49 protein-coding genes, 3 tRNA genes and 1 pseudogene (2 of these 53 cut by a window edge) are annotated in these 56,915 nt (G+C 65.5%); 24 read left to right on the top strand and 29 right to left on the bottom strand.

Features of this window, described 5'->3' with window-relative positions; genetic code table 11:
* Positions 1-505, top strand: the final stretch of a protein-coding gene (gene glp / locus QPK27_RS16385; RefSeq protein ID WP_290419317.1) for a gephyrin-like molybdotransferase Glp. The gene continues 743 nt to the left of window position 1, outside the view; 505 of the gene's 1,248 nt are visible here — the last part of the coding sequence; its start codon lies off the left edge, out of view; it ends in the stop codon at positions 503-505.
* A 7-nt stretch (positions 506-512) separates the two neighbouring features.
* Complete coding sequence (gene moaD, locus QPK27_RS16380; protein WP_290419316.1) at positions 513-770, top strand: molybdopterin converting factor subunit 1; 258 nt, start codon at positions 513-515, stop codon at positions 768-770.
* Positions 771-919: 149 nt separating this feature from the next.
* Here moaD and dctP read toward each other — a convergent pair whose 3' ends face one another.
* From dctP to QPK27_RS16355, 5 genes are all read right to left on the bottom strand, one after another.
* Positions 920-1,936, bottom strand: coding sequence for a TRAP transporter substrate-binding protein DctP (gene dctP / locus QPK27_RS16375; RefSeq protein WP_290419315.1), 1,017 nt, complete (start codon positions 1,934-1,936; stop codon positions 920-922).
* A gap of 244 nt (positions 1,937-2,180) precedes the next feature.
* Positions 2,181-2,402: a hypothetical protein gene (locus QPK27_RS16370; protein WP_290419314.1), complete on the bottom strand. Its 222-nt coding sequence runs from the start codon at positions 2,400-2,402 to the stop codon at positions 2,181-2,183.
* Positions 2,403-2,428: 26 nt separating this feature from the next.
* A complete protein-coding gene (locus QPK27_RS16365) occupies positions 2,429-3,382 on the bottom strand; it encodes an alpha/beta fold hydrolase (RefSeq protein WP_290419313.1) in 954 nt (317 codons plus the stop codon).
* Positions 3,379-3,582 (bottom strand): helix-turn-helix transcriptional regulator, encoded by a 204-nt coding sequence (locus tag QPK27_RS16360; protein WP_290419312.1) that lies wholly within the window; start codon positions 3,580-3,582, stop codon positions 3,379-3,381. Before QPK27_RS16360 ends, QPK27_RS16365 begins: the two co-directional genes overlap by 4 nt.
* A gap of 21 nt (positions 3,583-3,603) precedes the next feature.
* Complete coding sequence (locus tag QPK27_RS16355) at positions 3,604-4,002, bottom strand: hypothetical protein (protein WP_290419311.1); 399 nt, start codon at positions 4,000-4,002, stop codon at positions 3,604-3,606.
* 140 nt (positions 4,003-4,142) lie between these two features.
* Between QPK27_RS16355 and QPK27_RS16350 the strand changes: the two genes are divergently transcribed.
* Together QPK27_RS16350 and QPK27_RS16345 are read left to right on the top strand one after the other, a co-directional pair.
* Positions 4,143-5,399 (top strand): TIGR03862 family flavoprotein, encoded by a 1,257-nt coding sequence (locus QPK27_RS16350; protein ID WP_290419310.1) that lies wholly within the window; start codon positions 4,143-4,145, stop codon positions 5,397-5,399.
* A 174-nt stretch (positions 5,400-5,573) separates the two neighbouring features.
* The gene (locus QPK27_RS16345) at positions 5,574-6,731 is read left to right on the top strand and encodes a diguanylate cyclase (protein ID WP_290419309.1); all 1,158 of its coding nucleotides are present in this window, start codon (positions 5,574-5,576) and stop codon (positions 6,729-6,731) included.
* Positions 6,732-6,832: 101 nt separating this feature from the next.
* Here QPK27_RS16345 and QPK27_RS16340 read toward each other — a convergent pair whose 3' ends face one another.
* From QPK27_RS16340 to hpnC, 8 genes are all read right to left on the bottom strand, one after another.
* Positions 6,833-7,993 carry a serine hydrolase gene (locus QPK27_RS16340; protein WP_290419308.1) on the bottom strand — a complete coding sequence of 387 codons (1,161 nt, stop codon included), beginning with the start codon at positions 7,991-7,993 and terminating at the stop codon, positions 6,833-6,835.
* Between the two features lie 120 nt (positions 7,994-8,113).
* Positions 8,114-8,302 carry a hypothetical protein gene (locus QPK27_RS16335; protein WP_290419307.1) on the bottom strand — a complete coding sequence of 63 codons (189 nt, stop codon included), beginning with the start codon at positions 8,300-8,302 and terminating at the stop codon, positions 8,114-8,116.
* A 143-nt stretch (positions 8,303-8,445) separates the two neighbouring features.
* Positions 8,446-9,240 (bottom strand): GIN domain-containing protein, encoded by a 795-nt coding sequence (locus tag QPK27_RS16330; protein WP_290419306.1) that lies wholly within the window; start codon positions 9,238-9,240, stop codon positions 8,446-8,448.
* A gap of 15 nt (positions 9,241-9,255) precedes the next feature.
* Entirely contained in the window at positions 9,256-10,053 is a 798-nt protein-coding gene (locus tag QPK27_RS16325; protein WP_290419305.1) for a DUF1700 domain-containing protein, read from the bottom strand.
* A 16-nt stretch (positions 10,054-10,069) separates the two neighbouring features.
* On the bottom strand, positions 10,070-10,240 hold the full coding sequence (locus QPK27_RS16320) for a hypothetical protein (protein ID WP_290419304.1): 171 nt from the start codon (positions 10,238-10,240) through the stop codon (positions 10,070-10,072).
* Between the two features lie 30 nt (positions 10,241-10,270).
* A complete protein-coding gene (gene hpnE, locus QPK27_RS16315; RefSeq protein WP_290419303.1) occupies positions 10,271-11,713 on the bottom strand; it encodes a hydroxysqualene dehydroxylase HpnE in 1,443 nt (480 codons plus the stop codon).
* On the bottom strand, positions 11,700-12,533 hold the full coding sequence (gene hpnD, locus QPK27_RS16310; RefSeq protein ID WP_290419302.1) for a presqualene diphosphate synthase HpnD: 834 nt from the start codon (positions 12,531-12,533) through the stop codon (positions 11,700-11,702). The genes hpnE and hpnD overlap by 14 nt, the downstream gene beginning before the upstream one ends.
* Positions 12,534-12,642: 109 nt before the next feature.
* A complete protein-coding gene (gene hpnC, locus QPK27_RS16305) occupies positions 12,643-13,452 on the bottom strand; it encodes a squalene synthase HpnC (protein ID WP_290419301.1) in 810 nt (269 codons plus the stop codon).
* 132 nt (positions 13,453-13,584) lie between these two features.
* Here hpnC and QPK27_RS16300 point away from each other — a divergent pair, with 132 nt between their 5' ends.
* The 11 genes and pseudogenes from QPK27_RS16300 (at position 13,585) to QPK27_RS16250 (ending at position 27,374) form a co-directional block, all read left to right on the top strand.
* Entirely contained in the window at positions 13,585-14,781 is a 1,197-nt protein-coding gene (locus QPK27_RS16300) for an efflux RND transporter periplasmic adaptor subunit (protein ID WP_290419300.1), read from the top strand.
* On the top strand, positions 14,778-17,882 hold the full coding sequence (locus tag QPK27_RS16295) for an efflux RND transporter permease subunit (RefSeq protein WP_290419299.1): 3,105 nt from the start codon (positions 14,778-14,780) through the stop codon (positions 17,880-17,882). Before QPK27_RS16300 ends, QPK27_RS16295 begins: the two co-directional genes overlap by 4 nt.
* Before the next feature lie 283 nt (positions 17,883-18,165).
* Positions 18,166-18,252 (top strand) — tRNA-Leu (locus QPK27_RS16290).
* A gap of 31 nt (positions 18,253-18,283) precedes the next feature.
* Entirely contained in the window at positions 18,284-19,624 is a 1,341-nt protein-coding gene (tig, locus tag QPK27_RS16285) for a trigger factor (protein ID WP_290419298.1), read from the top strand.
* 83 nt (positions 19,625-19,707) lie between these two features.
* Positions 19,708-20,325, top strand: a complete 618-nt coding sequence (clpP, locus tag QPK27_RS16280; RefSeq protein ID WP_290419297.1) for an ATP-dependent Clp endopeptidase proteolytic subunit ClpP — start codon at positions 19,708-19,710, stop codon at positions 20,323-20,325.
* A 243-nt stretch (positions 20,326-20,568) separates the two neighbouring features.
* Positions 20,569-21,837, top strand: coding sequence for an ATP-dependent Clp protease ATP-binding subunit ClpX (gene clpX / locus QPK27_RS16275; protein ID WP_290419296.1), 1,269 nt, complete (start codon positions 20,569-20,571; stop codon positions 21,835-21,837).
* 285 nt (positions 21,838-22,122) lie between these two features.
* The gene (gene lon, locus QPK27_RS16270) at positions 22,123-24,549 is read left to right on the top strand and encodes an endopeptidase La (RefSeq protein WP_290419295.1); all 2,427 of its coding nucleotides are present in this window, start codon (positions 22,123-22,125) and stop codon (positions 24,547-24,549) included.
* 246 nt (positions 24,550-24,795) lie between these two features.
* Positions 24,796-25,077: pseudogene (locus QPK27_RS16265) on the top strand (HU family DNA-binding protein); the annotation flags it as partial.
* Between the two features lie 83 nt (positions 25,078-25,160).
* Positions 25,161-25,237, top strand: a tRNA-Asp gene (locus QPK27_RS16260).
* Positions 25,238-25,261: 24 nt separating this feature from the next.
* Positions 25,262-25,338: transfer RNA gene (locus QPK27_RS16255), tRNA-Asp, on the top strand.
* 116 nt (positions 25,339-25,454) lie between these two features.
* A complete protein-coding gene (locus QPK27_RS16250) occupies positions 25,455-27,374 on the top strand; it encodes a SurA N-terminal domain-containing protein (RefSeq protein ID WP_290419294.1) in 1,920 nt (639 codons plus the stop codon).
* A gap of 110 nt (positions 27,375-27,484) precedes the next feature.
* Here QPK27_RS16250 and mnmH read toward each other — a convergent pair whose 3' ends face one another.
* Both mnmH and QPK27_RS16240 read right to left on the bottom strand, forming a co-directional pair.
* On the bottom strand, positions 27,485-28,540 hold the full coding sequence (mnmH, locus tag QPK27_RS16245) for a tRNA 2-selenouridine(34) synthase MnmH (protein WP_290419293.1): 1,056 nt from the start codon (positions 28,538-28,540) through the stop codon (positions 27,485-27,487).
* On the bottom strand, positions 28,537-29,121 hold the full coding sequence (locus tag QPK27_RS16240; protein ID WP_374047078.1) for an arylesterase: 585 nt from the start codon (positions 29,119-29,121) through the stop codon (positions 28,537-28,539). Before QPK27_RS16240 ends, mnmH begins: the two co-directional genes overlap by 4 nt.
* A 40-nt stretch (positions 29,122-29,161) precedes the next feature.
* Between QPK27_RS16240 and QPK27_RS16235 the strand changes: the two genes are divergently transcribed.
* Positions 29,162-29,881 (top strand): ABC transporter ATP-binding protein, encoded by a 720-nt coding sequence (locus QPK27_RS16235; protein WP_290419291.1) that lies wholly within the window; start codon positions 29,162-29,164, stop codon positions 29,879-29,881.
* Between the two features lie 12 nt (positions 29,882-29,893).
* On the opposite strand, the gene QPK27_RS16230 is transcribed toward QPK27_RS16235, so the two are convergent.
* A complete protein-coding gene (locus tag QPK27_RS16230; protein ID WP_290419290.1) occupies positions 29,894-31,393 on the bottom strand; it encodes an NAD(P)H-hydrate dehydratase in 1,500 nt (499 codons plus the stop codon).
* A 114-nt stretch (positions 31,394-31,507) separates the two neighbouring features.
* Here QPK27_RS16230 and QPK27_RS16225 point away from each other — a divergent pair, with 114 nt between their 5' ends.
* Positions 31,508-35,110, top strand: a complete 3,603-nt coding sequence (locus QPK27_RS16225) for a hydantoinase B/oxoprolinase family protein (protein ID WP_290419289.1) — start codon at positions 31,508-31,510, stop codon at positions 35,108-35,110.
* Positions 35,111-35,335: 225 nt separating this feature from the next.
* On the opposite strand, the gene QPK27_RS16220 is transcribed toward QPK27_RS16225, so the two are convergent.
* The gene (locus QPK27_RS16220) at positions 35,336-36,970 is read right to left on the bottom strand and encodes a response regulator (protein WP_308633520.1); all 1,635 of its coding nucleotides are present in this window, start codon (positions 36,968-36,970) and stop codon (positions 35,336-35,338) included.
* A 247-nt stretch (positions 36,971-37,217) separates the two neighbouring features.
* Here QPK27_RS16220 and purL point away from each other — a divergent pair, with 247 nt between their 5' ends.
* Complete coding sequence (gene purL / locus QPK27_RS16215) at positions 37,218-41,249, top strand: phosphoribosylformylglycinamidine synthase (protein ID WP_290419288.1); 4,032 nt, start codon at positions 37,218-37,220, stop codon at positions 41,247-41,249.
* 139 nt (positions 41,250-41,388) lie between these two features.
* Positions 41,389-42,447 (top strand): S41 family peptidase, encoded by a 1,059-nt coding sequence (locus tag QPK27_RS16210; protein ID WP_290419287.1) that lies wholly within the window; start codon positions 41,389-41,391, stop codon positions 42,445-42,447.
* Here QPK27_RS16210 and QPK27_RS16205 read toward each other — a convergent pair.
* The gene (locus tag QPK27_RS16205) at positions 42,444-43,844 is read right to left on the bottom strand and encodes a PLP-dependent aminotransferase family protein (protein WP_290419286.1); all 1,401 of its coding nucleotides are present in this window, start codon (positions 43,842-43,844) and stop codon (positions 42,444-42,446) included. The two genes, QPK27_RS16210 and QPK27_RS16205, sit on opposite strands and share 4 nt — an antisense overlap.
* A gap of 170 nt (positions 43,845-44,014) precedes the next feature.
* Between QPK27_RS16205 and QPK27_RS16200 the strand changes: the two genes are divergently transcribed.
* The gene (locus QPK27_RS16200; protein ID WP_290419285.1) at positions 44,015-44,257 is read left to right on the top strand and encodes a hypothetical protein; all 243 of its coding nucleotides are present in this window, start codon (positions 44,015-44,017) and stop codon (positions 44,255-44,257) included.
* A gap of 28 nt (positions 44,258-44,285) precedes the next feature.
* Here the strand turns inward: QPK27_RS16200 and QPK27_RS16195 are convergent, their stop codons facing one another.
* The 9 genes from QPK27_RS16195 to QPK27_RS16155 form a co-directional block, all read right to left on the bottom strand.
* Entirely contained in the window at positions 44,286-44,726 is a 441-nt protein-coding gene (locus QPK27_RS16195; protein WP_290419284.1) for a GNAT family N-acetyltransferase, read from the bottom strand.
* A gap of 8 nt (positions 44,727-44,734) precedes the next feature.
* The gene (locus tag QPK27_RS16190) at positions 44,735-45,319 is read right to left on the bottom strand and encodes a hypothetical protein (RefSeq protein WP_290419283.1); all 585 of its coding nucleotides are present in this window, start codon (positions 45,317-45,319) and stop codon (positions 44,735-44,737) included.
* A 160-nt stretch (positions 45,320-45,479) separates the two neighbouring features.
* The gene (locus QPK27_RS16185) at positions 45,480-46,256 is read right to left on the bottom strand and encodes a peptidyl-prolyl cis-trans isomerase (protein WP_290419282.1); all 777 of its coding nucleotides are present in this window, start codon (positions 46,254-46,256) and stop codon (positions 45,480-45,482) included.
* An 81-nt stretch (positions 46,257-46,337) separates the two neighbouring features.
* Complete coding sequence (locus QPK27_RS16180; protein ID WP_290419281.1) at positions 46,338-47,117, bottom strand: peptidyl-prolyl cis-trans isomerase; 780 nt, start codon at positions 47,115-47,117, stop codon at positions 46,338-46,340.
* A 129-nt stretch (positions 47,118-47,246) separates the two neighbouring features.
* On the bottom strand, positions 47,247-47,528 hold the full coding sequence (locus QPK27_RS16175) for a BolA family transcriptional regulator (protein ID WP_290419280.1): 282 nt from the start codon (positions 47,526-47,528) through the stop codon (positions 47,247-47,249).
* Entirely contained in the window at positions 47,525-48,157 is a 633-nt protein-coding gene (locus tag QPK27_RS16170; protein ID WP_290419279.1) for a septation protein A, read from the bottom strand. The genes QPK27_RS16175 and QPK27_RS16170 overlap by 4 nt, the downstream gene beginning before the upstream one ends.
* A 13-nt stretch (positions 48,158-48,170) precedes the next feature.
* Complete coding sequence (msrB, locus tag QPK27_RS16165; protein ID WP_290419278.1) at positions 48,171-48,566, bottom strand: peptide-methionine (R)-S-oxide reductase MsrB; 396 nt, start codon at positions 48,564-48,566, stop codon at positions 48,171-48,173.
* A gap of 41 nt (positions 48,567-48,607) precedes the next feature.
* Positions 48,608-50,056 carry a YdiU family protein gene (locus tag QPK27_RS16160; RefSeq protein ID WP_290419352.1) on the bottom strand — a complete coding sequence of 483 codons (1,449 nt, stop codon included), beginning with the start codon at positions 50,054-50,056 and terminating at the stop codon, positions 48,608-48,610.
* Entirely contained in the window at positions 50,047-50,280 is a 234-nt protein-coding gene (locus tag QPK27_RS16155) for a hypothetical protein (protein ID WP_290419277.1), read from the bottom strand. Before QPK27_RS16155 ends, QPK27_RS16160 begins: the two co-directional genes overlap by 10 nt.
* A gap of 27 nt (positions 50,281-50,307) precedes the next feature.
* Between QPK27_RS16155 and QPK27_RS16150 the strand changes: the two genes are divergently transcribed.
* Positions 50,308-51,960: a 3-(methylthio)propionyl-CoA ligase gene (locus QPK27_RS16150; RefSeq protein WP_290419276.1), complete on the top strand. Its 1,653-nt coding sequence runs from the start codon at positions 50,308-50,310 to the stop codon at positions 51,958-51,960.
* Positions 51,961-51,991: 31 nt separating this feature from the next.
* On the opposite strand, the gene QPK27_RS16145 is transcribed toward QPK27_RS16150, so the two are convergent.
* Positions 51,992-52,630, bottom strand: a complete 639-nt coding sequence (locus QPK27_RS16145; protein WP_290419275.1) for a PEP-CTERM sorting domain-containing protein — start codon at positions 52,628-52,630, stop codon at positions 51,992-51,994.
* Between the two features lie 263 nt (positions 52,631-52,893).
* Positions 52,894-54,594: an MFS transporter gene (locus QPK27_RS16140; RefSeq protein WP_290419274.1), complete on the bottom strand. Its 1,701-nt coding sequence runs from the start codon at positions 54,592-54,594 to the stop codon at positions 52,894-52,896.
* A 302-nt stretch (positions 54,595-54,896) separates the two neighbouring features.
* On the opposite strand from QPK27_RS16140, the gene QPK27_RS16135 reads away from it, so the two are divergent.
* From QPK27_RS16135 to QPK27_RS16125, 3 genes are all read left to right on the top strand, one after another.
* Positions 54,897-55,199 (top strand): Dabb family protein, encoded by a 303-nt coding sequence (locus tag QPK27_RS16135; RefSeq protein ID WP_290419273.1) that lies wholly within the window; start codon positions 54,897-54,899, stop codon positions 55,197-55,199.
* Positions 55,200-55,245: 46 nt separating this feature from the next.
* On the top strand, positions 55,246-56,028 hold the full coding sequence (locus QPK27_RS16130) for an SDR family oxidoreductase (RefSeq protein WP_290419272.1): 783 nt from the start codon (positions 55,246-55,248) through the stop codon (positions 56,026-56,028).
* 66 nt (positions 56,029-56,094) lie between these two features.
* Positions 56,095-56,915: the 5' portion of an SDR family oxidoreductase gene (locus tag QPK27_RS16125; RefSeq protein WP_290419271.1), read on the top strand. It continues 88 nt past the right edge of the window; the window shows 821 of its 909 coding nt (coding positions 1-821); its start codon is at positions 56,095-56,097; the stop codon falls past the right edge of the window.

Raw genomic sequence — 56,915 nt, 5'->3', positions numbered from 1 at the left:
GCGCGCGCATGACCTGATCATCACCTCGGGCGGCGTGTCGGTGGGCGAGGAAGACCACATCAAGCCGGCGGTGGAAGCCGAAGGGCGGCTGAACATGTGGCAGATCGCGGTCAAGCCGGGCAAGCCGCTGGCGTTCGGTCAGGTCGATCGCCCGGAGGGCCATGCGTTCTTCCTCGGCTTGCCGGGCAATCCGGTGTCGAGCTTCGTCACCTTCCTGCTGTTCGTCCGGCCGTTCCTGCTGCGCCTGCAGGGCGTGAGCGGCCCAGTCGAGCCGCGCGGCTATCTGCTGCGCGCCGATTTCGACCAGGCCAAGGCCGATCGCCGCAACGAGTTCCTGCGCGTGCGGGTCAACGCGGCGGGCGGGCTGGACCTGTTCCCGAACCAGAGCTCGGGCGTGCTGACCTCGACCGTGTGGGGCGACGGGCTGGTCGACAACCCGGCCGGCAACCGCATCGCATCGGGCGACCTGGTGCGCTTCATCCCGTTCGCGGAACTACAGAATTAGGAGAACCATGAAAGTCACGCTGCGATATTTTGCCGCGCTGCGCGAAGCAGTCGGGGTTGGCCAGGAAACGCTGGAATTGCCGGCCGACGTAGGGACCGTGGGCGCAGTGCGCGAACTGCTGCGCGCGCGCGGCGGTGTCTGGGCCGAGGCGCTGGCGCCGGAGAAGGCGGTGCGCATGGCCTGCAATCAGGTGATGTGCTCTCCTGAGACCGCCGTCGTCGACGGCGGGGAAGTGGCGTTTTTTCCGCCGGTGACGGGTGGGTGAGGTGGGTTGAACGCGTCGGCGGCGAAGCCGCCAACCCTACGCGTCCATGGATATATAGGGGTAGCGTCCCCAATCCGAAATCCAACGTAGGGTTGGCGGCTTCGCCGCCGACGCGTTCAACCTGCGCCAAGCAACCCGCGCATCCGCGATCACAACTTCGCGATCGACTGCTCCGCCAGCGACAGCAGCTTGGCGCAATTCCCGTTGCGCTCCCCGAACTCCTTCCACGCCGTATTGCGCGCCACTTCCTGCCAGCGGCGCAATGCCTGCGCGTCCAGGTCGACCACCTTGGCGCCGACGCCGCGATACACCGAGGCCACCGCCGCGTCGTCCATGCGCGCCGCTTCCATCGCGAATTGTTCCAGCTCGCCGCCGACCGCCAGCACCGCCTCGCGCTGCGACTTCGGCAGCCGCTCGAACACGGTGCGCGACATCAGGAGCGGCTCGAACATGAACCAGTACGAGCCGCCGCGCGCCGTCGTCAGGGAGCGCGCCGTTTCTTGCAGGCGGAACGAGATCAGCGAGGTCGATGAGGTCAAGGCTGCATCCAGCGCGCCGCTGCGCATGGCGGCGTGGATTTCGTTGGACGGCATGCTGACCACGGTGGCGCCGGCGTCGCGCAGCAGCAGGTCCATCTCGTGCGAGCCGCCGCGCACCTTCAGGCCGCGCGCATCTTCCGGATTGACGATCGGCGCGCCGCGCGAAGCGACGCCGCCGGCCTGCCAGATCCAGCTGACGATGACCATGCCTTGCTCGGCCAGGATGCGCGACAGCTCGCGCCCGACCGGCGCGTTCTTCCAGCCGTGGCCCTGCTGGTAGGACGTCACCAGCGCCGGCATCAGGCCGATGTTGGCTTCCGGCGCCTGGGCGCCGGCGTACGAGAGCGGCACCAGCGCCATGTCGAGCGAGCCGTTGCGCAGCGCCGTGAACTGGGCGTTGGGTTGCATCAGGCTCGACCCGGCATAGATCGAGAACTTCAGTCCGCCGCGCGTGCGCTTCTCGACTTCGGCCGCGAACTTGCGGCTCAGGCGGTCGCGGAAATCGCCGAGGTTGATGCTGCCTGCGGGAAACTGGTGCGAGATCTTGAGATTATTGGGTTGGGCCTGGGCCTGCTGCAGCCAGAGCGGACTGGTCGCGATTGCGCCCAGCAATGTCCTGCGGGTCATCGCTGATTTATTATGTACCGACATACACATCCTCCAAGATGTTTAACGGACTGCCTGTGAATCGTGGCTTCCTCGTCATGCGGGCGGCCATCGTTCGTGGCCCGTACAAGAATATGCCTGTCACATCCGAAGTCAAGCGGAATATTGCAGGTATGACAAAGGCATGAACATGCCAGCGCGGCGCAGGCCGGCAGTCTGCCGAAATGCGCCGCGCGCGATCCTGGAGGATGGATGGGGTGGAGACTTACGCCTGTTCGTCCTTGCACAGGGCGCAGGCGGCGCCGCGGCTGGCCTGGCGCCAGCGCGCGCCGATGAAGAAGGCGGCGGCCAGCGCCGACCAGGCCAGTGTCGGCAGCCAGGTGGCGGCCAGGCTGTCGCCGCGCATCAGGTCGATCGCGGCGAGCAGGCCGAACATGGTCAGCGCGGCCAGCAGGTACTGGCCGATCCAGTGCGAGAGCGAAGGCATGGCGTCTCCTTGTCGGTGTTACTTTCTTATTTGCGGTCGAGGAAGCGTTTCAGCTGCCCGGCCAGCGCCAGCGGCTGGTCGATCATGACGAAGTGGCGCGCCGGCGAGATCGGCGCCACCTCGACCGAGGGCGCGCCCTCCAGCAGGCTGCGGTAGTGTTCGACCTTGGCCGCCATGTTCAGCCCATCCTGCATCGCATCGTACTCGTAATACGGCGCGATCACCAGCACCGGCGCGCTGATCTTGCCCAGTTCCGGCCGCAGGTCGAGCGCCAGCAAATCCGCCACGTAGGCGCCGACCGCCTCGCGGTCGCTGCGCAGCAGCAGCGGGGTGATGGCGTCGGCCTTGCCGATGTCGAGCACGCCCTGGCCGCGCATGTACTGGCGCTGTTCGTCGGCGTAGGCGTCCGGCCGGCCTTGCGCCATGCGGGTGCGCACGTTGACCGCCGCCTGCGGGCGCTGCTCGGGCGGCATGTTCTCGGTGCCGGGGAACACCGGCAGGCCGTCGATGGCGACCACCCCGCCGACGCGCGCGCCCAGGTCGGCAGCCACGGCCAGCGCCAGCGTGCCGCCCAGGCTGTGGCCGACCAGCACCGGCTTGTTCAGCTTGCGCTGTGCGATCAGGTCACGCAACGCGGCGCGGGCGCCCTCGATCGGCGCGCCGGTCGGGGCCGGGCGGCCGTCGAAGCCGGGCAGGGTGACGACATAGATCGTATACTCGTCCTTGAACTGCTGGATGGTCTGCTGCCATACCCACGGGCCGCTGGCCAGGCCTGGGATCAGCACCAGCGGACGGCCGCGCGAGCCGTGACGCTCGACCAGCAGCGTGCCGGATTCGAAGCGCTCGGCCGGCGCGATGTAGGCGGCGTAGCGGCTGCTGGCGGCCGTGGTTGGGGCCGGGGCTGAGTTAGCTGGCGTCTGGGCCAGGACGGGCGCGGTGGCGGCGCCGAGCGCCAGGGCAAGCAACAGGGAAGTTCTCATGCGGACTCCTGATCAGGTGAAAAGATGGCTTCGACCGGCAGGCCGAACAGCCGGGATATCGTAAAAGCGAGCGGCAGGCTGGGATCATAGCGCCCGGTCTCGATCGCGTTGACGCTCTGGCGCGACACGTCGAGGCGCTCGGCCAGGTCGGCCTGGCTCCAGCCCTGCTCGGCGCGCAGTTCGCGGATGCGGTTCTTCATGGTGCGGTGGCGATCAATGCGTCAGCGGTTGCGCAGTGAACGTACCAGACACACCAGCATTGTGGCGCTGCACAGGACCATCCATACCGAGAACATCGACAACTTCGGGTAGCCCGCGGTCTCGAGGAAGCCATAGGTGAAAGTCAGGCCAGCGGTGATGCCGGCCGCCAGCGCGAACGACTCGAGCAGGAACATGCGCAGGTATTCGTCGACCCGGTTCAGGTGGCGCGCGATCGCCCACAGCATCAGGCCGAAGCCGATCATCGGCGAGAGCAGGAAGGCGGTGCGCAGCAGGCCTTCTTCCATTGGCCGGCCGAGGCGGATCGCCGCTACCAGCAAGACCGTGTAGGTCAGCAGCGCAATGCCCAGCTCGCGAAGGTAAAGGTTGCCGACCCGTTTTTCGTGCGCGTTCCTGGTCATGGTGTGCTCTCTCTGCAAGTAAAGGATGCTTTACATCGTAGGCGCGCTGTCGGCCGATGTCAAGCATCCTTTACATGGCATCCTGGCTCCGATCTCGACTACAATGCGGACCCTGTTCGATCAACCTGTCCGAGTCCGCCATGAACCAGCCCCATCCACCTGCATTTCGCGTCGCCGTCATCGGCGGCGGTCCCGCCGGGCTGATGGCGGCCGAGGTGCTGGCGGCAGCCGGCGTGCAGGTCGACGTCTACGACGCCATGGCCAGCGTCGGCCGCAAATTCCTGCTGGCCGGGAAGGGCGGCATGAACATCACGCACTCGGAACCGTATCCCGACTTCGTCGCCCGCTACGGCCCGCGCCGCGAACAGGTGGCGCGCTGGCTCGAAGACTTCGACGCCGATGCGGTGCGCGCCTGGATCCACGAGCTCGGGATCGACACCTTTGTCGGCAGCTCGGGCCGCGTGTTCCCGCTCGAGATGAAGGCGGCGCCGCTGCTGCGCGCCTGGCTGCACCGGCTGCGCGAAGGCGGCGTGCGCTTTCACATGCGGCATCGCTGGCTGGGCTGGCGCGACGGTCGTCTGCTGCTGTCGTCGCCGGACGGTGATGTGCAGGTGGACGCCGACGCCACCATCCTCGCTCTGGGCGGCGCCAGCTGGGCGCGGCTCGGCTCGGACGGGGCATGGGCGCCGCTGTTGCGGGAGCACGGCGTCGACGTGGCGCCGCTGGTTCCCGCCAATTGCGGCTTCGATGCCGACTGGAGCGAGCATTTCAGCAGCCGTTATGCGGGCGAGCCGTTGATCACGGTGGCGCTGGGCTGGCGCGCGCAGGATGGGCAGCTGGCGTGGCGCAAGGGGCAGTTCGTGGTCACGCAGAGCGGCATCGAGGGCAGCCTGGTGTACGCGCTGTCGGCGCCGCTGCGCGACGCGATCGCTCGCGACGGCAACGCCACCGTCTGGCTCGACCTGGCGCCGGACCTGAGCGCGGAGCGGGTCGAGGCCGAAGTGACCCGGCCGCGCGGCTCGCGCTCGATATCGAGCCACCTGCAAAGCCGGCTCGGGATCAAGGGCGTCAAGGCGGGGCTGCTGCATGAATGCCTGAGCCGCGACGATTATGCCGACCCGGCGCGCCTGGCTGCTGCGATCAAACGGCTGCCGGTGAAACTACTGCGCACGCGCCCGATCGACGAAGCGATCAGCAGCGCCGGCGGGGTGCGGTTCGAAGCGCTGGCCGATGATGGGGCCATGCTGCGCGCGCTGCCCGGTACTTTCGTGGCGGGCGAGATGGTCGATTGGGAGGCGCCGACCGGCGGCTATCTGCTGACGGCGTGCTTCGCCAGCGGGCGCGCCAGCGGAGCCGCGGCGCTCGACTGGCTGCGCGCTTGCGCGCCAGATCATTGACAGCCTGGTCGTGGAGAAGGTTCGGTATCCAGCGCCGGGCAGCCCACTATCGAGCGCGGTGCGCATTTCCACCCTCCCGCATCGGCGATGAATACGACCATTTTTGCATGAATTCTTTACATCAATGCAATAAGTCGCTACAGTCTGGCTCGTTTTCGTCCGACGAACCCTTCCATGTCCAAGCTGCAGTCTCCCGGTGCTGTCACGCGCTGGAACGGTGAATTTGCATCGGCCACCATCGAATCTGCCTTCCTGCGCGAGCAGGGCAGCGCGATCCAGCACGAGTCGGCCCGGTCGCTCGCATTCTGCGCCCTGTTTTTTCTGGCGTTCGCGCTGGCCGATGCGGCCCATCTCGGTTATGGCAGCGCGACACTGACACTGTTCGCAGCGCGCCTGGCCATCGCAGTCGTGGCGTTGACGGGCATCGTGCTCACGCGCCGGAGCACCAATCCAGCCCATACCGCCTACCGCGCCGCGACCGCATTCACCAGCCTCACGATGTTGACGTTTTTGCTGATCGCGTATTTCCGGGGCGATCTGCTACTGCACGGCATGTCGATGGCCATCATGCTCATCATCGTGTACCTGTTCATTCCGAACCGGCTGGTGACCGCGACGACGATTGCCCTCAGCGCCAGCGCTGCCTTCCTGGCGCTGGTGCACGTCTTCGACATGGCCAGCCCGCGCCAGCTGTCGACCATGACCATGCTCCTGATGCTCGCGAACCTGTTCGGCGCCATTGCCGCACGCCGCGACGCCTGTTTGTCGCGCCGGCATTACTGGACCCAGCAAATCCTGATCGACCACTCGGTACGCGATCCCCTCACCGGCGCCTTCAACCGGCGTCACCTGAACGCGGGCCTGCTCGAGCAGGAGATCGATCGCGCCCGGCGACAGCGCTCGGCGCTGACCATCGTCGTCTGCGACCTGGACGGTTTCAAGGCGATCAACGACACCCACGGCCACCAGGCCGGCGACAAACTGCTGCAGGACTTTGCCCATCTGCTGCTGTCGATGACCCGTGACGGCATCGACACCGTGGTGCGCTATGGCGGCGAGGAATTCCTGTTGATCCTGCGTGATACCGACCTGGCCGAGGGGCAAGCGCTGGCGGAGCGCATCCGTGCGCACCAGGCCGCGGCGAGCAGCCTGCACGGCGAGGTTCGCATCCAGGCCACGGCAAGCTTCGGCGTGGTCGGCGCGCGCTTGTCGACCAGCCTGCCAGGCATTGCCGGCCACGCCCTGATCGCGCACGCCGATGAGCTGATGTACGTCGCTAAGCGTAGCGGTCGCAACCGTGTCCATGCAGCGGAGTGGACGCCGCCGGCGTGACCCGGGTCGACGTCGAAAAAGAGCGTGCATGGTGTCAGTGCCGACAAGTGGACACGCACTGAACAATAGTTAGCGTTCAGCTCGGGTTGCCTCATCACTGACTAACGTTTCGAGCTACGCTCAAGCGGCGCCAGGCCACATTGTTCGGCTGGCGCCGTCTTGCCGCAGTGCTTGAAGAACAGCCTGGCGAGATCGAACGCCATCTTGTCGACATCGGTCGGCGACACGTTGGTCAGCACCATCACCGTCAGCGGCAGTCGCATGAAACGGATGTAGCCAAGCTGGTAGCCCGGCAGGGTGCCGCCGTGACCTGCGGCGGGCTCGCCATCGATGACGTCAACGAAGGCGCCGAAGCCGTAGCCGAAGCCCTGGTTGCGGAACATCTCCTTCCTGAGCGCCGGGTCGAGGCCCAGCGCATCGGTGTCGTGCAATGCCCGATCCCAGGTCAAGAGGTCGTCGATCGACGAATACAGGTTACCGGCGGCGTACACCATGCTGGGCGCGATATGGAACATGTTCTGCAACCTGCCGTCGTCGTCGCGCAGATAGCCGGGAACGAGCGACGGCACGATCCGGGTGTAGTCGAAGTAGCCGGAATGCCGCATGCCGAGCGGTTGCAGGAAGCGTGCCTCGACGTCTTGCGCGTATGGTTTGCCGGTTAGCTTTTCGATGACCAGGCCAAGCGCCACGTAATTCGTGTTCGAATAATCGTATTTGGTTCCCGGGACGAAGCGCAGGGGCTGGTCCTGCACCAGCGCCAGCACGGCGCCGGGCTCACGATCGACGCGCACCAGCTTGCGGAACGAATTGGTGCTGGCCATGTATTCGGGGATGCCGCTGGTGTGGTTCAACAGCTGTCGGATCGTGACCGGCTGCAACTCTGCCGGCAGATCGGGCAGCGTCGCGCGCACCGATGCATCCAGCGACAACCGGCCTGACTGGACCAGCTGCAGCACCGCCACCGCAGTAAACATCTTGGTGACCGAGCCGACGCGGTACACGGCGTCGCGCCGGGTCGGGATCTGCCACGTACGCTCGCCTGTGCCGTACGCGCCGCGCACGATCTGTTTGCCGGCATAGACGATGGCGACGTTGCCAGCCCAATCCTGTTGCGAGACCAGGCCTTGCAGCATCGCTTCCACATCGCGCTCGAGCGCGTGGCGCCGTTCGTGCGGGGCCGGCGACGGCGCGGCACTTGCGGAAGGTAGCGCCAGGCACAGGGCAACAAGGCTGGCGGCGAGTGGGTGGCGAAGTCGGGGCATGGATAGGACTTGTAGCGCTGCGAACGGGCAAGCCGTCGAGTATACGCATGGGAGCACACGCGAATGTACGCGCTTTTTCACGCTAGCTCTGTTCTGGCCCTGGGATGTGGTTCGACGTGTTCAATCGCGCGCCGTGCGCCACTCCTGCGGCCTGGCCGGCGTCTCATGCTGCGGGCAATTCGTGAAGCGCTGCTTGCCGTGCTTTTCGATCATGTCGATGCTGGTGACGGGCGAGCGTTCGGTGATGCAGTAGGTGCCGCGGCCGGTGATGACGCGCGTGCGGCGCGCGCCGTCGCCGGTCTGGTTCACCAGCTCCTCGATTTTGGGCGCTTCCCATGTGCGCCGGCGGCGCCTGGCGCGCCATCTGCCATCCGGCGATCAATGCCAGGTGCACCAGCAAGGTCGCCCCGATGCCGGCAAGCGCCGGTCGCTGCCGAAGCCTGGATGGATCGTCATTCGACGTAGCTGACGCTGCCGGTACCGGTGCGGCTCGTGCCGCGCTCGCCCGGGTTGCCATGCACTTCCACATCGCCGCTGCCGCTGAGCGAAATGCTGGTCTTGCTGCGCGCCTGCACGATGCTGTCGCCGGACCCGGTCTGGCTCAGCATCACGGTGTCGGCGCGCAGGTGTTCGGCATCGAGCCGCCCGGAGCCGGACGATTCGGCTTCGAGCTCGCGCGCGTTGCCGACCACGGTCAGGCTGCCGGACCCCATCAGGCGCGCTTCGAAGCGATCCACCGCGGCGCCCGCGTTCACGTCCAGGTCGCCGCTGCCGCTGACGCCCGCCTCGACCCGCCGGAAACGGCCATTGAAGCGCGCCGAACCGGAGCCGTTCAGCTGCACCACGATGCGCTCGCCCGAAAAGCCGTTGACCGTGCTGTCGCCGTTGCCGGTCAGCGTCACGGCGCTCAAGGCCGGCAGCGTCAGCTCGACTTCGAGCGGCTGGCGGTGGCGCAGCACCATGCCGCGGATGCCGATGTGCAGCACCGGGCCTTCCTGCGTCACCTCGACATTGCCGAGCAGGCGCTGTTCGCCGCTGACCTGCAGCGCCGGCGTGGGGCCGTAGCGCAGGGTCAGGTCGATCGGCCCTTCGAGAGCGACCGCGTCGACGCCGTCCGGCACCGTGCGCACTTCGCGCGCCACCTGGCGTCCCTGGCTGGCCGAGGTGGTGCCGCTGGCGCGCAGCATGCTGTAGCTGAGCGCGACCAGCACGCAGGCCAGCACCAGCAGGCTGAAACCGACTTTCATCAAGGCGCGCACCGTTCAGGTCCCTCTCAACAGCGACATGTTCATGCGGGCATAGCGGCGCAGGCCGATCAGGGTGTACTTGCTGATCACCAGCGCCAGCAGGAACAGGGCGATGCCGCCCAGGATCAGGCCGCAGCCGAACAGGGTTTGCGTGGTGCGCGAATCGGGATCGAGGTCGGTCGTGATCTGGATCTTGCGTTCGGCCACCGCCTCGGCGCCGCGGATCACGCGCATGGTCGAGCGGTCCTTGTCGCCGGTGGCGTCCGGCTCCGGTGGCGGCGCGGCGTCCTCGGCCTCTTCTTCGAATACGTGGATGCCGTTCTCGCTGATCGAGATGCGGGTCTGCGCCGGGCGCCGCCGGGGCTCGCCGTCGTCTACCACCACCACATGGTCGAGCGGGGCGCTCAGCACCAGTTCGTTGGCGCCGGCCAGGCCGCTGGCGGTGATCGCGATGCCGGACACATAAAAGCCGAACGCGCTCGCGTACAGCGCCACCAGCAGGCTGGCGTACACCGCGGCCGGAATCGCCATGAACAGGTTGAACACCAGCAGCCCCAGGCTTGAGAGCAGCGTGCGCAGCGGCGCGCCGGCCGGCTTCTTGTCCTTCAGCGCCTCCAGGTGGGCGCTGGTGCGCAGCGTCACCGCCACCTGGCGCGGGTCGCCCAGCTCCTGTGCCACGTCCTCTTCGCGCCGGCCGGCGGCGACGCCGTCGACGAAACGCTGCTCGTACCAGGCCAGGGTCCTGGCCTGGAGCTCGGGCGGCAGGCCGGCCAGGGCCCGCTTGAGCGCGTCGAGGTATTCGAGCTTACCCATGGTGCTTACTCATGACTCACGGATGGCCGATGACCGGAATCGAGCCGATCGCGGCCGAGGTGGCGTGGGCCGAGCCGCCGATCAGCTCCGGATGGACCAGCACCGCGGTGCTGGCGATGGCCAGGGCCACCAGCGCCAGCAGGACGATCGGGAAGCGTACGGCGCGCAGGCCGGGTGGGGGTGTCATGACGGATTCCATGCATGTGTGTCGATGCTGCTACTGTATGGAATCGCCGGCGGCTGCACCACGGCTGTGCGACAGGCTGCGCTTTTCGCGGGGCAGGGCGCCATAGGCGCGGATGGCCGTCGCCGCCGCCAGGCCGCTGCGCACCGCCGTTTCCAGGGTCGCCGGGTAGTCGCTGGCCGTGTAGTCGCCGGCCAGCACCAGGCCCGGCAGGCCGGTGGCCTTGTCCGGACGCTTCAAGGCCGGGGTGCACGAGAAGGTGGCGCGCTTTTCGGTGATCACCCGGGTCCAGCCTGGGCTGGCGAGCTCCGGGCGCCCGAAGTCCTGCGCCAGCTGGGCCGTGATGGCCGTCGCCAGCGCCTCGCGCGACAGCTCACCGGCCTCGCCGGCGGCGCTGACCACCACGGCCAGCAGACCGTCCTGGCCGGCGTCGAGCCGGGCGCGGTCGAACACGAACTGGCCCCAGCGGCGGTTTGCCGGATCGTCTTCCAGCGCATAGAACGGCAGATCGAGCCGGGTGCCGGGCGGGTATTGCAGGTAGCAGGTGGCGATCGGCTCGTAGTCGAAGCCGGCCAGCTGGGACGCCAGCGTCTCCATGCCGGGCAAGGACGCCAGCAGGGTTGCGCTTTGCGCGGCCGGGGTGGCCAGCACCACGGCGTCGAAGCGTTCGCTGGCGGCGCCGCCGGCGGCCTGGCCGGTGAGGTCGAGGCGCCAGCCCTCATTTTCCCCGTTGACGGCGGCCACCTTCACGCCCAGGCGCAGCGCGCCGCCTTGCCGTTCGAGCCAGGCCCCGGCAGGTTCCGGGAACAGGGCGCCCATCGGCAGGCGCGGCAGCAGCATGTCGGAAGCGGCGCGAGTGCGCGCACCGAGGCTGTCGCGCAGCACCGCCAGGAATACGTTGGCGGACGCGCGCTCGGGCGGCGTGTTCAGGGCCGCGATGCACAGCGGGCGCCACATCAGGCGGATCAATCTCGGAGTCTGGTCGAAGCGCTCCAGCAGTTCGGCCACGGTGCAGTCGTCGTTCAGTTGCCAGCCCATCCACTTGGCCGCGCTGTTCAGGCGCGCCAGGGCCAGCTTGTCCTTGCGCCCCAATCCTTTCGCGCGCAGCAGGGCCACGGCCAGGTGCAGCGGCGCCGGCAAGCGCGGCGCGGCGAAGTCCATGCCGTCGCCGCCACTCGGATAGCGCATCTGCACCGGCAGGCGCAGCAGGGCAGCATCGAGGTCGACGCCGACCTGGCGCATCAGGCGCAGGCAGTCGCGGTAAGCGCCGAGCAGGATGTGCTGGCCGTTGTCGAGCGCCATCCCGCGCACTTCGACCCCGCGGGCGCGTCCGCCCAGGCTGCGCGCCGCTTCGAACAGCGTCACGTGGTGGCCCCGGCGCGTCAGTTCCACTGCCGCCGCGCAGCCGGCCCAGCCGCCGCCGGCGACCGCGACCCGCAATGCATTGGCAGGACCGGCCTTCTCAGGTCCGAACATAGGTCTTCCACGCCAGCCAGAGCTTGCGCAGCGGCGTGAGCGAGATGCGCTGGTTCAGGACATGGAAGCCGTCGCGCTGGATTTCATCCAGCAGGGTGCGGTAGATCGCCGCCATCATCAGGCCGGGGCGCTGGGCGCGCCGGTCTTCCTTCGGCAGCAGGGCCAGCGCTTCGTCGTAGATGGCCTGGGCGCGCTCGGCCTGGAATCGCATCAACGCCTCGAACTTGTCGCTGTGCTGGAGTTTCAGCAGGTCGTTGGCGGTGACGCCGAACTTCTGCAGGTCGTTCACCGGCAGGTAGATGCGGCCCTTGCGCGCGTCGTCGCCGACGTCGCGGATGATGTTGGTCAGCTGGAAGGCAAGGCCCAGCTTCTCGGCGTATTGCAGGGTCTGCGGATTGGTGTAGCCGAAGATGCTGGCCGACAGGATGCCGACCACGCCGGCCACGTGCCAGCAGTAGCGCTGCAGGCCGGCGTAATCGAGGTAGCGGCTCTGGTCGAGGTCCATCTCCATGCCGTCGACGATCGCCAGCAGGTGCTGCTCCTGCAGGTCATAGGTGGCGACGTGCGGCTGCAGCGCCAGCATTACCGGGTGGGTCGGGGTGCCGCCGTACATCTTCGAGACCTCGGTGCGCCACCAGGCCAGCTTGATGCGCGCCACCGAGCCGTCGGTGGCATCGTCGACGGTGTCGTCGACCTCGCGGCAGAACGCGTACAGCGCGGTGATCGCACGCCGGCGCTCGGGCGGAAGGAACAGGAAGCTGTAGTAGAAACTGGAGCCGCTCTGGACGGTCTTTTGCTGGCAGTATTCGTCAGGAGACATGAATTCTAACTGGTGATGCTGGTTGGACGGCGCGCTGCGCCGCGGGTTGGACCACAATAGGGCGCTATCTTATACGATGCATGGGCGCCGGTTGAAGAAAGCCGGGCGCCTACATGCGCAGTGCGCGCCAGCCGACCACCAGCCAGTCGTGCCAGGCCAGCACCGGACGCCGGCGGAACACGTCGTAACCGGCGCCATCGAGCTTTTCCAGGATGCGCAGGCCGCCCTGCACGATCATGCGCAGCTCCATGCCGATGCGGCCCGGCAGGCGCTTGACCAGCGGCGCACCCGAGAGCATCAGGGCGCGCGCGCGTTCGACCTCGAAGCGCATCAGCGCCTGGAAAGGCGCGTCGACGGTGCCGGCGCGCAGCGCGGATTCGCTGACGTTGAAGCGCGCCAGGTCTTCCTGCGGAATGTAGACGCGGCCCTTCGTAAAATCGATCGCCACGTCCTGCCAGAAGTTGGTCAGTTGCAGGGCGCTGCAGATGGCGTCGGATTCGCGCAGGTTGTGGGCGTCGTCGGCCCCGTACAGCGCCAGCATCAGGCGCCCGACCGGGTCGGCCGAGCGGCGGCAGTAGTCGAGCAGGCCGGCGTAGTCGGCGTAGCGGTGGGTGGCCACGTCCTGCTTGAAGGCCGACAGCAGGTCGCGCATCGGCTGCAGCGACAGCCGGTATTGCGCGACCACGGCGGCCAGGCGCGCGAACATCGGGTCGGCCGGCTGCTGGCCGGCGGCGATCAGGTCGAGCTGGCGTTCGTAGGCTTGCAGCGCATCGAGGCGCTGCTGCGGCGTGGCGTCGCCCTCGTCGGCCAGGTCGTCGGCGCTGCGCGCGAAGGCGTAGATCGCTTCCACCGCCGGCACCAGGCGGCGCGGCAGCAGGATCGAGGCTACCGGGAAGTTTTCGTAATGATCTATTGCCATATCCCTGCCATTTTAGATTGATGACTCTATCGTCATCAAATTGTCTGTTTGCATGATTATAATTGCTGGATTACAAACTGGCGGCATCGTAGCGCCGGTTTCACGATCAGAACAATCATAAGGACCGCCACCGTGTCTGCCCGACCTGTTTCCACCTTCACCGGTGGCGCACGCGCCATCGTGCTCGCCTCCCTGACCGCGGCCGTGCTGGCTGCCTGCTCCAAGTCGGCGCCACCCGCCGCACACCTGCGCCCGGTGCGCGCCATGACCCTGGTCGCAGGCAGCAACGGCGAGCGCCTCGAATTCTCGGGCGACGTGCGGCCGCGCTACGAATCGGCGCTGGGCTTTCGCATCGGCGGCAAGATCGTCGAGCGCAAGGTCGACGTCGGCGCGCTGGTCAAGAAAGGCGACGTGCTGATGCGGCTCGACCCGCAAGACATGAAGCTGGCCGAAACCCAGGCCCGCGCCACGCTGCGCGCCGCCGAGACCGAGCGCGACCTGGCGAATGCCGACTACAAGCGCCACGTGAACCTGCGCAGCCAGAACTTCGTCAGCCAGGCCGTGCTCGACGCCAAGCAGAGCGCCCTGAAGGCGGCCCAGGCCAACGTCGAGGCGGCGCGCGCCGGCCTGCGCGGCCAATCGAACCAGGCCAACTACACCAGCCTGAGTGCCGACGTCGACGGCGTGGTGACCGCGATCGAAGCCGAAGTCGGCCAGGTGGTGCAAGCCGGCAGCCCGGTGGCGCGCGTGGCCCGCGCCGACGAGAAAGAGGTGGTGATCGGCATCCCCGAAGACAAGGTCGAACTGCTGCGCAAGGCCGGCACCGTCACCGTGCGCCTGTGGGCGAACGCGGACCAGACCATTCCGGGCAAGATCCGCGAAGTGTCGCCGGTGGCCGATCCGGCCAGCCGTACCTATACCGTGAAGGTCTCCGTCCCGGCGCGCCAGGACGTGCGCCTGGGGATGACGGCGACCGTGGAGCTGGTGGCGGGCGCGAATGGCGCCAAGGGCGGCGCCACGCTGCGCGTGCCCCTCACTGCGCTGGTGCAGAACAAGGGCGCCACCAGCGTCTGGGTAGTGGAGGGGGGCGCGGTGAAACTGGTGAACGTCCAGGTGGCGGGACAGGTCGACAACGACGTGCTGCTGGCCGGCGGCGTCACTGCAGGCCAGCAGATCGTCACTGCCGGCGTCAACCAGCTCAAGCCGGGCCAGAAGGTGCGCATCCTGACCGCCGACGTGGCGCGCCGCGCCGATACCGAGGCTGCCGTCTCGGGCAGCGCCGGCAACAATGCCGCTTCTCCCAACGCAGGCAGCGGGGCAGCACGATGAAGGGTTTCAACCTGTCGCGCTGGGCGCTGGAACACATCCCGCTCACGCGCTTCCTGATCGCGGCCTGCCTGCTGTTCGGCATCCTGAGCTACTTCGAACTGGGCCAGGACGAGGACCCGCCGTTCACCTTCCGCGCGATGGTGGTGCGCGCCGTGTGGCCGGGCGCCACCGCGCTGCAGATGGCCGAGCAGGTCACCGATCCGCTCGAACGCAAGCTGCAGGAGACGCCGTACATCGACCGCATCCGCAGTTTTTCCAAGCCGGGCGAGACCACCATCATCCTCGAGCTGCGTGAATCGACGCCGCCGAAAGAGACCGGGCCGGCCTGGTACCAGGTGAGGAAGAAGATCGGCGACATCGCCGCCACACTGCCGCAGGGCGTGATCGGCCCCTTCTTCAACGACGAATTCGGCGACACCTACGGTTCCATCTTCGCGCTCTCGGGCGATGGCTTTACCTATGCCGAGATGCGCGACTACGCCGACTTCGTGCGCCAGCAATTGCTGCGCGTGCCGCTGGTGGCCAAGGTCGAGCAGTTCGGGGTGCAGAACGAGAAGGTGTACATCGAGTTCTCGAGCAAGAAGTTCGCCCAGCTGGGCGTGCCATTCGAGCAGATCGTCAACCAGATCGCGACCCAGAACGAGGTCGAGGCCAGCGGCATGCTGGTCACGCCATCGGACAACCTGCAGGTGCGGGTCACCGGCGCCTTGCGCAGTTTGCAGCAGATCGAAGACCTGCAGCTGCGCGCCGGCGGCACCACCTTCCGCCTGGGCGACTTCGCGGTCGTCAAGCGCGGCTACCAGGACCCGCCGGGCGAGAAGATGCGCTTCAACGGCAAGGAAGTGATCGGCCTGGGCGTGTCGATGGAAAAGGGCGGCAACATCATCACCATGGGCGAGGGGCTGGAGGAAACCGTGACGCGTATCCGCGCCCAGCTCCCGGTCGGCATCGAACTGGAACGCGTGGCCAACCAGCCGCAGGCCGTCACTGAATCGGTGGGCGAGTTCGTGAAGGTACTGATCGAGGCGATCGTGATCGTGCTGGCGGTGTCGTTCCTGGCGCTGGGCCTGCACAGCAAGCCGAAGTGGCGGGTGGACGTGTACCCGGGCCTGGTGGTGGCGCTGTCGATCCCGCTGGTGCTGGCGATCACCTTCCTGTTCATGCGCATGCTCGATATCTCGCTGCACAAGATCTCGCTGGGCGCCCTGATCATCGCGCTCGGCCTGCTGGTGGACGATGCCATCATCGCGGTCGAGATGATGGTGCGGAAGATGGAAGAGGGCCTCTCGCGCTTCGAGGCGGCCACCTTTGCCTACACCTCGACCGCGATGCCGATGCTGACCGGTACCCTGATCACGGCGGCCGGCTTCCTGCCGATCGGCCTGGCCGAATCGGCGGCCGGCGAATACACCTTCACCATGTTCTCGGTGAACGGCCTGGCCCTGCTCATCTCGTGGGTGGTGGCGGTGATGTTCACGCCGTACATCGGCTTCATGCTGCTGAAGGTGAAGCCGCACGGCCAGGGCGAGAGCAGCCACGACGTGTTCGACACGCCCGGCTACCAGCGCTTCCGCCGCCTGGTCAACTGGTGCGTCGAGTGGAGAAAGACCACCATCGCGCTGAGCCTGGGCGTGTTCGCGCTGGGCGTATTCGGCTTCAACTTCATCGAGAAGCAGTTCTTCCCCGATTCCAGCCGTCCCGAACTGATGGTGGAGTTGTGGTCGCCCGAAGGCACCAGCTTCGCCGCCAACGAAGCGACGGTGAAGCGTTTCGAAGCCTTCCTGGGCAAGCAAGAAGGCGTGCAGAGCGTGACCAGCTACGTCGGCACCGGCAGCCCGCGTTTTTACCTGCCGCTGGACCAGATCTTCCCGCAGTCGAACGTGTCGCAGGTGGTGGTGCTGCCCGTCGATACCGCGGCGCGCGAGGCGCTGCGGCTGAAGATCATCGACGCCTTCCGCACCGACTTCCCCGAAGTGCGCGGGCGGGTAAAACTGCTGCCGAACGGGCCGCCGGTGCCGTATCCGGTGCAGTTCCAGGTACTGGGGCCGGACGTCCAGGTAGTGCGTGGCGTGGCCGACCAGGTCAAGGACGTCATGCGCGCCAACCCGAATACGCTGGGCGTGAACGACAACTGGAACGAAGCGGTCAAGGTGCTGCGCCTCGACCTGGACCAGGACAAGCTGCGCGCGCTGGGCGTGACCTCGCAGGCGGTGCGCCGCACGGTCAATACCACGCTGACCGGCACCCCGATCGGCCAGTTCCGCGAATCGAACCGCCTGATCGACATCGTGGTGCGCCAGCCGGTGGAGGAGCGCGCCACCATCACCAAGCTGTCCGAGGCGCTGGTGCCCACCAGCGGCGGCCGCGCCGTGACCATCGGCCAGGTGGCGCGGGTGCAGTTCGTGTGGGAGCCGGGCGTGGTCTGGCGCGAAGGGCGCGAGTGGGCGGTGATGGTGCAGTCCGACGTGGTCGAAGGCATCCAGGGCCCGACCGTGACCGCGCAGATCGACGCCAGGCTGGGCGAGATCCGCAGCAAGCTGCCGGCCGGCTACCGCCTGACGGTGGAGGGCGCCGCCGCCGACAGTTCGGAAGCGGAAGCCTCGATCATGGCCAACGTGCCCCTGGTGCTGTTCATCACGTTCACGCTGCTGATGCTGCAGCTGCACAGCTTCTCGCGCTCGCTGCTGGTGTTCCTCACCGGGCCGCTGGGCGTGGCCGGGGCGGCGATGGCGCTGCTGATCCTGGATCGTCCGTTCGGCTTCGTGGCGAATCTCGGCGTGATCGCGCTGTTCGGCATGATCATCCGGAATTCGGTGATCCTGGTCGACCAGATCGAGCAGGACATCGCGGGCGGGGCGCATCCGTGGGACGCGATCGTGGAATCGGCGGTGCGCCGTTGCCGCCCGATCCTGTTGACGGCGGCGGCTGCGGCGCTGGCCATGATCCCGCTGTCGCGCTCGACGTTCTGGGGGCCGATGGCGGTGGCGATCATGGGTGGTCTGCTGGTGGCCACCGCCTTGACGCTGCTGTTCTTGCCGGCGCTGTATGCGGCCTGGTTCCGCGTCAAGAAACCCGAGCCGACCACCTCATCTGTTCCTTGAGTTAGTCCTGAAACCGTCATTCCCGCGCAGGCGGGAATCCAAGTCTGCTAGCAATGTGGCGGCTCATGGAAACTTGGATTCCCGCCTCCGCGGGAATGACGTTTGGAGGCCAACAATCGAACTCATGCATATCCGGACCGCACGCATATAAAAATGCTCCCCAATAGTGACAGAAAATCCAGTAAAATAATCGTTTGAAGTTGTAGCCCCTAAACAATGGAGTGCAGGGCGACCGGTTCTACTGACGGGCGCCCTTTGTTTTTGTGGCAATATGCAATCCTGCGCGAGGATGGCGAAATTGGTAGACGCACCAGGTTTAGGTCCTGACGCCAGCAATGGTGTGGGGGTTCGAGTCCCCCTCCTCGCACCACGAATAATTATTTTTTTGGACGATTTTTACAATGGCAACTGCAGTCGAAACCCTGGGTAAACTCGAGCGTCGCTTGACGATCTCTTTTCCGGTAGCTGACGTTCGTACCGAAGTCGAAAAGCGCCTGAAACAGCAGGCCAAGACCGCACGTGCGCCGGGCTTCCGTCCGGGCAAGGTGCCTCTGAAGATGGTCGCCGCCCAATACGGCTACCAGATCGAGACCGACGTCCTGAACGACAAGGTCGGCCGCGCGTTCAACGACGCCGCTGTCGCCAACGAACTGCGCGTTGCCGGTTTCCCGAAAATCGAACCGAAGCAAGATGCTGAAGAAGGCACCCTGGCTTTCGACGCCACCTTCGAAATCTACCCGGACGTCACCATCGGCGACCTGGCCGCTGTCGAAGTCGAAACCGTCGCCACCGAAGTGACCGACGCCGAAATCGACAAGACCATCGACATCCTGCGCAAGCAGCGCGTGCACTACCACACCAAGGGTGAGGCAGGCGAGCACGGCACCGGCGGCGACGCCGTGGCTGCCAATGGCGACCGCGTGACCGTCGACTTCGTCGGCACCCTGGACGGCGTCGAGTTCGAAGGCGGCAAGGCCGAGAACTACCCGTTCGTGCTGGGCGAAGGCCGCATGCTGCCGGAATTCGAAGCCGCCACGGTCGGCTTGAAAGTCGGCGAGAGCAAGACCTTCCCGCTGGCCTTCCCGGAGGACTATCACGGTAAGGACGTGGCCGGCAAGACCGCCGAGTTCACCATCACCCTGAAGAACCTGGAATGGGCGCACATGCCTGAAGTCGACGCCGAGTTCGCCAAGTCGCTGGGCATCGAAGACGGCTCGATCGAGAAAATGCGCGAAGATATCAAGGTCAACCTGGAACGCGAAGTGACCGCCCGTGTCAAAGCGCGCAACAAGGAAGCCGTGATGGACGCGCTGGTCAAGTCGACCGAACTGGACGTGCCGAACGTGATGATCGAGCAGGATTCGGAGCGCCTGGCCGAGATGACCCGCCAGGACATGGCGCAGCGCGGCATGGACGTGTCGAAGCTGCCGTTCCCGACCGAAATGTTCAAGGACAAGGCAGAGCGCCGCGTGCGCCTGGGCCTGATCCTGTCGCAACTGGTCGCTGACAACAACCTGCAAGCTACCCAAGAGCAGGTGAAGGCACAGATCGAAGACTTCTCGCAAAGCTACGAAGATCCGAAGGAAGTCCTGAAGTACTACTTCAGCGATCGCCGTCGCCTGGGCGAAGTCGAAGCTCTTGTATTGGAAGAAAACGTCGTCAACTATGTACTCGGCAAGGCGAAGGTCAGCACCAAGACCATCGCTTTCGATGAACTGATGGGCAGCATGCCTCAGGCCTGAGAATGAAACTTGCCGGCCTGCGTGGCCGGCATTTTTTTCTCAGCGTTTTCAGCATTGCCCTACTAACAAGGAACGAGACAGGTATGATTCACAATCCGGCATTGGATACGCAAGCCCTCGGCATGGTCCCGATGGTGATCGAACAGAGCGGTCGTGGCGAGCGCGCCTACGACATCTACTCGCGCCTCCTCAAGGAGCGCGTCATCTTCCTGGTCGGCCCTGTCAACGACCAGATGGCCAACCTGATCGTGGCCCAGATGCTGTTCCTGGAGAGCGAGAATCCGGACAAGGATATTTCGCTGTACATCAACTCCCCGGGCGGTTCGGTCTCGGCAGGTCTCGCGATCTTCGACACCATGAACTTCATCAAGCCGGACGTGTCGACGCTGTGCACCGGTCTGGCTGCCTCGATGGGCGCCTTCCTGCTGGCCGCCGGCGCCAAGGGCAAGCGCTTCTCGCTGCCGAACTCGCGCGTCATGATTCACCAGCCGTCGGGCGGTTCGCAGGGCATGGCGTCGGACATCGAAATCCAGGCCAAGGAAATCCTGTACCTGCGCGAGCGCCTGGCGCGCATCATGGCCGACAACACCGGCCAGAGCATCGAGCAGATCCACAAGGACACCGACCGCGACCGCTTCATGTCGGCCGAGGAATCGGTGGAATATGGCATGATCGACAAGGTCCTGACCAGCCGCGGCTAAGTCATCCACCGGGCAGCCGGCGAGGTGTTGCCAAAAAACGCCCGGACGCGCAACCGTTCGGGCGTTTGTTTTTTATTTCAGGTAGCATGTTTGTGCACGTATCGCTTGCGGGCGGCCTACCCGCGCCGGATTAACTCCACCGCGGGACTGACCCTGGATTGACTCGCTCCACTGTTGGCCGTCATACTTGTGACGCACTGCATCCGCCTTATATTGATAGCAATTAAATAGATTCCTGCCCCCATGTCAGACAAAAAATCCTCCAGCGGCGAAAAACTTCTGTACTGCTCGTTCTGCGGAAAGAGCCAGCACGAAGTCAAAAAGCTGATCGCGGGACCGTCGGTGTTCATCTGCGATGAATGCATCGACCTGTGCAACGACATCATCCGCGATGAAACGTCGAACGTCGAAACGGTGGCGGGCGCCAAGTCCGACCTGCCGACGCCGCTCGAAATCACCGAACTGCTCGACCAGTACGTGATCGGCCAGCAAACGGCCAAGCGCATCCTGTCGGTGGCGGTGTACAACCATTACAAGCGCCTCAAGCACCTGGGCAAGAAAGACGACGTCGAACTGGCCAAGAGCAATATCTTGCTGGTCGGTCCGACCGGCTCGGGCAAGACCCTGCTGGCCCAGACCCTGGCGCGCATGCTCAACGTGCCGTTCGTGATCGCCGACGCGACCACCCTGACCGAAGCCGGCTACGTCGGCGAAGACGTCGAGAACATCATCCAGAAGCTGCTGCAAAGCTGCAACTACGAAGTCGAAAAGGCGCAGCGCGGCATCGTCTACATCGACGAGATCGACAAGATTTCCCGCAAGTCCGACAATCCATCGATCACGCGCGACGTGTCGGGCGAAGGCGTGCAGCAGGCGCTGCTGAAACTGATCGAGGGCACCATGGCCTCGGTGCCGCCGCAAGGCGGGCGCAAGCACCCGAACCAGGACTTCGTGCAGATCGACACGACCAACATCATGTTCATCTGCGGCGGCGCCTTCGACGGCCTGGCCAAGGTGATCCAGAACCGTTCGGTCAAGAGCGGCATCGGCTTCGGCGCCACGGTCAAGAGCCAGAACGACGACTACAACGCCGAGATCCTGCTCGAAGCGGAACCGGAAGACCTGATCAAGTTCGGCCTGATCCCGGAATTGGTCGGCCGTCTGCCGGTGGTCGCCGCGCTGAGCGAATTGACCGAGGAAGCGCTGATCCAGATCCTGGTCGAGCCAAAGAATGCGCTGATCAAGCAGTATTCGAAACTGCTTGAAATGGAAGGCGCCGAACTGGAAATCCGTCCGGCCGCCTTGCACGCGATTGCCAAGAAAGCATTGGCGCGCAAGACCGGCGCGCGCGGCCTGCGTTCGATTCTCGAACATGCGCTGCTCGACGTAATGTATGAATTGCCAAGCCAGCAGAACGTGGTGAAAGTAGTGATTGATGAAAATACGATCACGAACGGCGCCAAGCCTTTGCTGATTTACAGCGAAACCGCAAAAGCGTCCGGAGAAAACTGAAAAAATCCAACGCGCACGCCTTAAAAAGGCTTGCCGTACGGACTTAACTCGGTACAATCAATCTCAATAAAAGACGCAGGCTTCAATCGAAAAGCCACTCGCGGTGCGCCGCGCGGTGGCTTTTTTATTGACGATGCAATCGACGCCGGCAGTCTTTTATTGGAACGGCAAATGATGATTCGACAAGTTGATTCTTTTTACTTGTAGAAAATAATTTCGCAGCCCGGACTTGAGATTTCGCTGCGAGCGCCCAGATTCAGCAACACGCTTTCTATAAGGTATGCCATGACAACTTCGAAATTAACCGAGCAAACGACGCTGCCACTTCTGCCGTTGCGCGATGTGGTTGTGTTCCCGCATATGGTGATACCTCTGTTCGTCGGCCGTCCTAAATCCATCAAGGCGCTCGAAGCCGCCATGGAGCAGGGCAAGAGCATCATGCTGGCCGCCCAAAAGGCCGCCGCCAAGGACGAACCTTCTGCCGCCGACATTTACGAGATCGGCTGCGTGGCCAATATCCTGCAAATGCTGAAGCTGCCCGACGGCACCGTGAAGGTGCTGGTCGAAGGCGCCCAGCGCGCGCGCATCGATAACATTACCGATGGCGCCACCCATTTCACCGCCGAGCTGACCCCGCTGAACTCGGAGATCGGCGACGATTCCGAAGTCGAAGCGATGCGCCGCGCGATCGTGCAGCAGTTCGACCAGTACGTCAAACTCAACAAGAAAATCCCGCCCGAGATCCTGGCCTCGCTGGCCGGCATCGACGACGCCGGCCGCCTGGCCGACACCGTCGCCGCCCACCTGCCGCTGAAACTCGAGCAGAAGCAGGTGATCCTGGAGATCTTCAACGTCGCCAAGCGCCTCGAGCACCTGCTCGGCCAGCTGGAAGGCGAACTGGACATCCTGCAGGTCGAGAAACGCATCCGCGGCCGCGTCAAGCGCCAGATGGAAAAGTCGCAGCGCGAGTACTACCTGAACGAACAGGTCAAGGCGATCCAGAAGGAACTGGGCGAAGGCGAAGAGGGCGCCGACATCGAGGAGCTCGAGAAGAAAGTCATCGCCGCCAAGATGCCGAAGGAAGCCCAGGAAAAAGCCCAGGCCGAGATCCGCAAGCTCAAGCTCATGTCGCCGATGTCGGCCGAAGCGACCGTGGTGCGCAACTACATCGACACCCTGGTCTCGCTGCCATGGAAGAAAAAGTCGAAGGTCACCGCCGACCTCGAGAACGCCCAGAACGTGCTCGAGCAGGATCACTACGGCCTCGACAAGATCAAGGAACGTATCCTGGAATACCTCGCGGTGCAGCAGCGCGTCGACAAGCTGAAAGCGCCGATCCTGTGCTTCGTCGGTCCTCCGGGCGTGGGTAAAACCTCGCTGGGCCAGTCGATCGCCCGCGCCACGAATCGCAAGTTCGTGCGCATGGCGCTCGGCGGCGTGCGCGACGAGGCCGAGATCCGCGGCCACCGCCGTACCTATATCGGCTCGATGCCGGGCAAGGTGCTGCAGTCGCTGGCCAAGGTCGGTGTGCGCAACCCGCTGTTCCTGCTCGACGAGATCGACAAGATGGGTGCGGACTTCCGCGGCGACCCGTCGTCGGCATTGCTGGAGGTGCTGGATCCGGAACAGAACCACACCTTCTCGGACCACTACCTGGAAGTCGACTTCGACCTGTCGGACGTGATGTTCGTGGCCACCTCGAACTCGTTCAACATCCCGCCGGCGCTGCTGGACCGGATGGAAGTCATTCGCCTGTCGGGTTACACCGAAGACGAAAAGACCAGCATCGCGCAGCGCTACCTGCTGCCGAAGCAGCTCAAGAACAACGGCTTGAAGCAGGACGAGATCGCGGTCGAGGAAGAAGCGATCCGCGACATCATCCGCTACTACACCCGTGAAGCGGGCGTGCGTTCGCTCGAGCGCGAAGTGTCGAAGATCTGCCGCAAGGTGGTCAAGATGCTGCTGCTCAAGCGCGACGAGAAGGGCGAGAAGGCAAGCGCCAAGCGCGTGGTCGTGAACAGCGAGAACCTGGACAAATTCCTGGGCGTGCGCCGTTACGACTTCGGCGTGGCCGAGAAGGAAAACCAGATCGGCCAGGTGGTCGGCCTGGCCTGGACCGAAGTCGGCGGCGACCTGCTCACCATCGAAGCCGTCAACGTGCCGGGCAAGGGCGCCATCATCCGCACCGGTACCCTGGGCGACGTGATGAAGGAGTCGATCGAGGCCGCCCGCACCGTGGTGCGCAGCCGCGCCCAGCGTTTCGGCATCAAGAACGAAGTGTTCGAGAAGACCGACATCCACATCCACGTGCCGGAAGGCGCGACGCCGAAGGATGGTCCGTCGGCCGGTATCGGCATGACGACGGCGCTGGTGTCGGCCTTCACCGGCATCCCGGTGCGCGCCGACGTGGCGATGACGGGCGAGATCACGCTGCGCGGCGAAGTGCTGCCGATCGGCGGCCTGAAGGAGAAGCTGCTGGCGGCGCATCGCGGCGGCATCAAGACGGTGCTGATCCCCGAGCAGAACGTGAAGGACCTGGCCGAGATCCCGGACAACGTCAAGAACCAGCTCGAGATCGTGCCGGTGCGCTGGATCGAGAAGGTGCTGGAAGTGGCGCTGGAGCGTCAGCCGGAAGCGCTGGCCGACGCGCCTGCCGTTGCCGCGGTGACGGCGACGCCGGCCGAAGGGCAGGGCGAGGTGGTCAAGCACTGAATGTTCAGGCGTCGGCTTGAATGATGAAACAGGCGCCGCGAGGCGCCTGTTTTTTCATGTCGATACGTTGCGAAGATACTGACGTTCGCGACGTCTATAGCGCATCCGACCGGCTTCTGACGCGCCAACCGGCGCTAAACAACGCCCCCTTCGAGCCCCTCCACCTTGACAGCGCCATGTTGCCCTTGTTTAATACGCCCTGCACTTTTGCAGTAAAGGCGCCCCACAGCGTCACGAACGAAAACGAGGGAACGAGTGAACAAGACAGAACTGATCGAAGAAATCGCGAAGTCCGCGGACATTACGAAGGCCTCGGCGACGCGTGCACTCGACGCCATGATCGACGCCGTCACCGAAAGCCTGAAGAAGAACGACAGCGTCACGCTGGTCGGCTTCGGCACTTTCACGGTTGGCGAGCGCGCAGCACGCACCGGTACCGATCCGCGTACCAAGGAACCCATCAAGATCAAGGCCGCCAAGGTTCCGAAATTTAAGGCTGGTAAAGCTCTGAAAGATGCTGTAAACTAATGCCTTCTTCGCGGTGACACGCGAAGGAAAGCAGCAGGAATACGATGTCGGTATCCTGACGCTTTGTTGAAGCATGTTTTGCTGGAGCGGTAGTTCAGTTGGTTAGAATACCGGCCTGTCACGCCGGGGGTCGCGGGTTCGAGCCCCGTCCGCTCCGCCAACAAAACATGCGAGACGCAAGTCTGGAGCGGTAGTTCAGTTGGTTAGAATACCGGCCTGTCACGCCGGGGGTCGCGGGTTCGAGCCCCGTCCGCTCCGCCAGAATTCGAGTAGTATGGAGTCGCCCAAAAGGGCCGCTCCGCAAGAAGGGGCGAACGCGAGTTCGCCTTTTTTTTTAACTGTGCTGTTAAAGCATTCTCAACCTAGAATGGCTGACCATGTTTGATTTTGTTCGGAATAACAAGCGCGTGATGCAGGGCCTGCTCCTGGTCATCATCGTGCCGTCGTTCGTGTTCGTGGGACTCGAGAGCTATCAGAGCGGCGACGCCGGCGCCGGTGTCGCCACCGTCGACGGCAAGAAGATCACCCAGCAGGAGTGGGAAGAAGCGCAGCGCCGCCAGATCGACCAGGCGCGCCAGATGATGGGCCCGCAGTTCGACCAGAAGATGTTCGAAACCGCGGAAGCCAAGCAGACCATCCTGAACAACCTGGTGGGCGAACGCGCCATCGACGCCGAGCTCAATCGCGCGCAGCTGACCGTGGGCGACCAGGCGCTGGCCAAGTACATCTCGAACATCCAGATCTTCCGTAAACCCGACGGCAGTTTCGACAAGGAAGCCTATCAGGCCTGGCTGGCCTCGCAAGGCATGACCGGTCCGATGTTCGACCAGCGCCTGCGCCGCGACATGGCCGTGCAGCACCTGGCCGGCTCGATCCAGGCCACCGCCTTTGCGCCGCGCACCGTCACCACCCGCCTGTCGAACATCAACGACCAGCAGCGCGAAGTGCAGGAACTGCAGTTCCCGATCGCGACCTACCTGCCGCAGGTAAAGGTCACCGACGAGATGGTCAAGGCCTACTACGACAAGAACGCGCAAATGTTCCAGATTCCGGAACAGGTCAAGGCCGAATACGTCGTGTTCGATTCCTCGACTGTCGAAGGCCAGGTGCAGGTCAGCGACGCCGAAGTGCTTGATTACTACAACAAGAACCTGAAGGCGTACACCACGCCCGAGCAGCGTACCGCCAGCCACATCCTGATCAACCTGGCGCGCGACGCCAAGCCGACCGACCAGGCCGCCGCCAAGGCCAAGGCCGAAGCGGTGCTGGCCCAGGTGCGCGCCAATCCGGCCAACTTCGCCGAGATCGCCAAAAGGGAATCGCAGGATCCGGGTTCGGCCCAGGCCGGCGGTGACCTGGGCGTGGTCGAGAAGGGCCTGTTCGTCAAGCCGGTCGAAGACGCGATCTATGGCCTGAAAGAAGGCGAGACCAGCGGCCTGGTGCAGTCTGAGTTCGGCTACCACGTGATCAAGGTCACCAAGATCGTGCCATCGACGCAGAAGTCGCTGGACGCGGCCAAGGAACAGATCGCGGCCGACCTCAAGAAGCAGAAGATGTCGGCCAAGTATTCGGAACTGGCCAACGTGTTCGGCGAGACCGTGTATGACCAGTCGGACAGCCTGAAGCCGGTGGCCGACAAGCTCAAGCTGCAGATCCAGACCGCCGACAACCTGACCCGTACGCCGAATCCGGCGCTGGGCGAGGCGCCGTTCAACAACGCCAAGTTCCTGGCCGCGCTGTTCTCCAACGACGCGATCAAGAACAAGCGCAACACCGAGGCGGTGGAAGTCGCGCCGACCGTGCTGGTGGCCGGCCGCGTGGTCGAGTTCCGGCCGGCGAGCAAGCGCGCCCTGGCCGACGTCGAAGCGGCGATCCGCCAGCGCGTGACGCTGGAAGAAGCGGCGCGCCTGGCACGCCAGGCCGGCGAAGCCAAGCTCAATGCCGTCAAGGCCTCGGGCGACGCCACCGGCTTCGGCGACACCAAGGTGCTGTCGCGTACCACGCCGCCGACCATCAACCAGGTCGCCGCGATCGCCGCGCTGAAAGCCGACGTGAGCAAGCTGCCGGCCTACGTCGGCGTGGAAGTGCCGGGCCAGGGTTACAGCGTGGTCCGCATCGGCAAGGTGTCGCAGCCGGCGCAGCTCGATGAAGCGCGCCGCAAGCAGGAGGCGACCCAGATTTCCGAACTGGCCGGCCAGCAGGCGATGGTCGACTATGTCGAAGCGCTGAAGGTCAAGGCGAAAGCCAAGGTCTCGGTCAAGGGTTCGGAACTCGGCAACAGCGACAACGGCCAGTAAGATCCTGCGCTGGACGTGAAAAAGCCCGGCTGCGCGAGCAGCCGGGCTTTTTGTTTTTGGTGGTGCGAAGTTCGTAGGGTCGGCGGCGGAGCCGCCAACCCTACGGTATCTCAGCCCGCATGTAACGTGCGCGCGGCGCGCAGGAAGTCTTGCGGCGCGATGTCGTCCAGCGCCAGAGCCTCGGCCTGCGGATACTGCACGAAGTTGCGGTCGATCGAGCGCAGGTAGGCCGGGTCGTAGTGCTCCACCAGCAGCTGGTCCACCACCTCGGCCATCTGGCCGCTGTTGGCCAGCGCATGCCAGGCGTCGATCTTGGCGCGGCCATGCAGCTGCACCAGATGCTCCAGCTGGCCGTTCAGGGCCGATGGATCGGCGCAGAAGTGCTCGTAGTCTTCCATGAGCAGGCGCACCCGGTTCGGGCGCGACAGGTTCACGGCGATGCACGGCGCGGCGCGCATGTGCTCCATCACCAGGCCCGGCACGCGCAGGTTGCCGACCTTCTTGCTTTCGGATTCGACGAACACCGGCTTCGACGGATCGAAGCGGCGCAGCTTGTCCCATACCTGGCTCTCGAACCATTTCTGGGTCGGCTGCGGCTCGTGCGGCAGGTGGCCCAGCACCGAGCCGCGGTGCGCGGCCAGCTTTTCCAGGTCCAGCACCTGGGCGCCAATGCCGTCCAGCGTTTCGAGCAGCCGGCTCTTGCCGCTGCCGGTGGTGCCGCAGATGACGCGCCAGTCGAGCGCCGGCGGGTCTTCCAGCGCACCGCTGACGTAGGCGCGGTAGTTCTTGTAGCCGCCTTCGAGCTGCACCACCGGCCAGCCGATGCGCGCCAGGACGTGCGCCATCGAGCCGCTGCGGTTGCCGCCGCGCCAGCAGTACACCAGCGGGCGCCATTCGCGCGGCTTGTCGGCAAAATGGGTCTCGATGTGGCGCGCAATATTCGCCGCCACGATCGGCGCGCCTACCTTCTTCGCCTCGAACGCGCCGGTCTGCTTGTACAGGGTGCCGACGCGGATCCGTTCTTCGTCGTTCAGGACCGGGCAGTTGATGGCGCCGGGGATATGGTCGTGCGCGTACTCCGACTCGCTGCGCACGTCGATGATGGTGTCAAAACTGTCGAGCTGCGCCACCAGGGCGTCGAAGCCCAGGACTTCTGGATATTTCATTGTTTCTTGATGAGACTGGAGAATTGCGGCCAGATGTTATTCAGGATGATCGGGTGCGCCTGCGCGGTCGGATGCAGGCGGTCTTGCTGGAACAGGGCCGGCTTGTCGGCCACGCCCTCGAGCATGAAGGGCACCAGCGGAGCATTGGTCTCCTGCGACAGCGCCTTGAACATATTGAAGAAGCGCTCGGTGTAGGCGCGCCCGTAGTTCGGCGGCATGCGCATGCCGACCAGCAGCACGCGCGCCTTTTGGTCTTGCGACTGCTTGATCATGGCGCGCAGGTTCGCTTCGGCCGACGGTACCGGCAGCCCACGCAGGCCGTCGTTGGCGCCCAGCTCGATGACCACGATGTCGGGCCGGTGCTGTCCGAGCAGGGCCGGCAGGCGCGCGCGCCCGCCGCTGGTGGTCTCGCCGCTGATGCTGGCGTTGACGATTCGGGCGTCGATTTTCTCCGCCTTGAGCTTCTGTTCGAGCAGCGCCACCCAGCCCGCGCCGCGCGCGATGCCGTATTCGGCCGACAGGCTGTCGCCCACCACGAGCACGGTTTTTGGTGCAGAATAGGCGCTCGCCGTCGCAACCATGAGTACTGCGCCGACAGTCAATTTTTTAAGAAAAGCTAGCATGCGTGATCATCCCGAGGCATTCAAACAAAACGCTGACCTTGACACCGGCCGCACGCCGGCGATCCAGGTAAGCGCTCTAGCGAAGAAGGTTGCGGACGCCAGCGGCGAACTCACCATCCTGCAAGATATCGATTTTACCGTGCAACCAGCCGAGACGCTCGCGCTCGTCGGCGCCTCCGGCTCGGGCAAGTCCACGCTCCTGGGCCTGCTGGCCGGCCTCGACACCCCGACCTCGGGCACAGTGCTGCTCGATGGCACCGACATCTTCGCCCTCGACGAAGACGGCCGCGCCGCTTTTCGCAAGGCCAAGCTGGGCTTCGTGTTCCAGTCGTTCCAGCTGCTGGGTCACCTGACGGCGCTGGAAAACGTGATGTTGCCGCTCGAACTGCGCGGCGACGCCGATGCGCGCGCCAAGGCCAGCGAGATGCTGGGCCGCGTCGGCCTGGGCAGCCGCCTGAAACACTATCCCAAGTTCCTGTCCGGCGGCGAGCAGCAGCGCGTCGCGCTGGCGCGCGCTTTCGTCACCGAGCCGCCGCTGCTGTTCGCCGACGAGCCGACCGGCAGCCTGGACGCCGCCACTGGCGAAGCGGTCATCCAACTGATGTTCGAACTCAATCGCGAACGCGGCTCGACCCTGGTGCTGGTCACCCACGACAACGCGATGGCGGCGCGCTGCGGCCGCACGCTCACCATCGCGGCCGGCCGCCTCGCCGCTTAAGCACCTAAGCACTCAATGCGCGGCGTGCTCGCGCACCAGGCGATTGAGCACCTTGCGCACCGCCGCCGGCAGCTCGCCGGCGGTCAATCCGATCGGGCCGACGCCGTCCTGCACCAGTTCGTCGGCCGCCGCCCCGTGCATCCAGGCGCCGCCGATCGCCGCTTCCCACGCCGGCCAGCCCTGCGCCAGCAGTGCGCCGCAGATCCCCGCCAGCACGTCGCCGCTGCCGGCCGTGGCCAGGGCGGCGTTGCCGGTCGGGTTGATCACCACCTCGCCATCGGGGCGCGCGACCACGCTGCCCGAACCCTTCAGGATCACTGTCGCATTGCTACGTAGCGCCATCTCGCGCGCCGCTTCCAGGCGGTCGGCCTGCACCACGGCGGCGGTCATGCCGAGCAGGCGTGCGCCTTCCAGCGGGTGCGGCGTCAGGATGCTGGGCGCGGCGCGCTGCGCCAGGCGCGATTGCAGGTCGGGGCTGGCGCCGATCAGGTTCAGGGCGTCGGCGTCGAGCACCAGCGGGCTGTCGCTGTCGAGTGCTTTGGCCAGCAGGCGGATCGCGCCCGCCGAATCGCCCATGCCGGGACCGATCACCAGGGTGCGGCCGAAGAAGTCGAAGTCGTCGGCCTGGCGGAACATGATTTCTGGCTGCACGCTGTCGTAGCCCGGCGGGCTGCCCAGCGCCGCCACGAACACGCGGCCGGCGCCGGCGAACAGCGCGCCGCGCGCGGCCAGCACCGGCGCCCCGGCCATGCCGTGCGCGCCGCCGACCACGGCCACGTCGCCGAAGCTGCCCTTGTGCGAGTTGTGGCGCCGCGGCGCCAGGTGACTGGCGAACAGCGCGACGTGGCCCGTCGATGCAGGGGCGCGCGGCAGCATCGCATCGTCCACGCCGAGCATGTCCACCCGCACCTGGCCGGCGTGGTCGCGCCCGTCCGCCGTGTGCAGGCCCGGCTTGTTGCCGAGGAAGGTGATGGTGTGGGTGGCGCAGACGGCGACGCCGTCCGGGCCGATCACTTCGCCGGTGTCGGCATCCAGTCCGCTCGGCACGTCGAGCGCCAGGATCGGGCAGCGAACTGCCTTGAGCGATTCGACCAGGTCGCGATATTCGCCGTCGAGCGGACGCGCCAGGCCGATGCCGAACAGGCCGTCGATCACCAGGCCCCATTGCGCATCGGGCGGCAGCATGTCGATCCAGCCGACGCTGCCCGAGCGCGCCCGTTCGTAGGCGGCCGCGGTGGCGGTGGAAGCATCGGCGCGCCCCGGTAAATGCAGGACGGTGGCGTCGACGCCGGCGTCAGCCAGGTTGGCGGCCGCTTCCAGCGCGTCGCCGCCGTTGTTGCCGGGACCGGCCAGCACCAGCACCGGCAGCGCGCGCGAGTCGCCCAGCAGCTCGAGCGCGAAGCCGGCGGCGGCGCGGCCGGCGCGTTGCATCAGTTCGCCGGCGGGCAGGTTGGTGTAGGCCGCTTGCTCGATGGCGCGGGTCTGGGCGACGGTGTAAAGACGTTGTTCCATGCTGTGCTTCGGAGAGTGGGTTCGGATGGCATTGTCGTGTATTTTCGCCAACGGCGGCGCGCCGTCCGACTACAATGGGGCTGGCACAATCGACAGCACGCGAAAGGACAAGGCATGGACTGGCAGTTCTGGATCGACCGAGGCGGCACCTTCACCGACATCGTGGCGCGCCGCCCCGACGGACAACTCGTGACGCACAAGCTGCTGTCCGAAAACCCTGAGCAGTACCGCGACGCCGCCGTGGCCGGCATCCGGCATCTGCTGGGAGACCAGTCCGGCACGGCGCCGATCGAGGCCGTCAAGATGGGCACCACGGTCGCCACCAACGCGCTGCTCGAGCGCAAGGGCGAGCCGACCGTGCTGGCCATCACGCGCGGTTTTCGCGACGCGCTGCGGATCGCCTACCAGAACCGGCCGCGCCTGTTCGACCGCCACATCGTGCTGCCCGAGCTGCTGTATGCGCGCGTGATAGAGGTCGACGAGCGCATCGGCGCGCACGGCGACCTGGTGCAGCCGCTCGACGACAATGCGGCGCGCGCCGCGCTGCAGGACGCGTTCGACGCCGGCCTGCGCTCGCTGGCGATCGTGTTCATGCACGGCTACCGCCACACGGCGCACGAAGAGGCCGTGGCGCGCATCGCGCGCGCGATCGGTTTCACACAAGTGTCGGTGTCGCACGAAGTCAGCCCGATGATGAAGCTGGTGGCGCGCGGCGACACGACGGTCGTCGACGCCTATCTGTCGCCGATCCTGCGCCGCTACGTCGACCAGGTGGCCAGCGAGCTGCCCGGCGTGAACCTGCAGTTCATGCAGTCCAGCGGCGGGCTGACCGATGCGCGTGCGTTCCAGGGCAAGGACAGCATCCTGTCCGGCCCTGCGGGCGGCATCGTCGGCATGGTGCGGGCCAGCCGCCTGGCCGGCTTCGAGCGCGTGATCGGCTTCGACATGGGCGGCACCTCGACCGACGTGTCGCACTATTCGGGCGAGTTCGAGCGGGTGTTCGAGACCCAGGTCGCGGGCGTGCGCATGCGCGCGCCGATGATGAGCATCCACACGGTGGCGGCGGGCGGGGGCTCGATCCTGCATTTCGACGGCAGCCGCTATCGCGTGGGGCCGGACAGCGCCGGCGCCAATCCGGGGCCGGCCAGCTACCGCCGCGGCGGGCCGCTGGCGGTCACCGACTGCAACGTCATGCTGGGCAAGGTGCAGCCGCGCTACTTCCCGCAGCTGTTCGGGCCGGGCGGCGACGAGGCGCTCGACGCCGACGCAGTGCACGCGCGCTTCGACGGGTTGGCCGACGAGATCGGCGCGGCGACGGGAGAGCGCCCGGCGCCGGAAGCCGTGGCCGAGGGCTTCATCCAGATCGCGGTCGGCAACATGGCCAACGCGATCAAGCAGATCTCGGTACAGCGCGGGCACGACGTGACCGAATACGCGTTGACCAGCTTCGGCGGCGCCGGCGGCCAGCACGCCTGCCTGGTGGCGGACGCGCTGGGCATGAAGACGGTATTCATCCATGCGCTGGCCGGCGTGCTGTCGGCCTACGGCATGGGGCTGGCCGACCAGACCGCGATGCGCGAGCAGGCGGTCGAGGAGCGGCTTGGGGACGCGATGCTGGCGTCGCTGCGTGCGCGCCTGGCCGCGCTGGCGCAGGGGGCGCGCCAGCAGCTGCTGGACCAGGGCGTGGCGCCGGGGCGCATCGCGCTGGTCGAGCGCGTGCACCTGCGCTATGAAGGCACCGATTCGGCGTTGCTGGTCCTTGCCGGCAGCGCCGCCGACATGCAGGCCCAGTTCGAGCAGGCCTATAAACGGCGCTACTCGTTCCTGATGCCGTCGCGCGCGCTGATGGTGGAAGCGGTGTCGGTGGAAGCGATCGGCCAGTCGGATGCGCCGGACGAAGCACGCGCCGGGACCCTGGCGCAGGAGGGGGCGCCGGCGCCGCAGGAGACCGTGCGCATGTACAGCGGCGGATCGTGGCGCGACACGGCGATCCATCCGCGTCGCCACCTGCAGCCGGGACACGTGGTGCATGGCCCCGCCATCGTCGCCGAAGACAACGCCACCACCGTGGTCGAACCGGGCTGGCAGGCGCGCGTGACCGACTACAACCACCTGGTGCTCACCCGCGTCGAAGCCTTGCCCGAGCGGCGCGCGATCGGCACCACGGCCGATCCGGTGATGCTGGAAATCTTCAACAACCTGTTCATGTCGATCGCCGAGCAGATGGGGCTGCGGCTGCAGAACACCGCGTACTCGGTCAATATCAAGGAGCGGCTCGACTTCAGCTGCGCCATCTTCGACCACGACGGCAACCTGGTGGCGAACGCGCCGCACATGCCGGTGCACCTGGGCTCGATGGGCGAGAGCATCAAGACCGTGATGCGCGAGAATGCGGGCCGCATGCGCGCCGGCGACGTCTACGTGCTGAACGACCCATACCACGGCGGCACCCACCTGCCGGACGTCACGGTGATCTCGCCGGTGTTCGACGTCGCGGGCCGCGACACCGGGGAGCCGGACCTCCTCTTCTACGTCGGCTCGCGCGGCCACCACGCCGATATCGGCGGCACCACGCCCGGCTCGATGCCGCCGGATTCAAGCCACATCGAGCAGGAGGGCGTCCTGATCAACAACTTCAAGCTGGTCGACGGCGCGGACGGCGTGCTGCGCGAGGATGCGGCGCGCGCGCTGCTGGCCAACGCGCGCTACCCGGCGCGCAATCCCGACCAGAACATGGCCGACCTGCGCGCACAGGTGGCGGCCAACCAGAAGGGCGTCGAAGAACTGGGCAAGATGGTGGCCTACTATGGGCTGGACGTGGTGCGCGCCTACATGGGGCACGTGCAGGACAACGCCGAGGAAGCGGTGCGGCGCGTGATCTCGGCGCTGAAGGACGGCAGCTTCCACTACGCGCTCGACAACGGCGCCCATATCGACGTCGCGATCCGGGTCGACCGCGCGGCGCGCAGCGCGGTGGTCGATTTCAGCGGCACGTCGGGCCAGCTGCCGAACAACTTCAACGCGCCGTCGAGCGTGTGCATGGCGGCGGTGCTGTACGTGTTCCGCACGCTGGTCGACGACGAGATTCCGCTGAACGCCGGCTGCCTCAAGCCATTGCAGGTGATCATCCCGCCGGGCTCGATGCTCAACCCGCATTATCCGGCGTCGGTGGTGTCGGGCAATGTCGAAACCTCGACCTGCATTACCAATGCGCTGTACGGCGCGCTGGGCGTGATGGCGGCGGCCCAGGGGACGATGAACAACTTCACGTTCGGCAATGCGCGCTATCAGTACTACGAAACCATCTCGGGCGGCTCGGGCGCCGGCGATGGGTTCGACGGGACCGACGTGGTGCAGACCAACATGACCAATTCGCGCCTGACCGATCCGGAAATCCTCGAGTTCCGCTTCCCGGTGCGGCTGGAGAGCTACGAGATCCGGCATGGATCGGGCGGGGCGGGGCGCTGGCGCGGCGGCAACGGCGGCGTGCGCAAGGTGCGCTTCCTGGAACCGATGACGGCGGCGATCCTGTCGAATAACCGCATTCATGCGCCGTTCGGCATGGCGGGCGGCGGCGAAGCGCAGCGTGGCCGCAATAGTGTGGTGCGTCCGGATGGGACGGTTGAGAACCTCGGACATATCGGCAAGGTCGATATGGAAGCCGGCGATGTGTTTGTGATCGAGACGCCGGGTGGGGGTGGGTTCGGTCAGGTTTGATGGGACTGGAGGCGTTGCCGGTTTGCTGGGTAAACTTGGGTCCCCGCCTGCGCGGGGACGACGGTTTTTAAGCTAACGAATAACTCCGGGTGGGCTGGCAGATCGCAATTTTTTTAGGAGCCCGCGCCTTGAAGACCGTCATTGCTCCCATCGGTCACAATGACTCCCCGCGCAGGCAGGGGCCTAAGTTATGCGCGCAAACCAGCAAGCCAGACCCGCATCGACTTAAGCCGCAATACCATACTTCCTGCGCGCCGCCTGATACTCCTCGACCAGCGTCTGCAGCCGCGGATGCTGCGCATCCTGGGCCCGGATCGCGTCGAGCAGCTCGCCCGCGGTCTGGCCCAGCGGGTGATCCCACCCCAGCTCGTTCACCTGGCGCAGGATGCCGCCGGCGGTGGCGACCATGATCTGCAGGTTGGTCGGCGCGATGTGCAGCGCCTCCAGCAGTGTCTGCACCGCGCCGCGCACGTCGCCCATATTGCGCTTTTCGTCGGCCACGCCGAGCAGGATCTGGGCCTGCGCCTTGAGCTGCTGGCCCATGCCCTCGACCAGGTCGCCGCGCCCGGCCTGGTTGAACACGCCCATCGCCTGGTCGACCGTGACGCCGCTGCCGGCGTCGTGCATCACGGTCATCATCACGTCGGCGGCCTGGGCGTCGAGACGGTGGTCGAGGCAGGCGCGCGCCATTTCCATCTTGAGGCTCGGCGACAGCCCGCTGCTGGCGCGCACCGCGTTCACCGCCGCCTGCAGCTCGGCCACGGCCGCGCCGCCGTTTCCCGTCTTGTCGTGCACCAGCGAACTGGCGTACGACTTGCAGGCCTCGGCGGCCGGGCTGCCGCGCAGTGAGCGCTCCAGGTCGCGTACCACGCCGCTGGCCTGCGGCAGGGAGCCGCGCGTCACCAGCGCCTTGACCAGCTTGACGTGGTCTTCGGGGTCGCGGAATTCCGAATAGCGTGCCTTGCTCACCACCTGCCTGAACGATTTCTCGGCAGCCTCGAGGTCGCCGCTGGCCAGCGCCACCTCGCCCAGTTTGCGCAGGCGCCGCACCACGTGCGGCGAGATTGCCACCGCGTCGGCCAGCACCTTCTTGGCCAGCGCCTGCTCGCCCTCGGCCTCGAGGCAGCGCGCCAGCAGGTCGTAGGCCGCCATCAGGCGCGGGTTCGAGATCAAGAGTTCGTCGAGGATGAAGCGGGCGTCGTCGATCTGGTCCAGCGCCACCATGCAGCGCGCCAGGCCCAGCGCGGCCCAGCCGAGCGGGCGTTCGGTCATGATGTGGCGGTACACGTTGGCGGCCTGCTGATGTTCGCCCAGCGTCGTGTACAGCTCGGCGCGGATGCGCGCGAAGTCGAAGGCGTAGCGCGGCTGCGATTTCTCTCCTTCCGCGCAGGTGCGGATGGCCTCGCGCAGCTTGCCGGCCGCGGCCTGCTGCCAGGCCGGAAGCAGGGCGGCGCGCCGTTCCAGCGCGCGCTTGAGGCGGCCACTGAGCAGCTCCACCGTGAACGGCTTCAGCACATAGTCGGTCGGTGTCAATTCTGCCGCGCTGACCACTTTCTCGTACACGCCCTCGGAGGTGAGCATGATGAAGATGGTCGACGGGGAAATGAGGTGGTGGTGGCGCAGGTCTTCGAGCAGCTGCTGGCCGTCCTGGCCCTCGCCGCTGCCGCTGGCGAGGTCGTACTCGCACAGGACCACGTCGTAGGCGCGCTTGGTGAGCTGCTTGATGGCCGTGTTGGCATTGATCGCGTACTCGACCTTGCCGATGCCGATCAGGGTCAGCATGTTCTGCAAGCTGGTGCGCATGCCCGGATTCGGATCGACCACCAATACCGCCAGATTCCCGTTCTCTTGCATTTTCATTCCCGTTGGCCTACTTAACACCTAAATATTGTTCACGGTAAAGATACCGACAACTGTCGTTTCAATCAAGGAAAGTGCCGTGCACTGTCGCCATTGTGTCTTGCGACAGAATACCGACGGCGCAATGCCGTCGGCTAGCGAGCTCGGCAATGCCCCGGGACCCCATGGTCGCGCCTATACAACACTGTATAATAGCGGGCTATCTTCCACCCAAGCAGCCACGCTGCATCAACCGACTGTCCAAGCCATGTTGATTCTGCCGGGTTCCAACGCCCTGTCCGCCTTCCGTAGCCAACGCCTCCTGAGCCAACTGCAAGCCGTCGCCCCGTCGATTGCCGCAATCCAGGCGCGCTTCTACCATTTCATCGATACCAGCGCGCCATTGTCGACCGACGATACCGCGCGCCTGTCGGCCATGCTCACCTATGGCGAGCCGGCCCCTGAAACGCTGTACGAGGGTGTGAGCGAGGAATTCTTCGTCATCCCGCGCCTGGGCACGATTTCGCCGTGGGCCTCGAAGGCGACCGACATCGCGCACAACTGCGGCATGACCCACGTGCACCGCATCGAACGCGGCGTCGGCTACACCGTGGTGCTGAAAACCGGCATCCTGGGCAGCAGCATCGGCGCCCCGAAGAAGCTGTCGGACACCGAACTGGAAGCCGTCAGCGCGCTGCTGCACGACCGCATGACCGAAACCGTATTGCGCCGTGCGGACGAAGCGCAGCACCTGTTCCGCGAACTGGAAGGCAAGTCGCTCGAAAGCATCGACGTGCTTGGCCAAGGCCGTGACGCCCTGGTGCGCGCCAATACCGAACTGGGCCTGGCGATGTCGATCGACGAGATCGACTACCTGAACGACGCCTTCACCCGCGCGCAGCGCAACCCGACCGACGTCGAGCTGATGATGTTCGCCCAGGCCAACAGCGAACACTGCCGCCACAAGATCTTCAACGCGGACTGGATCATCGACGGCGTCAAGCAAGAGAAGTCGCTGTTCGGCATGATCAAGAACACCCACCAGCTCAACCCGCGCGGCACCGTGGTTGCCTACAGCGACAACTCGTCGATCATCGAAGGCGCGACGGTCACCCGCTTCTTCCCGCGCGAAGGCCAGCAATACGGCCCGTCGACCGAGCTGACCCACACCCTGATGAAGGTCGAGACCCACAACCACCCGACCGCGATCTCGCCATTCCCGGGCGCCTCGACCGGCGCCGGCGGCGAGATCCGCGACGAGGGCGCGACCGGCCGCGGCGCCAAGCCGAAGGCGGGCCTGGCCGGCTTCACGGTGTCGAACCTGCTGCTGCCGGACGCCCAGCGTCCATGGGAGAACGCCTCGGACGTGACCCGCAGCGAACGCGTCGACGCGGTGTACGGCAAGCCGGAACGCATCGCCTCGCCGCTGCAGATCATGATCGACGGTCCGATCGGCGGCGCCGCCTTCAGCAACGAATTCGGCCGCCCGGTGCTGGGCGGCTACTTCCGCAGCTACGAGCAGAACGTCGGCGCGGCGGGCGCCGTGTACGGCTACCACAAGCCGATCATGATCGCCGGCGGCATCGGCAACATCTCGGCCGCCCACACCCACAAGGACGAGATCCCGGTCGGCTCGCTGCTGATCCAGCTGGGCGGCCCGGGCATGCGCATCGGCATGGGCGGCAGCGCCGCCTCGTCGATGGCCACCGGCACCAACACCGCCGACCTCGACTTCGACTCGGTCCAGCGCGGCAACCCGGAGATGGAACGCCGCGCCCAGGAAGTGATCAACGGCTGCTGGCAGCTGGGTGAGAACAACCCGATCATCTCGATCCATGACGTCGGCGCCGGCGGCCTGTCGAACGCGTTCCCGGAAATCGTCAACGACGCCAAGCGCGGCGCGATCTTCGAGCTGCGCAAGGTGCCGCTGGAAGAAAGCGGCATGGCGCCGAAGGAAATCTGGTCCAACGAATCGCAGGAACGCTATGTGCTGGCGATCGCGCCTAGCGACCTGGCCACCTTCGCGGCCCTGTGCGAGCGCGAACGCTGCCCGTTCGCCGTGGTCGGCACCGCCACCGAAGAACGTCAGCTGCGCCTGATCGACGATCAGGCAACCGACGCCGCGAATGCGTCGCCGGTCGACATGCCGATGGACGTCCTGCTCGGTAAACCGCCGAAGATGCTGCGCGACGTCGAGCACGTCGAGCATACCTTCCCGCCGGTCGACCTGACCGGCATCGAGTTGAAGGAAGCCGTGCGCCGCGTGCTGCTCAATCCGACCGTGGCCGACAAATCGTTCCTGATCACCATCGGCGACCGCACCGTGGGCGGCATGACCGTGCGCGACCAGATGGTCGGCCCATGGCAGGTGCCGGTGGCCGACTGCGCCGTCACCGCGATGTCGTACGAAGGTTTCGTGGGCGAAGCGATGGCGATGGGCGAGCGCACCCCGCTGGCCGTGATCGACGCCGCCGCCTCGGGCCGCATGGCCGTGGGCGAGGCGATCACCAACATCGCCGCCGCGCCGATCGCGGACATCTCCGACATCAAGCTGTCGGCCAACTGGATGGCGGCCTGCGGCCAGCCGGGCCAGGACGCCGCGCTGTTCGACACGGTGAAAGCCGTGGGCATGGAACTGTGCCCGGCGCTGGGCGTGTCGATCCCGGTCGGCAAGGATTCGCTGTCGATGCGCACCACCTGGAACGATGACGGCGAAAGCAAGGCCGTGATCTCGCCGGTGTCGCTGATCGTGTCGTCGTTCGCGCCGGTCACCGACGTGCGTCGCTCGCTGACCCCGCAACTGCAGACGGACAAGGGCGACACCGCCCTGATCCTGGTCGACCTGGGACGCGGCAAGAACCGCCTGGGCGCCTCGATCCTGGCGCAAGTCACCCAGCAGCTGGGCGACAGCGTGCCGGACGTCGATTCGCCGCAAGACCTGAAAGCCTTCTTCGTCGCGATCCAGCAGCTCAATAGCGACGGCAAGCTGCTGGCCTACCACGACCGTTCCGACGGCGGTTTGTTCGGTACCCTGGCCGAGATGGCCTTCGCCGGCCGCGCCGGCGTGTCGGTCAATCTCGACATCCTGACGATGGAAGGCGAGCACGCATCCGACTGGGGTGATGCCAAGAATTGGGCCGGCCAGGTGGCCGAGCGCCGCAACGAGATGACGCTGCGCGCGCTGTTCAGCGAAGAGCTGGGCGCCGTGATCCAGGTGCGCCTGGAGGACAAGAGCGCCGTCATGAACGTGCTGCGCGACCAGGGCCTGGGCGCCTGCAGCCACATCATCGGTAAACTCAACGACCGCGGCGCGATCGAGTTCACGCGCGACGCCAAGGTGATCTACAGCGAATCGCGCAGCAGCCTGCACCGCCTGTGGAGCGAGACCAGCTGGCGCATCGCGCGCCTGCGCGACAACCCGGCCTGCGCCGACCAGGAATACGACCGCCTGCTGGATGAAAGCGATCCGGGCATGTCGCCGAAGGTGACCTTCGACCTGGCGGATAACGTGGCGGCGCCGTTCATCGCAACGGGCGTGCGTCCGCGCGTGGCGATCCTGCGCGAGCAGGGTGTCAACTCGCACATCGAGACCGCCTGGGCGATGCACCAGGCCGGCTTCAACGCGATCGACGTCCACATGAGCGACCTGATCGCCGGCCGCGCCGCACTTAGCGACTTCCACGGCATCATCGCCGTCGGCGGCTTCTCGTACGGCGACGTGCTGGGTGCGGGCGAGGGCTGGGCCAAGACCATCCTGTTCAACCCGCAGCTGGCCGATGCGTTCGCCAAATTCTTCGCGCGCCAGGACACCTTTGGCCTGGGCGTGTGCAACGGCTGCCAGATGATGAGCAACCTGAAGTCGATCATCCCGGGCGCGCATGCGTGGCCGAAGTTCACCCGCAACAAGTCGGAACAGTTCGAGGCGCGCTTCGGCATGGTCGAGGTGCTCGATTCGCCGTCGATCTTCTTCGCAGGCATGGCCGGCACCCAGGCGCCGATCGCCATCGCCCACGGCGAAGGCTTCGCCGACTTCTCGCTGACCGGCGACATCAACGCCGCCAACAAGGCGATGCGCTTCATCGACAACCATGGCCAGGCGACCGAAACCTATCCGTTCAACCCGAACGGTTCGCCGGGCGGGCTGACCTCGGTCACCACCGACGATGGCCGCTTCACGGTCTTGATGCCGCACGCCGAGCGCGTGTTCCGCGGCGTGGTGCACTCGTGGGCGCCGGAAACGTGGGGTGACGAGTCGCCGTGGATGCGCATGTTCCGCAACGCGCGCAAGTGGGTCGGTTGATCACCCTCGCAGCATAAAAGACGCCTCTTCGGAGGCGTTTTTTTATTTCTGCAGGGGAGTGAAGGTATGCTTGCTGCAGGCAGGATTTCATGCCGCCGTCGGCGACGCTTGCGACCAACTCAACCATCGACTACTTCCCATGAAACCATCGGCACTGCAGTTGTTGTTCGTGTTGGGCTTCGCGTGCCTGACAGCCACGGCGGGCGCGGCGACGCCGAAATACCGCATCGACGACGCCACCCGGACCGCCATCATCGCCACGCTCAAGCAGAAGATCAGCGAAGAGTATGTGTTTCCGGATAAAGCGAAGCTGATCGTGGAGCGGATCAGCGCCAAGGAGCAGCGCGGCGCCTATCGCGGCATGGATCAACTGGGGCCGCTCGGCCAGGCGTTGACCGAGGATCTGCGCCAGCCGACCGGCGACCTGCACCTGGTCGTGAGGACCACGCTAGAACCGATTCCCGAGGAGGAGGCAGGACCGCAGCGCACGCCCGAGAGCGACCGCATCATGCTGGAGCACTTCAAGGCCAGCAACTTCGGTGTCAGGAAGATCGAGGCGCTGCCCGGGAATATCGGCTACCTCGATCTGCGCGAATTCGCGGCGCTGGACCTGGCCGAACCGACCCTCGGCGCGGCGATGTCGGTCGTGGCCGACACCGACGCCCTGATCGTCGACCTGCGCAACAATGGCGGCGGCGATCCCGATGCGGTGGCGTTCGTGACGAGCTATCTGTTCGACCGGCGCACTCACCTGAACAATATGTATTGGCGCAAGGGCGACCGCACCGACGAGTTCTGGACCAGGGACCAGGTGCCGGGCAAGCGCTTCGGCGGGACCAAGAAGGTGTATGTGCTGACCAGCAAGCGCACTTTCTCCGGGGCGGAAGAGTTCGCCTACAACCTCAAGCAGCTCAAGCGCGCGACCATCATCGGCGAGACCACGCGGGGCGGCGCCCATCCAGGCGGCGGGCACCGCCTGCATGCGCACCTGTTCGCGTTCATCCCGAGCGGACGCGCGATCAATCCGGTGAGCAAGACCAACTGGGAAGGCATCGGTGTCAAGCCGGACATTGCTACGGCAGAAGGCGATGCACTGCGTACGGCGGAACGGGCGGCGCTGCAGGGCCTGTTGCAACAAGCGCCGGATGCACGCCGTGGCGAGCTGCTGCGCAAGCGCCTGCAGGAGCTGGGCGGTTAAACCACCGCAGCGCTGAACGGATCGGGCCGCCGCGCAAGCAGATTGGACAACCGTAGCAGACCCGCCTGCAAGCGTGCGCGGTCCTGGATGCTGCCCAATGAGATCCGGATGGCGTTCACGGTCCCGCTGCCGGTCGCGAACGCCTCGGCCGGCGTGACGGCGATGCCTTCGGCGTCGGCGGCCAGTGCAAGCTGCGCCGAGTTCCAGTACGCGGGCAGCTCGAGCCATACGTGCAGACCGTCTTCGGCGCCACTGTGGCGTCCTGCCAGGATATCCCGGGCCATCCGTTGGCGCTGGCGCGCCTCGTTGCGGACGCCTGCAAGCAAGCGTTCGGCTGAGCCGTCCAGGATCCACTGAGTGGCCAGCCCGGCCGTCAGCGGCGCGACCATCAGCGCGAACGAGCGTAGCGCGGCGAGGAAACGTTGGCGTTCGTGCGGGTCGCGTACCAGCACGAACGCGACCTGCAAGCCGGGCGTCAGGCATTTCGACAAGGTCGAGATGTAATAGACCTGTTGCGGGGCGTACGTGGCGATCGGCGGCGGCGGGGCATCGGCAAGCCGCCAATAGGGATCGTCCTCGACGATGTGCACATCGAAGCGCTGTGCAATGCCCGCGAGCTGCTTGCGCCGGTGTGCGGGGATGGTGATGGCAGTCGGGTTCTGGAGTGTCGGATTGAGATAGACCAGCCCGGGCTTGTGCTGGCGGCACGCTTCCTCCAGCATCTCGGGCAGCATCCCGTGCTGATCGGCTTCGACTGCAATGATGCGTCGGCCGAATTGGTTCGCTGCCGCACGCAAGCCGGGATAGGTCGTCGGCTCGGCCAGGATCACGTCGCCAGGTTCGGTCAGCGCCAGAACCAATGCGGCGATGGCCGCCTGCGCGCCCGGGCAGACGACGAGCTGCCGGGCATCCAGCTGCCCGAACATCGGTGCGAGCCATTGGACGCCAGCCTCGCGGTCCGCGTCGCTGCCGCCGCCCAGGTGGTAAGTCATCAGCAACGCGTTATCTGACCGCATCAGGACTTGCGACAGACCTTGCTGCATCATGTCGTCGAAGTCCACACCATCCGGCGGCGGCGGGGTGTTCATGCTCAGGTCGAGGATGGGGGATAATTCTGCCTTCGGCGCCGCGACATAGGTGCCGCGGGCGCCGCGGCCCTCCAGCAAGTTGCGGCGCCGGGCTTCATCGTAGGCGCGCGTAACGGTCGTCAGGTCGACGTTCAGCTGTGCCGCCAGCCGGCGTTGCGGAGGGAGGCGGTCCCCCGGTTTCAGCAAGCCGTCTGCGAGCGCCGCCTGCAACGCATCGGCAATCTGCAAGAAACGTGGCCCGCCCTGCGCGGCCAGGCGCGGCAACCAGATTGGCGCGACGTCATCTTGTATGGTTTTTAACTGGGACATTTTGTCTCGATGTATGGATCTTGCTTGCGAGTAGAATGCCTCAGAACGTGCAGCAACACCATCCTCGCATGCGAGTTGCTGCCGTTTTCTCCTTTCTGATCTGCATTCGGCGACGCACTCCGCTTCGAGATGGACAGTGTCACGTCATAGCCGGGAAATACTCAAATATCATGGAATGGTTCCCTGTAGTCTTCGTTACGTTCAAGGTTGTGGTGCTGGGCATCGGCATGTTCTTCGCCGTCAAGTGGCACTACGATCAAGGGAAGAAGAACAAGCAGATGGAGCGGCGCGCGGTGCTGCTTGCGACCGGCAAGGCCATTGCGATTTTCGTGCTGGCGCTGGGGGCACTCGCGCTCATTACCTCCATCGTGCTCAGCAAGCTCAGTTTGGACATGAGCGGTCCATGGTGGTAGAGCGTAGCCACAGAAAGCCGTTGCGCGATCACGATTGACGCCAGTCCTCGCGCGACAGCGAGTAGGCGACTTCCCTCGGGCTGGCGCTGCCGCGACGCCAGCCCTGGCGCCCGTAGAAACGGTCGGCCCTGGTGCCGGGCGTGGTGGTGAGGGTAATCACCGGGAAGCCGAGCGCGAACAGCCAGTCGACGGCGCACGCGAGCAGGCGCCTGGCCAGGCCCAGGCCTTCATGCCCGGGTGCGACGAACAGGGCCCAGATCGATCCGTCGACCTTGTCGGCGTAGCAGAAGGCGACCACCACACCGTCGATCTCGGCCACCCAGCCGCGGCCGCAGTCTTCGAGGTAGTCCTCGTACATCTGCAGCGTCACCCGCGTGGGATCGGACAGCACGTTCTCGGTCACCGACAGGCGGATGCGCGACATGGCGGCGATGTCCGCGCGCAGCGCGCGCCGAAAGACCGTGTCCATCACGAAGCCTACTTCCATACCGGCGGCAGCTTGCGGTTCGACGCGTCGTACAGCATGGTGCGGGTAGCGGCGTCGATGCGCGCCGCCGGCACGTGCTGCAACACCGCGCGCGCGAATTCGGGCTGGCCCATCAGCAGGGCGCTGATGCGCACCGTGTTGCCGGATTCGAGCGTGAGCCGGTACCAGTTCATGTGCTTGTTGAAGCCGACGTGTCCGACTTCGTTCCAGATGAAGCTGCCGCGCCCGCCGAAGGCGCGCCCGTACCCCATGCCGCTGTCGCTCACCATGTGGCGGGCGTAGCGATAGTCGGCGATCAGGTACAGACTCAACGCAACCATCGCCATCAGGATCAGGTAGGCCCAGAACGGAGTCGGTTCCTGATCCGGCCAGATGAAGGATCCGATCATGGCCCCGGCCATCATCAGGAGCAGCAGAACGGCAAGCAGCAGGATGCCGACCGGCTGCACCATCCTGTGCGCCTCCTGCGGCGGGCGCGCGCGCAGGCGGCTGCGGCCGAGCCAGCGGGTCAGCACGAACATGCCGGCCAGCCAGAACAGGCCCTGGGAGACGGTAGAGAACCAGAATTCGTGCATCGGCACATCCTTGGGCAAGCTGCGATCGGACCCGGGCCATGACGCCGCAGGCAAACGGCAACGATAGCAAACACACCCCGCCTACAAATGCGCACAAATTCACGGACAAACAAAAAGCGCTCCGAAGAGCGCTTTTCTTGTCGAGCAACCGCTTGCGCGATTACTGCACCTTGGCCTTCTTGACCAGGCTTTCGCGGTACTGCGCCACCTGGCGCTGTTGCAGCTGTTCCGCGACCTGCTGCTTGACTTCTTCCAGCGGCGGGACCTTGGCGGCGCGCACGTCTTCCAGCTTGATCACGTGGTAGCCGTACTGCGACTTGACCGGGGTCTCGGTGATGGCGCCTTTTTGCAGGGCGACCATGGCTTTCGAGAACTCAGGCACGTAGTTGGCCGGGCTTGCCCAGTCCAGGTCGCCGCCGTTCTGGGCCGAACCGTCTTTCGACTGCTTGGCCAGCTCTTCGAACTTGGCGCCGCCTTTCAGCTTGGCGATGATCGCCTTGGCGTCTTCTTCCTTGTCGACCAGGATGTGGCGTGCGTGGTATTCCTTGTCGCCCACCTGCGCCTTGTACTTGTCGTACTCGGCCTTGATGTCGGCGTCCTTGACCGGGTTCTTCTTGACGTAGTCCGCCAGCATCGCGTTGATGATGATGCTTTGACGGGCGTTGTCGATCGCGGCCTTGACGTCGGCGCGGTTGCCGATGTTCTGCTTGTCGGCTTCCTGGATCAGCACTTCACGACCGATCAGGTCTTTCTTGATCATCTCGCGCAGCTGCGGCGAATCCGTGGCGCGGCCCTGGGCGACGACTTGCTTGACGAGCTGGTCGACCTTGGCCTGCGGGATCGCTTTGCCATTGACGGTTGCAGCGTTTTGCGCGAGTGCCGGCAGCGCAACCAGTGCGGACATGGCTAACAGCAGGCGGGCTGGCTTCAAAATCATTGTTGTGATCCTATATAAACACGAAAAGTATCGCCGCAGGCGACGAAAACCGGTGCCCCGAAGCACCGGCGATTGCATATCTTACTGCACCTTTGCCTTTTTGACCATTTGCTCCTGATAGTCTTGCAGCTTGCGCTGCGACAGGGCATCGGCGATCTGTGGCTTGACCTGGTCCAGCGCCGGCAGCTGCAGCGGGCGCGTGTCGTCGACCTTGATCACGTGGAAGCCGGCCTGGGTCTTGACCGGGACATCGGTGATCGCGCCTTTTTGCAGCTTGGTGAAGCCGGCTGCGAACTCGGGCGGGAACTGCGACGGTGGAGCCCAGTCCAGGTCGCCGCCGTTGTTGGCGGTGCCGGTGTCCTTGCTCTGCTTGGCCAGTTCCTCGAACTTGGCGCCGCCTTTCAGCTTGGCGATGACGGCCTTGGCTTCGTCTTCGGTGCCCAGCAGGATGTGGCGCACATGGTATTCCTTGTCGCCGTTGGCTGCCTTGGCCTTGTCGTACTCGGCCTTGATTTCCGCGTCGCTTACCGGGTTCTTGGCGATGTAGTCGCGCGCCAGCTGGTTGACGATGATGGTCTGGCGAGCGTTGTCGAGCGCCTGCTTGACTTCAGGCTTCTTGTCGAATCCCTGCTTGACCGCTTCTTGCATCAGCACTTCGCGGGCGACCAGTTCGTCCTTGATCGCGGCGCGCAGCTGCGGCGAATCCTGGCCCTGGCCTTGCGCCACGACGGTCTTGACGGCTTCGTCGAGACGCGACGACGGGATCGCCTTGCCGTTCACCACCGCCGCGTTCTGGGCGAAGGCAGGTGCCGATGCAACGGCGATCAGGGCTAACAGCAGGGATGCTGGCTTAAAAGTCATGTGGTGTTCCTGTGACGGGGAAAGTTGCTTGAACGAGATTAGATTAATTCTTGTAACTGCCAGTTCAATTGTCGAACAAATTTCTTAATCCTGCCTGAAAACAGTGGCCTGGAATGACAACGACGCCGCTCAAGGCAGCTCGGAAGGGGCCACCGCGTTGATGGCGAGGGCGTGGACTTCCGACTTGTTGATCATGTCGTGCACGGCATCATACACAAGACGATGACGCATGACCAGCTTGAGGCCTTCGAAGCGGGATGACACGATTTTGACCGTGTAATGGCTGCCGCCGGAGGCCGCGCCGGCGTGTCCGGCGTGCAGGTGCGAGTCGTCGATGATCTCGAGCGACGTGGGGGCCAGCTCGGCCTGGAGCAGGGCGCGCAGGCGCTCGGTACGGTCGTTGGTGGTCATGCGTCTTCCTCCTTGATGTATTTAGAGAGCATCATCGCCTGGATCATGGTGAAGGCGAAGAAGATGCCGGTAAAGCCGAACAGCTTGAAGCTGACCCAGGCGCTGGTATCGGTGCGGAACACCACGAACGCGACCAGCAGGTTCAGCAGGCCCATGGCCACGAAGAACAGGATCCAGGTGTAGCCGACCCGGTTCCAGATCGGGTCGGGCAGGTTCAGGTGCGCTTCCATCACCGAGCGCATCAGGTTCTTGCGGTAGAACACCTGCGCCACAAGCAGCACCACGGCGAAGGCCCAGTACAGGATGGTCGGCTTCCACTTGATGAAGGTCTCGTCGTGGAAATAGATGGTGGCGCCGCCGGCGACCAGGATCACGCCCAGGGACAGCCACAGCATGGTGTCGATCTTGCGGCCGCGCGCCAGCAGATAGCCGATCTGCAGCGCGGTGGCGACGATCGCCGCCGCCGTGGCCAGCAGGATCGCCGACTGCGAAGCCGGCACCGCGCCGCCCGCGGTCATGAAGCCGAGGAACTCGACGGCCATGCGGTGCGCCCAGTCCTGGTTGTTGTCGCCGTATTTATAGACGCCGAAGAACAGCAGGACCGGGAAGAAGTCGAACAGGAATTTCATGAAGCGTGATCCCTCAGAGCGGCTCGAAGCGCATCGCGGCCGAGTTGATGCAATAGCGCAGGCCGGTCGGCGGCGGGCCGTCCGGGAACACGTGGCCGAGGTGGGCGTCGCATACCGCGCAGATGATCTCGGTGCGGATCATGCCGTGGGTGCGGTCGGTCTTTTCGATGACGTTTTCCGGATCCAGCGCGCGGAAGTAGCTGGGCCAGCCGCAGCCGGACTCGAACTTGGCGTCCGATTCGAACAGCGGGGTGTCGCAGCAGACGCAATGGTAGATGCCGTGCTCGTGGTGGTCCCAGAACTTGCCGGTGAAGGCGCGTTCGGTGGCCGCATGGCGCGTCACCTGGTATTCCATCGGGTCGAGCTGGGCGCGCCATTCGGCGTCGGTCTTGGTCACTTTGTCGGTCATGATTCTCTTTCTCGGTGTTTCCGGGGGTGTTCTCGGGTAGATCAGGAAGAGCAGCTCACCTCGAGGTGGGCTGCCCAGTCGGGCGGCAGGGCCGCGTACGATGCGTTCTCGGGCTGCTCGTCGAACGGGCGCTCGAGCACGGCGAGCAGGCGGTGTACCCCGCTGAAGTCGCCGTTCTGCGCCTGTTCGATCGCGGTCTGGGCCAGATAGTTGCGCAGGACGTACTTCGGATTGACGCGCCCCATGGCCGCGCGCCGCGTTGCATCGACGCTGTGTTCGCTGCGCAAGCGGGTGCGGTAGGTCGCGGCCCAGGCGTCGAACGCGGGGCGGTCGATGAACAGGTCGCGCAGCGGCTCGTCGTAAGCCGGTTCGTCGAGCTTCAGTTCTCCCAGGCGGCGGAAGAACAGGGTGAAGTCGGCGTGGTTCGCCTGCAGCAGGCCGAACATGGCGTCGAACAAGGCGCTGTCTTCCTCACGCGACTCGTTCAGGCCGAGCTTGGCGTGCAGCAGGGTGTCGAGCTGGCGCCCGAACTCGGGGCGATACACGTCGAGCGCTTCCTCGGCCACCTCGGGCGCGCCGATCAGCGGCAGCAGGGCGTTGCCGAGTGCGTAGCAGTTCCAGTGCCCGACCGGCACCTGGTTCGCATACGAATAGCGGCCGCGGCTGTCGGTGTGGTTGCAGATGTGGTTGGCGTCGAACGCTTCCATGAAGCCGAACGGGCCATAGTCCAGGGTCAGGCCCAGGATCGACATATTGTCGGTATTCATCACGCCGTGCATGAAACCGACCGCCTGCCAACCCGCGATCATGCGTGCGGTGCGGCGCGTGACCTCGGCCAGCAATTCCTTGTACGGATTATCGGCGCCCAGCAGTTCGGGATAAAAATGCTTGAGAACATAGTCGGCCAGCAGGCGCAGCTCATCGTGCTGGCCGCGCGATTCCCAATGTTCGAAGGAGCCGAAGCGGATGAAGGTCGGCGCCATGCGCGTGACCACGGCGGCGGTCTCCATGGTCTCGCGCGCGATGCCTTGCGGCGATCCGGTCAGCATCAGCGCGCGCGTGGTCGGAATGCCGAGCGCCGCCATCGCTTCCGAACACAGGAATTCGCGGATCGACGAACGCAGAACGGCGCGGCCGTCGCCCATGCGCGAATACGGCGTGCGGCCGGCGCCCTTGAGTTGCAGTTCCATCGGTCCGTCCGCGGTGGCCAAGTCGCCCAGCGTGATGGCGCGGCCGTCGCCCAACTGGCCGGCCCAGACGCCGAACTGGTGGCCGGAATACACGGCCGACAGCGGCTGCGAGCGCGGCGCAACTTTGTTGCCGGTGAACAGGTCGACGAAGTCGGGACGTGCGAGGTCGGCCGCATCGAGTCCGATCAAGGCGGCGGCAGGGCTGCTGGCCACGATGAAATGGGGCGACGGCAGCGGCGTTGGCATCAGGCGCGTGTAAAACGCCGGCGGCAATTCGGCAAACGAATTGTTCAGGGGCAGGTCGTCAGCAGTAATGGCAGTTCCCGTTGCGGTGAGATGAACATGTGGACAGCATCAGGCGCGATTTTACCGCACCAGCCTGATTCTATTCGCGCACCGCTGCGGCGCGGGGCGGCGTTACATCCGGTAACGCTCAGGCAAGACGCATTCGGCGCGCGCTTGATGCGGTGCATCATCGAAATCCATTGACGCATCGGCGCCGGCGGCACGACACTTTGGCTCATGTTGCCATTCTAGCCACGGGAGCGCCAATGAACGATTTGCCGATGAGTCCCCTGATGGGCCAGATGATGGATCAGCCGCTCCTGATCTCGAGCATCATCGAGTTCGCCGCCCGCCATTACGGCGACACCGAGATCGTGTCGCGCCGGGTCGAGGGCGACCTGCACCGCTATACCTACCGCGACTGTGCGCGCCGCTCGCGCCAGCTGGCGTCCGCGCTGGGCAAGCTGGGCGTGGCGATGGGCGAGCGCGTCGCCACCCTGGCCTGGAACGGCTACCGCCACATGGAGCTCTATTACGGCGTGTCCGGCTCGGGCGCCGTGTTGCACACGATCAACCCGCGCCTGCATCCGGACCAGATCGCCTACATCGTCAACCACGCCAACGACGAGTATCTGTTCTTCGATCTCACTTTCCTGCCGGCGATCGAAGCCATGGCGCGCCACTGCAAGACCGTGAAGGGCTATATCGCCCTGTGCGGACGCGAGCAGATGCCGCGCGAAAGCGGTATCCCGACGCTGCTGTGCTACGAGGAACTGGTCGGGTCCGGCGCGCCGGACTACGCCTGGCCGCAGTTCGACGAGCGCTCGGCGGCGGCGCTGTGCTACACCTCGGGCACCACCGGCAACCCGAAGGGCGCGCTGTATTCGCACCGCTCGACGGTATTGCATGCGTATGCGTCCAGCATGCCGAATGCGCTCAACGTGGCGGCACGCGATGTGGTGCTGCCGGTGGTGCCGATGTTCCACGTGAATGCCTGGGGTTTGCCGTACTCGGTGCCGCTGTCGGGCGCCAAGCTGGTGTATCCGGGCCCGGCGCTGGACGGCAAGTCGCTGTACGACCTGTTCGAGGCGGAGGGCGTGACGTTCTCGGCCGGGGTGCCGACCGTGTGGCTGGGGCTGCTCAACCACGTGGTGCAGAACGACCTGCGCTTCTCGACTTTCCGCCGCACCGTGATCGGCGGCTCGGCATGCCCGCCGGCGATGATGGACACGCTGATCGACCGCTTTGGCGTGGAGGTGGTGCACGCCTGGGGCATGACCGAGATGTCGCCGCTCGGCACCACCTGCACCCTGATGGCCAAACATGACGCCATGTCGCCGGAAGAACGGCGCGCGGTGCTGCGCAAGCAGGGCCACGCGATCTATGGCGTCGACATGAAGATCGTCGACGACGACGGCGCCGAGCTGGCCTGGGACGGCACGACGTATGGCCACCTGCTGGTCAAGGGGCCGTGGGTGGTGTCAGGCTATTTCCGAGACGAAGGCGGCGCCGTCTTGCAGGACGGCTGGTTCCCGACCGGCGACGTGGCCACCATCGACCCGGACGGCTATCTGCAGATCACCGACCGCAGCAAGGACGTGATCAAGTCGGGCGGGGAGTGGATCGGGTCGATCGACCTGGAGAACGTGGCGATGTCGCACCCGGGTGTGCTGCAGGCGGCCTGCATCGGCGTGCAGCACCCGAAGTGGGCCGAGCGGCCCTTGCTGGTGGTGGTGCGGCGGCCGGGCGCCGAGGTCACGCGCGACCAAATGCTGGAATTTTTCATCGGCAAGGTCGCCAAGTGGTGGATTCCGGACGACGTGGTGTTCACCGACGGCTTGCCGGTGGGCGGCACCGGCAAGATTCAGAAGAACAAGCTGCGCGACGCCTACCGCGAGCACCGGCTACCGACGGCCTGAAGCAAGACCGTCGACCCGCGCCGTTCGGCCCTCAGGCTGCGGTCAGCGGACGCAGGGCCGGGCGGCGCGAACGGCGCTGCACGCCGGCCAGCGCGAGCGCGCCCAGCGCCAGCATGGCGATCGAACCCGGCTCCGGCACCATGGTCAGCTCGTTCTCGTCGAAGAAGGCGTCCAGGTCGCGCCCGACGTTGCGCACGAAATGCATCGTGTAGTCGACCGTGAACGCCGAGGCCGGCACCGCGAACAGGCCGTTCCAGTTGGTCCAGATGCCATCGTGCGAATCGATGCCCGGGGTCTGCACGCTGCCGAGGACGCCGCCGTCGATGTCGCGCCAGGTCAGCGAGACGTAGCCCTGGTCGCTCGGGATGTCCTGGTCCAGGCCTTGCTCCCAGAACGAGACGCGCACCTGGCGCGATTGGCCGTAGTTCGGCAGCAGCACGCTCTGGGTCAATGAGCCGAAGGAGCCGCGGCCGCCGTAGAACATGAAGGAGCCGGTGCGCGGGTTGATGCCCTCGTCGAAACTGCCATCGTCGATGCCGGGACTGGACACACCGCCCGCGGTCCAGCCCTCGAGCGTGCCGAGTTCGGCGCCGCCGTTCTTGAGCAGGGTAGCGTGGCTGGATGCGGACAGGGCGAGGCAGGCGGCGGCGAAGACGAGTTTGAGGCGCATGTTGACTCCTGTGAGAGGGGGTGATGAGTGATGGTGATTATTGGTGATAATCAACCGGTCTCCACAGTAGCAGGGATGCTTATGCGCCACAATTTACGGCGTGGCGCGAGCGCGACAGTTCCTGGACAGCTGGACGAATTGCAAGGTTTTCGCTATGCGCGGCACATCGGCGGCAGCGAAGGCGGGCCGGCCCGACGTCGCCGGGGTGCGAGGCAAAAAAAATGCCGCTGTCGCCAGCGGCATTTTTCATTCAGTACTGCGCGTCAGTCATGCGCGTAGATATTGTTGTCCTTGGTCTCGCGCACGAACAGGGCGCCGATGATGAAGGTGATCACCGCGATCACGATCGGATACCACAGCCCGTAATAAATGTCGCCCTTGAATGCCACCAGCGCGAAGGCCGTGGTCGGCAGCAGGCCGCCGAACCAGCCGTTACCGATGTGATACGGCAGCGACATCGAGGTGTAGCGGATCCGGGTCGGGAACATTTCGACCAGCATCGCCGCGATCGGGCCGTAGACCATGGTCACGTACAGCACCAGGATGAACAGCAGCAGCACCAGCATCGGCTTGTTGATCGCCGCCGGATCGGCTTTCTCCGGATAGCCGGCCGCCTTCAGCGAGCCCGTCACTTCCTTCTTGAGCGCCGCTTCGCGCGCCTTCGAGGCTTCGTCGAAGTTCAGGTTATCCGGCGTCATGACGGCGTTGAACGACTGGTACTGGGCGTCGCCGATCTTGATCGTGGCCACCGTGCCGCTCGGCGCGTCGACCCGGTTGTAGCTGACCGAGGCGGCGGTCAGCATGCGCGTGGCGATGTCGCACGAGGACGGGAATTTCTTGGTGCCGGTGGCGTCGACCTGGAACGAGCAGGTCGCCGGATCGGCCACCACCACCACCGGCGCGCTGCGGATCGCCGCTTCCAGCGCCGGGTTGCCGTAGTGGGTGATCGCCTTGAAGATCGGGAAGTAGGTCAGGGCGGCGATCATGCAGCCGCCCAGGATGATCCACTTGCGGCCGATTTTATCGGACAGCGCGCCGAACACGATGAAGAACGGCGTCGCCAGCAGCAGGGCGATGGCAATCAGCACGTTGGCGGTCGGCTCGTCGATCTTGAGCGTCTTGGTCAGGAAGAACAGGGCGTAGAACTGGCCGGTGTACCACACCACTGCCTGGCCCATGGTCAGGCCGATCAGGGCCAGCAGCGCGATCTTCGCGTTCTTCGGTTTCAGGAAGGCTTCCGACAGCGGCGCCTTCGAGGTCTTGCCCTCGGCCTTCATCTTGGCAAAGGCCGGCGACTCGCTCATCGACATCCGGATCCACACCGAGATCCCGAGCAGGATCACCGAGATCAGGAACGGGATGCGCCAGCCCCAGGCCTGGAATTCGTCTTCGCCGACCAGCGTGCGGGTGCCGAGGATGACCAGGATCGACAGGAACAGCCCGATCGTGGCCGTGGTCTGGATGAAGGCCGTGAACAGGCCGCGCTTGCCGTGCGGCGCATGTTCGGCCACGTAGGTGGCGGCGCCACCGTATTCGCCGCCCAGCGCCAGGCCCTGCAGGATGCGCAGCGTGACCAGAATGATCGGCGCCGCGATGCCGATCTGGGCGTGGCTGGGCAGCACGCCGACCAGGAAGGTCGAGGCGCCCATGATCAGGATCGTGATCAGGAAGGTGTATTTTCGCCCGATCATGTCGCCCAGGCGGCCGAACACCAGTGCCCCGAACGGACGCACGATGAAGCCGGCCGCGAAGGCCATCAGGGCGAAGATGAAGGTGGTGCTGGGGTCGCCGATGAAGAACTGCTTGGCGATGATGGTGGCGAGCGAGCCGTACAGATAAAAGTCGTACCACTCGAAAACCGTGCCGAGAGAAGAAGCTGCGATGACCTTGCGTTCTTCCTTGGTGAGTCCGGCGGAGGAGGGAGCTGCCTGTCCTCCGGCGGTCATGCCGGGTGTGATAGCCATGGGTGTCTCCGTGTCGATTTTTTGTGTTACCGGAAATGCCGACTGTCGGTCGGCGAGACCCACTCTGCGCCGCGAACCTTACGCGATTCTTGCGCCAATCTTACATATGCCTGACGCATGACTTCTCGGGCTTCCCGGGTGCGCGTCGGAGAATGCCGCGCCTGTCTGGCAGCGTCATCCTATGCGACTTGCGTGACGGCTTGCGGAATCTTCACGGAACGAGAGCGCGGGCGTATGCTGTGAGCTACGCTGGCGCTGGCGCGCCGGCAAAATCCAAGCAACCGCAATTTTCAGGAGAATCAATGATCAAGCACATCGTGATGTGGAAGCTCAAGGAGCAAGCCGAGGGCCGTGAGCGCGCCGCCAATGCGCGCGAGATGAAGCGCCGGCTCGACGAATGCGCCCACATCGTGCCCGGCATCCACGTCTTCGAGGTCACCATCGCCCAGCCCGACCTGGAAGCGACCTACGACGTGGTGCTCTATTCGGAATTCGCCGACCGCGCAGCGTTGGCCGCTTACGCGCAGCACCCGACCCACCAGGCGCTGGTGCCCTTCATCGGCGCCATCCGCGAAGCGCGCCAGTGCATGGACTACGAAGTCTGACCATCACGATTCGCTGACGACCATCAAGCAACGACACGGAGACCGCATGCGCACTACCCAGGAACTGTTTTCGCTGGCCGGCAAGACGGCGATCGTCACCGGCGGTTCACGCGGGCTCGGCCTGCAGATGGCGCAGGCGCTGGGCGAGCAGGGCGCGCGCCTGGTGCTGGCCTCGCGCAAGGAGGACGAGCTGGCTGCGACCGTGGCGCGGCTGCGCGAACAGGGCTTCGATGCCGAGGGCATCGCCGCCGATCTGGCGCAGGCCGACCAGGCCCACGCCTTCGTCGACGCCGCGCTGGCGCACCTGGGCCGGGTCGACATTTTGCTCAACAACGCCGGCGCCACCTGGGGCGCGCCGGCCGAGGACTACCCGCTGGAAGCCTGGGACAAGGTGATGGACCTGAACGTGCGCTCGATCTTTCTGGTGTCGCAGGCGGTCGGCAAACGCTCGATGATCCCGCGCCGCTACGGGCGCATCATCAATATCTCGTCGATCGCCGGCCTGGCCGGCAACCCGCCCGACGCCATGCAGACCCTGGCGTACAACACATCCAAGGGCGCAGTGGTAAATTTCACCAGGACACTTGCTGGTGAATGGGGCCGGTACGGGATCACCGTGAATTCGATCGCGCCCGGCTTCTTCCCGTCGAAGATGACCAGGTCGGTGCTGGCGACCTATGGCGCCGACAACCTGGCGCACGCCGCGCCGCTGAACCGGCTCGGCGACGACGAGGACCTGAAGGGCGCGGTGGTGCTGTTCGCCTCCGACGCCGGCAAGCACATCACCGGGCAGACGCTGGCCGTGGATGGCGGAGTGACGGCGGTGTAAGCCGCGCCGCCCGTCCGCCATGCCGGCGTGGCCGGTGCCGACCAAGCACATGAGGGGCGAAGAGAGATGGACGAGTTTCACGGGAAGGTGGCGGTCATTACCGGGGCCGCCAGCGGCATGGGCCGCGAGTTCGCCAACCTGGCGGCCAGCCTCGGCATGAAGCTGGTGCTGGGCGACGTGCAGAAAAAGGCGCTCGAACGCGCCACCGACGAGCTGCAGCACGCCGGCGCCGAGGTGCTGGCGATGGTGTGCGACGTGCGCAAGGGCGCGCACGTGCAGGAACTGGCCGATTCGGCCATGGCGCGCTTCGGCGCGGTGCACCTGGTGTTCAACAACGCCGGGGTCGGTTCGGGCGGTCTGGTGTGGGAGAACAGCTGCGAAGACTGGGAATGGGTGCTGGGCGTGAACGTGCTCGGCGTGGTCAATGGCGTGCGCGTGTTCACCCAGGTGATGCTCGAATGCGCCGCGGCCGATCCGGGGTATCGCGGCTGGATCGTGAATACGGCGTCGATGGCGGGGCTGCTGAATGCCCCGGCGCTGGGTATCTACAACGTGTCCAAGAGCGCGGTGGTGGCGCTGAGCGAAACCTTGTACCACGACCTGAAACTGGTCGACGCGCCGATCGGGACCTCGGTGCTGTGTCCCTATTTCATTCCGACCGCGATCGCGCATTCGCACAAGCACCGGCCCGATGAATTGCGCACCGACGCGATCATGACGGCGAGCCAGATGGCGGCGCAGGCGCTGACCGAAAAGGCGGTCGGGTCGGGCAAGGTGTCGGCGGCGGACGTGGCCAGGCTGACGTTCGACGCGATCCGCGAAGGGCGGTTCTACGTGTTCTCGCATCCGCAGGCGCTGGGGGCGGTGAAGGAACGCATGGAGGCGCT

It is taken from the genome of Massilia sp. YIM B02443, from assembly GCF_030411955.1.
Taxonomy (GTDB): Bacteria; Pseudomonadota; Gammaproteobacteria; order Burkholderiales; family Burkholderiaceae_D; genus Telluria.
Note: the sequence above shows the minus strand (reverse complement) of the source record. Positions and strands in the feature narration are given on the sequence as shown.

Bases quoted from the DNA above. Each gene is read 5' to 3' on its own strand.
- QPK27_RS16240 (WP_374047078.1), bottom strand. From the start codon at position 29,121: ATGGTTGCGACGGCGAGCGCCTATTCTGCACCAAAAACCGTGCTCGTG.
- QPK27_RS16235 (WP_290419291.1), top strand. From the start codon at position 29,162: ATGCGTGATCATCCCGAGGCATTCAAACAAAACGCTGACCTTGACACC.
- QPK27_RS16365 (WP_290419313.1), bottom strand. From the start codon at position 3,382: ATGAGAACTTCCCTGTTGCTTGCCCTGGCGCTCGGCGCCGCCACCGCG.
- QPK27_RS16205 (WP_290419286.1), bottom strand. From the start codon at position 43,844: ATGTCCCAGTTAAAAACCATACAAGATGACGTCGCGCCAATCTGGTTG.
- QPK27_RS16360 (WP_290419312.1), bottom strand. From the start codon at position 3,582: ATGAAGAACCGCATCCGCGAACTGCGCGCCGAGCAGGGCTGGAGCCAG.
- QPK27_RS16325 (WP_290419305.1), bottom strand. From the start codon at position 10,053: ATGGGTAAGCTCGAATACCTCGACGCGCTCAAGCGGGCCCTGGCCGGC.
- QPK27_RS16135 (WP_290419273.1), top strand. From the start codon at position 54,897: ATGATCAAGCACATCGTGATGTGGAAGCTCAAGGAGCAAGCCGAGGGC.
- hpnD (WP_290419302.1), bottom strand. From the start codon at position 12,533: ATGTCTCCTGACGAATACTGCCAGCAAAAGACCGTCCAGAGCGGCTCC.
- QPK27_RS16340 (WP_290419308.1), bottom strand. From the start codon at position 7,993: ATGCCCCGACTTCGCCACCCACTCGCCGCCAGCCTTGTTGCCCTGTGC.
- tig (WP_290419298.1), top strand. From the start codon at position 18,284: ATGGCAACTGCAGTCGAAACCCTGGGTAAACTCGAGCGTCGCTTGACG.
- QPK27_RS16200 (WP_290419285.1), top strand. From the start codon at position 44,015: ATGGAATGGTTCCCTGTAGTCTTCGTTACGTTCAAGGTTGTGGTGCTG.
- QPK27_RS16140 (WP_290419274.1), bottom strand. From the start codon at position 54,594: ATGGCTATCACACCCGGCATGACCGCCGGAGGACAGGCAGCTCCCTCC.
- QPK27_RS16350 (WP_290419310.1), top strand. From the start codon at position 4,143: ATGAACCAGCCCCATCCACCTGCATTTCGCGTCGCCGTCATCGGCGGC.
- QPK27_RS16225 (WP_290419289.1), top strand. From the start codon at position 31,508: ATGGACTGGCAGTTCTGGATCGACCGAGGCGGCACCTTCACCGACATC.
- QPK27_RS16345 (WP_290419309.1), top strand. From the start codon at position 5,574: ATGTCCAAGCTGCAGTCTCCCGGTGCTGTCACGCGCTGGAACGGTGAA.
- QPK27_RS16250 (WP_290419294.1), top strand. From the start codon at position 25,455: ATGTTTGATTTTGTTCGGAATAACAAGCGCGTGATGCAGGGCCTGCTC.
- QPK27_RS16230 (WP_290419290.1), bottom strand. From the start codon at position 31,393: ATGGAACAACGTCTTTACACCGTCGCCCAGACCCGCGCCATCGAGCAA.
- QPK27_RS16210 (WP_290419287.1), top strand. From the start codon at position 41,389: ATGAAACCATCGGCACTGCAGTTGTTGTTCGTGTTGGGCTTCGCGTGC.
- hpnC (WP_290419301.1), bottom strand. From the start codon at position 13,452: ATGGCAATAGATCATTACGAAAACTTCCCGGTAGCCTCGATCCTGCTG.
- dctP (WP_290419315.1), bottom strand. From the start codon at position 1,936: ATGACCCGCAGGACATTGCTGGGCGCAATCGCGACCAGTCCGCTCTGG.
- purL (WP_290419288.1), top strand. From the start codon at position 37,218: ATGTTGATTCTGCCGGGTTCCAACGCCCTGTCCGCCTTCCGTAGCCAA.
- mnmH (WP_290419293.1), bottom strand. From the start codon at position 28,540: ATGAAATATCCAGAAGTCCTGGGCTTCGACGCCCTGGTGGCGCAGCTC.
- QPK27_RS16355 (WP_290419311.1), bottom strand. From the start codon at position 4,002: ATGACCAGGAACGCGCACGAAAAACGGGTCGGCAACCTTTACCTTCGC.
- clpP (WP_290419297.1), top strand. From the start codon at position 19,708: ATGATTCACAATCCGGCATTGGATACGCAAGCCCTCGGCATGGTCCCG.
- lon (WP_290419295.1), top strand. From the start codon at position 22,123: ATGACAACTTCGAAATTAACCGAGCAAACGACGCTGCCACTTCTGCCG.
- QPK27_RS16220 (WP_308633520.1), bottom strand. From the start codon at position 36,970: ATGAAAATGCAAGAGAACGGGAATCTGGCGGTATTGGTGGTCGATCCG.
- QPK27_RS16155 (WP_290419277.1), bottom strand. From the start codon at position 50,280: ATGAGCCAAAGTGTCGTGCCGCCGGCGCCGATGCGTCAATGGATTTCG.
- QPK27_RS16185 (WP_290419282.1), bottom strand. From the start codon at position 46,256: ATGATTTTGAAGCCAGCCCGCCTGCTGTTAGCCATGTCCGCACTGGTT.
- QPK27_RS16330 (WP_290419306.1), bottom strand. From the start codon at position 9,240: ATGAAAGTCGGTTTCAGCCTGCTGGTGCTGGCCTGCGTGCTGGTCGCG.
- QPK27_RS16130 (WP_290419272.1), top strand. From the start codon at position 55,246: ATGCGCACTACCCAGGAACTGTTTTCGCTGGCCGGCAAGACGGCGATC.
- QPK27_RS16150 (WP_290419276.1), top strand. From the start codon at position 50,308: ATGAACGATTTGCCGATGAGTCCCCTGATGGGCCAGATGATGGATCAG.
- QPK27_RS16195 (WP_290419284.1), bottom strand. From the start codon at position 44,726: ATGGACACGGTCTTTCGGCGCGCGCTGCGCGCGGACATCGCCGCCATG.
- QPK27_RS16175 (WP_290419280.1), bottom strand. From the start codon at position 47,528: ATGACCACCAACGACCGTACCGAGCGCCTGCGCGCCCTGCTCCAGGCC.
- QPK27_RS16145 (WP_290419275.1), bottom strand. From the start codon at position 52,630: ATGCGCCTCAAACTCGTCTTCGCCGCCGCCTGCCTCGCCCTGTCCGCA.
- QPK27_RS16295 (WP_290419299.1), top strand. From the start codon at position 14,778: ATGAAGGGTTTCAACCTGTCGCGCTGGGCGCTGGAACACATCCCGCTC.
- hpnE (WP_290419303.1), bottom strand. From the start codon at position 11,713: ATGTTCGGACCTGAGAAGGCCGGTCCTGCCAATGCATTGCGGGTCGCG.
- moaD (WP_290419316.1), top strand. From the start codon at position 513: ATGAAAGTCACGCTGCGATATTTTGCCGCGCTGCGCGAAGCAGTCGGG.
- clpX (WP_290419296.1), top strand. From the start codon at position 20,569: ATGTCAGACAAAAAATCCTCCAGCGGCGAAAAACTTCTGTACTGCTCG.
- QPK27_RS16170 (WP_290419279.1), bottom strand. From the start codon at position 48,157: ATGAAATTCCTGTTCGACTTCTTCCCGGTCCTGCTGTTCTTCGGCGTC.
- QPK27_RS16370 (WP_290419314.1), bottom strand. From the start codon at position 2,402: ATGCCTTCGCTCTCGCACTGGATCGGCCAGTACCTGCTGGCCGCGCTG.
- msrB (WP_290419278.1), bottom strand. From the start codon at position 48,566: ATGACCGACAAAGTGACCAAGACCGACGCCGAATGGCGCGCCCAGCTC.
- QPK27_RS16320 (WP_290419304.1), bottom strand. From the start codon at position 10,240: ATGACACCCCCACCCGGCCTGCGCGCCGTACGCTTCCCGATCGTCCTG.
- QPK27_RS16180 (WP_290419281.1), bottom strand. From the start codon at position 47,117: ATGACTTTTAAGCCAGCATCCCTGCTGTTAGCCCTGATCGCCGTTGCA.
- QPK27_RS16190 (WP_290419283.1), bottom strand. From the start codon at position 45,319: ATGCACGAATTCTGGTTCTCTACCGTCTCCCAGGGCCTGTTCTGGCTG.